The organism is Motiliproteus sediminis, from assembly GCF_017912535.1.
In the GTDB taxonomy this organism is placed as follows: Bacteria; Pseudomonadota; Gammaproteobacteria; order Pseudomonadales; family Balneatricaceae; genus Motiliproteus; species Motiliproteus sediminis.
This window is the reverse complement of record NZ_JAERQK010000014.1, coordinates 1-50,131: the sequence shown is the minus strand read 5'-3', so window position 1 is coordinate 50,131 and position 50,131 is coordinate 1. Positions and strand designations below refer to the sequence as shown.

The window sequence follows — 50,131 nt, the reverse complement described above, 5'->3', positions numbered from 1 at the left end:
AACAACCCGCTGAAGAATGCGCCACATACCCAGGCGGATGTAATCGAGGGCGAGTGGACCCGCCCCTATTCGCGCGAGCAGGCGGTGTTCCCGGTGGCCGGGCTGAAGCACGCCAAGTTCTGGCCGATGGTGAACCGGATCGACAACGTCTACGGTGACCGCAATCTGTTCTGCAGCTGCCCGGCGGTGGAGGATTATCGCTAAGTCGGCAGTAGCCGCGTGATTGAAAGCCCGCCTTGAGCGGGCTTCTTTTTTCAGATTACGGGTCTAGACTGAATATCACCCAACGGCGGATCCCCGAGATGAAAACGATGATACCGGCAATTGTTGCCGCCCTGACGGTCACATTAAGCCAACCCTCCTTCGCAGCTTTCGGTGACTTGCTCAAGAAGCTCGAACAGACACTGCCAAGCACCGTAGAAACCGACGCTCAGCCAACCGGTAACACTACACTTGATCCCGCCACGCTCAGCGCAGGCCTCAAAGAGGCGCTGCAACTAGGTAGCGAACGTGCTGTAGCTCAGCTCGCCGCCCCCGACGGTTTTCTCGCCAATCCCGCTGTGCACATCCCGCTACCTGCGGTGGTTGACCAGAGTGCCATTCTATTGCGCCAGTTTGGCCTGGGAACGCTGGTCGATCAGCTCGAAACCAGCATGAACCGAGCCGCTGAACAAGCCGTTCCCGCTGCGGCGGGCCAGTTACGGAGTGCGGTTGAACAGATGACCATCGACGACGCACGCCGGATCTATAACGGCGGTGACGATGCCGCCACCCGCTATTTCCGCCAACAGCGCGGCGAGGCCATTGCCACCGAGTTCCGCCCGCTAATACGGGACGCGATGAATAGCGTCGGCGTCACGCGCTATTACCAGCAGCTCGTGCAGCAGGCTAATCAGTACCCCCTGATCGGCAACCTGAATCTGGATCTGGAGCAACATGTCACTGACGCCGCCGTTGACGGCCTGTTTACCACGCTTGCCGAACAGGAGGCGCTGATTCGAAAAGACCCGGCGGCACGAAGCAGCGAACTGCTAAAGCAGGTTTTCGGATTTTAGCAACGGACTAGTTAGCGCTTTGAAAAACAGTTCGGCTACACTTGTAGCACCCTGCCAAACCACCATCTTTTCCGTATCTTTCACAAGGACTTAGACATGGAAGAATTAAATCAAGTGACTCAGCAAGTCGATCAGTACACCGAACTGGCGATCCAGTTTATAACCCAGTACGGCGGCAAAGTCGTACTGGCAATCTTAACGCTCATTATCGGCCTGTGGATCATCGGCAAAATCGGCCGAGCCGCAGAGAAGGCGATGGTCGCGGCCAAGGTCGAGAAATCGCTGGCGATCTTCCTTGAAAAGCTGGGCACCATCATCCTCAAGGTGCTGCTGCTCATCAGCGTTGCCGGCATGGTCGGCATCGAAACCACCTCCTTTATCGCCGTCTTTGGTGCTGCCGGTCTGGCCGTCGGTCTGGCGCTGCAGGGCAGTTTGTCCAACTTCGCCGGCGGGGTGATGATCCTGCTGTTCAAGCCGTTCAAGGTGGGCGATTTTGTCGAGGCCCAGGGCTACGCTGGGGTGGTACAGGAGATCCAGATCTTCAATACCATCATCCATACCGGTGACAAGAAAACCATCATCATCCCGAACGGCAACCTCTCCAACGGCAATATCGTCAACTACTCCACCAGCCCCCTGCGGCGCGTCGATATGGTGTTCGGAATCGGCTATGACGACGATCTAAAAAAAGCCAAGGAGGTGCTCTGCCGACTGGTGGATGAGGATGACCGCGTTCTTAAAGATCCGGAGAAGCTGGTCGTAGTTTCAGCACTGGCAGACAGTTCGGTTAACTTCACCGTGCGCGCCTGGGTTAACAGTGCCGATTACTGGGGCGTCTTTTTCGACATGCATGAGAAGGTCAAACTGACCTTCGACGCCGAGGGCATATCCATCCCCTACCCGCAGCAGGATGTGCACCTGTACAAGAACGAAGGCTGATTAACGACACCCAAAAAAACGGCCCACTGTGGGCCGTTTTTTGTCACTTTCGATTAGAGGGTGAAAACCAGCGCAAGCGGTTGGCGTTGGAGACCACGGTCACCGACGACAGCGACATGGCCAGGCCGGCCACCACCGGATTCAACAACATTCCCGTCAGCGGATAGAGCAGACCGGCAGCCACCGGAATCCCCAACCCGTTGTAGATGAAAGCACCCCAGAGATTTTGGCGAATATTGGTCAAGGTCGCACGACTGAGTTCAATCGCGTCGGCTACACCGTGCAGCGACGCTTTCATCAGCGCCACGTCGGCGCTCTCGATGGCAACATCGGTTCCGGTGCCGATGGCAAAGCCGACATCGGCGCGCGACAGCGCCGGCGCGTCATTGATGCCATCCCCCACCATTGCCACGCGCTGGCCCTGCTGCTGCAACTCGGCAATCACCTGCAACTTTTCCTCCGGCTGCAGCTCGGCACGCGCCTCATCAATACCCAGGCTTTGCGCAACCGCCTTAACGGTGGCGCTGTTATCGCCGCTCAACATCACCACCCGAATCCCATCCTGCTGCAACCGGGCGATGGCCGCCGCGGCATCCTCCCTGACCGGATCAGTAATCGCCAGCAGCGCCAGCAACTGGCCATCCGCAGCCACATACACCACCGTTTGGGCCGCGGCATGCCACTGTTCAGCTTGCTCTGTGGCAACCGTGGTATCCACTCCCTGCGACGCCATCAATGCACGATTGCCCGCACAATAGGTCACCCCCTCAACCGTTGCACGCACCCCCTGCCCGGCTATGGCTTCAAACGACAGGACATCAGGCTCACCCGGGCGGTCATACTGCTGTGCGGCATAGTCGGCGATCGCTTCCGCCAACGGATGTTCGGAGCGGCGCTCCATCAGGTACAGGGCCTGAAGCCACTGCTCTCCCCCCTCACCCAATCGCTGTACCGCGGTCACCCGCGGCTGGCCTTCGGTCACGGTACCGGTTTTATCGACCACTACCGTGGTCAGGCGGCTGGCCTGCTGCAACGCATCGCCGCTGCGGATCAGTACGCCCAGCTCCGCCGCCTTGCCAACCCCGATCATGATGGAAATAGGGGTCGCCAAGCCAAGCGCACACGGGCAGGCGATGATCAGTACCGTCACCGCGGTTACCAGCATATAGGTCACCCGTGGTTCGGGACCGACCAGAAACCACACCAGTGCGGTCAACCCCGCAATCACCACCACCACCGGCACGAAAATGGCGGCAACCCGGTCCGCCAAGCGACTGATAGGCGGCTTGGAGTTCTGCGCTTTCTGGACCAGATCGACGATCCGCGCCAACGCGGTATCGCGCCCGACGCGCGCCGCTCTGGCGACCAAACTGCCGCGGCCGTTGGTGGTTCCCGCACTAAGCATGTCACCCTCGGCCTTGACGACCGCCAGCGGTTCGCCGGTCAGCATCGACTCATCCACCTGGCTGCGCCCCTCCACCACCTCGGCATCGACCGGCACATGTTCACCGGGGCGTATCCGCACCAGATCGCCGACCCTGACCTGCTCCAGCGGTAGATCGGCCTCGTGACCCTCGCGGATCACCCGCGCGGTTTTCGGGCGCAAATCAAGTAGCGACCGAACCGCCGCCTGGGTGCGCCCGCGGGCGCGGAGCTCCAGAGCCTGACCAAGGTTGACCAGGCCGATGATCATCGCCGCCGCTTCAAAATAGAGCCCCCGCGCCGCCGCCGGGATCAACGCCGGAGCAGCCACGGCCACCATCGAGTACAACCAGGCGGAACCGGTGCCCAGCGCAATCAGTGTATCCATATTGGCGCTGCCGCCACGCAGTGACTTCCAGGCACCGACAAAGAAATGGCGCCCGGCGACCCACATCATCGCCAGGGTCAGCAAGCCGACAACACCCCAGCCAACACGCGCACTCTGCGTATCCAGCGCCATGCCCTCGATGATGCCATACAGCATCATCGGCACGCCCAGCAACAGCGCCAGCGCGACGTTGCGCAAACGCTGCTTGAGCTCGACCGCTTCACGTTGCCGGCGCTGTTCGTCGGCAGTCGCCTGGTCCTCGATCAACTCCGCGCCATAGCCGGCCCGTTGAACCGCCGAGATCAGCGTATCCGCGGCAGCGTCTCCTTCTATACGCGCCGTGCGATTGGCAAAGTTAACCTGCGCTGAGGCAACCCCGGACACCCCCTTGAGCGCTTTCTCGACGCTGGCAACACAGGCGGCACAGGTCATCCCGCTGAGCGATAGATTGATCGCTTCGCCGCACCCGGCCGCGTTTTCACCAGACCGATTGGCAGCAGTCGTTGCCGCTGCTGAGTCGCAGGCTGTCGCGGCATCATTCGAATCGGCCTCATCCGCGGGAGCGAGATAGCCCAACTCCGCCACGATAGCCTCCACGTCCGCGCGAGCAAGACGGGTGGTGATACTGAGCCGCTGCTCGGCAATGGCCGCATCGACCTGCGCGTTCGCATCGACTTGCTGCAGTGCCCGCTCGATATTACCAACGCAACCCATGCAACCCACGCCCTGTACCGCAAGGTGGTACTCGGCCGGTAGCTCCGGTTTGGCGCCGTAACCCAGCTCGCCAATCAACTCACACACCAGCTCCGCTGGCAGCGCAGTTTCGACGCTGACACGCTGGGCAGGGAAATCCGCCGTCAGCGTCGCGTCGGCGTCCAGCGCCTCAACCGCCTGGCGAATTTTGCCGAGACAACCGTTGCAGCGCACACCGTCGGTGAAGAAGTGGAGAGTCTGGCGGGGTAATAGCACCGGCTGGTAGCCCAGCGGCGCGATCAAGCCTGCCGCGACCTGCGAATCAAGCGATGTGGTCAGGGTTGCGAGCTGTCGAGTCAGGTCGATATCCAGCTCGGCCACAGGATCCGCCACACGAAGCGCCTGGCGAATTTTGTTGACGCAGCCGTCGCAGCGAACGCCCTGCAGTTGAAAATGGTGATAGGCCATCATGGTTCCGGGTCCAAATTAATGACTGCGAACCACTTTAAACCCTAAAGCTAGCTTTAGGGTCAAGCCTTGTGAATTGTAACTGATTCAGACCCAGCGTTTACGCCGCAAGGCCACATAGGCAGCACTCTGTCGAAAGCACAACTGGCCCTGCTCCTGAACCTCGACAACCAGATCCATACGGGCCTTGCCGCGCTCGCGCAGTTTCAGCAGAAATCTATCGACCAGCTCCGGCTCCGGTAATACCGTGGCCACACAGAAATCCCGGGTTACCGGTAGAAAATACTCCTGCCGGCCATCCCGAATCACCACATCGTAGGCCTGCTCTTCGCTCTCCAGCAACAGTGTTATCGCACTCCAGCCGCAGAGGTTGGCACTGGCGCTCAACGAGCCGGCAAAGGCGGTGCCCTTGTCGTTATGGTTGGGCGCCAGCGCAGCATCGATCTCGAACCGGCAACCGTCATAGCGCAACTGCCGAAAGCCCAGATGTTCGACCAGCGGGATACTGGCCCGCAGGTTTTGCTCGAACGCGGTGATGTCCCGCCACGGGAGCATGATTATCCCCGCCACTGTTCAACAAAGTCGGCTGGATCCAGGGCCGGCGCGTTACGAGTTTTGGCGGGGCGACTGCCAAGGTAGACAAAGCCGATGATCTCTTCGTTTTCCGCCAGCCCCAATCCCCGCATGACATCCGGGTTATAGGCCATATCGCCGGTACGCCACATGGCACCCAGTCCCAAGCCATGCGCCGCCAGCAGGATGTTCTGCGCCGCCGCTCCGGCGGCGACCTGCTGCTCCACCAGCGGCACCTTGGGGTGCTGCTGCAATCGCGCTATCACCACCACCAGCGTTGGCGCGCGCAGCGGCATGTTGCGCATCTTTTCCTGCAGCGGCGGCACCAGCGCGGGATCTTTGGCCAACGCCGCCTGCAGGAACAACTCGCCCAACTTGGCCCGCGCCTCACCTTCAACCACCAGGAAGCGCCAAGGCTTGAGATTACCGTGGTCCGGCGCACGCAGCGCCGCCCGGAACATCGCATCCAGTTGCGACGCACTTGGCCCCGGCTCTTCGACCACCGGGCAGGAAACACGTTGCTGTATCAAGCTGACCAGGTCCATAAAGGCTCCTTGTGATAACCCTGGATTCGGCGTTACTGCCGCCCCAGACGGGTATTGGCCACAACACCGGATTCGGTGCTACGACAGGGGTTGATATCCAGCCCGCCACGACGGACATAGCGCGCGTAGACGGTAAGCGACTCCGGCCGGCAGCGGGCCAGAAGATCCAAGAAGATCTGTTCCACACACTGTTCGTGGAAATCGCCATGTTCACGGTAGGAGATCAGATAGGCCAGCAATCCGCCGCGGTCGATCTTGGGTCCACGATAGCCGATCTGTACCGATGCCCAATCCGGCTGACCGGTCACCGGGCAGTTGGATTTCAGCAGGTGGCTGTAGAGTTGCTCCTCAACAACTTTATCATCAGACGCCACCAGCAGCTCGGGCGCCGGATGGTAATGGCTGATGCTGAGGTCCTGATCGTCAAGGCAGTCTCCGGCCAAGCGGCCCACCGGTTCGGCATCGTCAACGTCTCGCAGGGTAACCTCGACCGGACTCCCGGCACAGGCGCTGAGGTCGGCTCCCATCAATTCCGCCACTTGATCCCGATCGGCAAAGCGGCTGAGATTGAACGAGTTCAGGTAGAGCTTGAACGACTTGGATTCAATCAGATGCGGTGAGTCGGCGGGGATACGGAACTCCGCCCAGGCCACGCGCGGCATCCCCTGCTCGCTGAGCCAGGAGATCTCGTAGCCGTTCCAGATATCAACCCCGGTAAACGGCCGGGATTCAAACCCCTGCTGCTGCCAAGGAGTAGCGCGCGGGATCGGATGTAACTGACCCGGATCGTACTGGCTGACGTAGGGGGTGGACCGGCCCAGAGGGGACTGCTCAATGTGGGGTTTCTGGCTCATAACTAGTCTCTGGATCGCCTCGGTTACTGCCGAATGCCTTTGCCGACACGCAACAGGTAGTAAGCGTAGCTGTACAGCGCGGCAACAAAGCCGACAATAATCGCGAACGCCATCGGCACGTTGACGTCGGAAACGCCGAGAATGCCGTAGCGAAAGGTGTTGACCATATACAGAATCGGGTTCAGGTGCGACACCTGCTGCCAGAATTCAGGCAGCAGCTGGATCGAGTAAAACACTCCGCCCAGATAGGTGAGCGGCGTCAGCACGAAGGTGGGAATAATCGAGATATCGTCAAAGCTGTTGGCGTAAACCGCATTGATAAAGCCGCCCAGCGAGAACAACACCGAGGTCAGCAGCACCACCGATACCATCACCAGCGGGTTGTGCACTGTCAGGTCGGTAAAGAACAGCGACAGGCAGGTCACGATCATCCCCACCATCAACCCGCGGCACATTCCGCCAGCAACGTACCCCAGCAGAATCACGCTGGGCGGGATCGGCGACACCAGCAGCTCTTCGATGTTGCGCTGAAACTTGGTGCCATAGAACGACGACACCACGTTACCGTAGGAGTTGGTGATCACTGACATCATGATCAGACCGGGAACGATAAACTGCATGTAATCGAAGCCGTCCATGTCGCCAATGCGGGAACCGATCAGGTTACCGAAGATAACGAAATAGAGGCTCATGGTGATTGCCGGAGGCAGCAGGGTCTGCATCCAGATGCGCAAAAAACGGCGTATTTCGCGCCGCACGATGGTGACGAAGGCAACAGAAGTTTCAGTTAGTCGTAACACGCAATTACCCCAGATTCTTTTCGACCAGACGAACGAACAACTCTTCAAGGCGGTTGCTCTTGTTACGCAGACTGGCAACGCGGATGTTCTGCGCCGACAACTGTTCGAACAGACCGTTCAGCCCTTGCCCCCGCTCCACTTCAACGATCAGCGTATGATCACCCTCCAGCTCCACGGGGTAACCGTCTATCGACGGCACAAATGAGAAGCTACCCTCCAGATCGAGCACAAAGGTCTCGCGCTGCAGTTCGGCCAGCAGATCGCGCTTGCTCTTGTTGGCCATGATCTGGCCACGATCAATAATGGCGATATTCCGGCACAAGCTCTCCGCCTCTTCCAGATAGTGAGTGGTGAGAATGATGGTGGTGCCCTGGCGGTTGATCTGCTGCAAAAAGTCCCACATGGAACGGCGCAGCTCAATATCCACTCCGGCGGTAGGCTCGTCGAGAATCAACAGCTTGGGTTCGTGAATCAGTGCCCGAGCAATCATCAGTCGGCGTTTCATGCCACCGGACAGCATGCGCGAGGCCACGTCACGTTTGTCCCACAAGCCCAGCGCGCGCAGATAGTAATCGGTTCGTTCCCTCACCAGCTTGGCCGGCAGCCCATAGTAGCCACCTTGGGTGCGGACAATGTCACCGACTTTCTCAAACTGGTTAAAGTTGAACTCCTGCGGCACAACGCCCAGGGATTTCTTGGCGTTGACGGCGTCGGTTTCAATATCGTGGCCAAAGATCCGGACCTGACCGGCACTCTTGTTGACCAGCGACGAAACAATCCCCAATGTCGTGGACTTACCTGCACCGTTAGGGCCCAGCAGCGCAAAGAAGTCACCCTGCTCCACCTCGAGATCGATGCCTTTCAACGCTTCAAACCCGTTGCCGTAGGTTTTACGCAGGCCGCTGATCGACAACGCCTTGGTCACTGTGCTTCTCCCCTTGCCGGTAAAGCCTGATATGTTGGGTTGGATTTGTGATTTTCAACCCTGAGCGGTGCCCAACCTGATAGCCGAGCCATCCTATGGCTCTACCACGGCCACTGCAGGCGCGCAATCAGACGTCGCTCCTTAGCGAGCAGGCTCCCGATTGAGGCGCTGGCAATAACCGCCCCTCGCACACGCAAATCGCTGATGCTGGACGAACAGTTTGCCAGACTTATGGAGGGCAGCTATCCCAAGCGGCAACATTACACCGCCAGATTCCACGTCATCGTAACAGAGACTGGCCGCCCCCAAGCCAGGCCGGTTACACTAGCGTTTTTTGTTACGGATCGTCTCATGTCCAACGCCAGTGATTACCGCGCCTTTCACCTCAACCTGCTCAAAGCGAGCTTCAACCGGCTGTTGAAGCAACCGCCGTTTACCAATAAAGACGCGATTCAGGACGATCTCGATTTTCTCGAGCAGCTGGTACTACTGGTCAAAGCACTGGAAGCGGAGCAGGACGACGCCACCTATCTGGGACAAGACCTCATCTGCCGGCTGATCCGCGCCTACCCGCAGCATACTCACCTGATCGATCGAGATCTTTTGTGGTTTTTTGGTGGAGACTGCCTGCACTACATGCCGGATGAAGAGATCGCCAAGTTTCAGGAACTGGACGAGATGCGCTTCGCCGCTGAAGATAACAACGTACCCTTCAGCTACGAAAACGCCCGCGCGCGGGTGTTCAAGCTGCATTGAAGTTAACGGGTGAAGTTCTCCTGCCAATAGATCACCCGATCGTTACCCCGGTAGCGACCAAAGGTCACCGTAGCCGGTCGCATCGCTGCATCCGCACTGCCGTCGTCGTCCCAGTCGAACTGCAGCCAGGGTAGCGTGCTGAGATCGATATCGAGGGTAATCGTGCCCATATTGCCAGCCCCAGGGGCACTGTAGCTTAAGCCGGCGTCGCCACCGATCAACTGCAACGCCGTGCCGGAGACCGCAGGGAAAGCAAAGCTCGGCAGCGAGCTGCCACTACCATCAACCAGCGCCACACTGCTGCCGACAGCGTAAGACGCCGCGTTCATGGTGACGGCGGCATACGGAATCTCGGTACAATCGTTAAGCGAGTCAAGCACAAAGCCGCTACCGGCAAAGTATTGCGCCCTTAGCGGTTGAGGAAGGCTTTCCGTTTCCGGTCCAAAAGCATTTTCTGCAGCCAAACGTCCATAGCGCATACGCGTCGGCGAGCCTATTGCCAACGATGCCGGTGTACCCGATGCACCGGTAAGCGATATCGATTCAGGCAAACCGTGAGACGTGGAAACACTCAGTTGCAGCGCATCGAAGGGGCCATCTGCGGTTGTGGTTCGACCGAATAGCACAGTAGAACTGCTAACCGAATAGATGCCGCTACTCCAATTGGAGCCGACTCCAGACAGGCGAGCTCCGTAGTTGGTGCCGCCGCCCGCATTGACCGCATGCAGATCGACCTGAGCCAACACTGCTCCCATCAGGGCCTCATCATAATGCTGCGTCCGCAGCCCGGCCGCATTGCGTGCTTCAAGGGTGAAATCTACCGCCAGTCCGGGTTGCTCCATGTAGGTGACGTTGTTGCAGCTTCCGAGGACCGAACTACCGGTCAACAAGGCCCACTCAGCGGGATAGAACCGCCCCACAGAACCGCTGTTGCCGCTCACGTCCGCATCACTTGCACCCAGATAGTTACTGACATCAGCAACCAGTTCCACGCTGCCCACTTCGTTATAACTGGCACTGCTATTGATCGATTGACCGCTCACCAGCACCACCGGTCCCGCGGTAAGCACCCCGTTGGTTCCACCCGCGGGGGTGATCGCCCCACTGCTGAGTGCCGCCGTGGCGGTAAAGTTAGGAGTCACGCCGTTATCACTGATATCAACCCCAGCATCTGGCACGCCATTGACGTCCAAATCCTCGCCGGCGGCGTAGCGATAGGCGCCAAGATCAAACTGAAATGGCGCACCAGCAGCGATAAAAGGTGCGCCACCGGGCGCCTCGCCTGCAGGGTTCGGGACCACCGCCCCATCATCGATGTTGCTGAAACCAAGCCCGAACGGACGGACCACAAAAGGGTTGCTCCCCCCTTGCACGAAACTGCCGCTGGGCAGGCCGTTTTCATCCAACAGCTCGTGCCGGGCAAAGAGTTGCAGCATACCCGAATCGGGATAGTTAATTGCCAGATAAGCCCGGGCGCCAGGATTGGTAAAATTCAACGACAAGGCGCTGTAGGCACTGGTTGCCGCAGCACCATTATCGCCATTGGTTGCGATCGCCGTCGCCGGACCGGCCGCCGTCGCCAATGAGCCGTCATCGGCGCTGGCAAGCAGTGATTGCGAGCAGCTTGCCGGATCGCTGCATTCAGCCCCCAGCTCAACCGTCACACTGCCGTTAAATAACGCTTCACAGACGCTGGGGTCGCTGTCGGAAGCGCGTACCGCCTGCACCTCGATCAGACTGGCGTTCCACCCCTGATCACTGTCCTTGCCTGATATCTGGGTGGGAACGCTACTAAACAGAAAACCGGTCAGCGCCACCGACAGATCCGGATCTTCACTACTGCTCTCGCTGGCCGCCCCATCGGAAAGGTTGATATTGACCGTTTCCGGGTCGCTTAGCAGTAGCGGATAGTTCAGTGCCAGCGTCACAGCGGTTTCGCCATTTCCCGGAAACTGATAGTTCGCCTGCCCGTTGAAGCTGCTATTGCCACTCAAGGTGCCGCTGCCGCTCACAACCTGAGCCCACTGCCCCCTGCCGGTACTGGTGTTCAATGCCAGCGAAACACCCCCGGGGTCGACCGCCGTCTCCGACACATTGTGAGCAGTAATGGTAATCAGTTCTGCTCGGCAGCTAACCGCAACACCATCATGGCTGACGGCGTAATGATCCACCACCGGGCTGCAGAAGGCGCAGGCACGGGTCTGCCCCATGTGATTGACAACCTCTTCTGCCGTCAGCGCACGCCGGAACAGCTTGAACTCATCAATAATACCTTTAAATACCTTGAGCTCGGAGCCGTTAAACAGGTTGCCGATATGAAGGTCAGATGCATAGTTGGGAATACGGTCACTGCTTTCCGCAAAGGTTCCGTCAAGAACGCCGTTTACGTATAGGCGCACCCGCTGCGAGGCGACCTGTGACCCATCAAATACCAACGCAACGTGGTACCAATTGTTGGCACTGAACGACGTGTTTGAGCTAAACCGGTTGTTGACACCATCGATATCAACCCAGAGTCGATCGCTGCCGTTAAGAAAAAACGCACCATAGGCGTAGAGGTTGGACGGACTATTCCGCTTGGCAAACAGTCCTCGCGCATTGGAGCCGTTTCGCTGCTGCAATTCCGACGGATTTACCCAGATCATGGCTGAAAACTGGCTGGTGTCGTCCAGCAGGTCATCGTCGGCAACACTCAGGTAATCGTCTTCACCATCGAGCAGAACCGCCTTACAAACCCGGCCACTGGTGGTTTCGGCACCATTTTGCGGCACGGCGTTGAAATCGTTACCGCTGTAATCTGGCGAGAAGCCATCGCCCCTCACGTCACAGTTGTCGAACAGATAGCTGGCTACCAGGGAAAAATCTGCGGCAAAACTGGCGGAAAAAACCACCGCACTGGCCTGTTCCGTAGTGTGCGAGCGGTCAGTATCGCTGGCCTGATCTTCGTCAACCAGTAAACCCACCGAGGCTCCAGAAAGGCTACAGCGCCGCAACCAACCACCATCGCCGCCGTCACGTCTCGTTTTAGTGGCGACGACCAGCGGACTGTCGGCGTAGGACTGGGCAAAACTGGTGGTCACACACTGGGGGCCACGAATGCTATCGGCCGTAATCAAACCCTCGCCGGTGATCACCTGCCCATCGATATCGCGAAAGCTGCCGATCACTTTATTCTCGACCGCCATATAAGCAACAGTCTCGGCAACAGCCACCACGCCGGCGCTGACTTCCGCCCGTTCAAGCGCCACCTCCGCAGAGCTACCAGTGACATTGCGCAGTGTAGCCGTTAGCCAGGGCGTCGATGCCGAGCCGGGGCTATGGGCCGGCTCGTTATTCATAGTCTGAATTTCAGCCACCATCGCCGGATTGGCTGGAAAATTGGTAAACAGAGGCACCCGTTGCCAGCTGCCGGTAACGAACTTGCCCTGCTCTGCACTCACCTGCGCCACCCCTACTTCAATGCGGGTGCCGTCCGGAAACTGATGCAAACCGTATTCGGCGGCGACATAGTGGATAGTGGTCGGCTGGTCGACGCTTCCTCCGACCCCGGCCCGGCGCGGCGGCTCAACCGGCGCCACTTCAAAACCGGTGCTGGTAACGTTGCGAATGCGCACCGATGAGGAGTCGGGATTCGCGCTATCCTCCAGCAGAAACACCGCCGGCGGCACGTAGTAATACTGCTTGAAGGGGACGAAGGTAAACGCACCAGGCGTCAATACCACGCTGTCGGCTTCCAGCTTGAAGGATTCACTCAGGGATGGAGCCGTCGCCTCGGAATCAAAGAAAAAACTGTCGGAGAAAATCAGCAAACTGGCTCCTTCGCTGGTGTGGCGACGCTCCGAATCCTGGCGCTGATCCTCATCGATCGAGAGCCCGACCCGGGTACTCGATAACGAACAGCGCCGCAGCCAGCCGCCATCCAGGTCCACCCGACTGTTGCGTGAAGCAAATACCCGCGGATTAGCGTAGCTGCGAGTAAAGTTCTGGTTATCACAGCCGTCGTCCCAGCCATCAAAACGGCTTGTTACCCGCTGGGTTTCATAGTCCACCGTGCCCAGCAGGGTAGCGAAGCTGCTTTGCAACCCCGCCTCCATCACCACATAGCCGACCACTTCATTGCTAAGCGGATCGTACTTGGGGTTGGGCCCGGCAAGCCGGCTGTATACCTCGCTACGTTCAAGGGCGACATCGACGCCTGAGGCCGACAGGTTGTCCACCGCGACCGTGAGCCAGGGGTCGGACGGCAACTGCGGCTGAATGCCGGGCTCATTATTGACCGTTTGCAATCCGGCGATCAGCACCGGCGGAGAGGTATAAGTACTGCTAAAAGCGATCGACTCCCAGCCGCGATTATCTGGAGGACCACTATTTCCATACTGCATCTCGCGGGTGCTGATGGTGCCAACTTCAAGGGTGCGGCCATCGGGCAAGGTATAGATGGTCGGCACACCACCAATTCCCGGCTCAACCGCCAAGTAATGCACCGTCATCGCGGCATGGGGCCCATCATTGCCGGACGGCTCGACCTGAGCCGCCCTGAAGCCGGTGGTGGTGGCATCTTTTATACGGACATGAGACGGCTGAGCACCGGACTGCTCGGCGAGAACAAAGATCAGTGGCGCCCGGTCATACGCCTGCTGCAAAGGAAAACTAGGGAAATCGGTTTGCCCTCGCGTTGCCGGCAGGGTAATGACACCGACCTCCATTTTCCAGGCAGCTGCTGGTAACGCGAAAGCCAGCATGGCCGACAAGGTTAAAAACCGGGCAGCGCCTGTCAACAGCATCCTTGATAACATAGCGATCATCCACGAAAGCGATGACGCAATAATCCACCAACAGTTGATCCGCACACAACCCTTTAGGCGGCGTTATTGATCACGCGTTGACATGAGACAGATAACAGACAGGGGGGAGAAAAACTGGAGCGGGAAACCGGGTTCGAACCGGCGACCTCAACCTTGGCAAGGTTGCGCTCTACCAACTGAGCTATTCCCGCGATGGCGTCCCATAGGGGGTTCGAACCCCTGTTACCGCCGTGAAAGGGCGGTGTCCTAGGCCACTAGACGAATGGGACGCAAGATGCGTGAGGTGTTGGAGCGGGAAACCGGGTTCGAACCGGCGACCTCAACCTTGGCAAGGTTGCGCTCTACCAACTGAGCTATTCCCGCGATGGCGTCCCATAGGGGGTTCGAACCCCTGTTACCGCCGTGAAAGGGCGGTGTCCTAGGCCACTAGACGAATGGGACGTCGCTTTAACACCTAGTTCCTCAACCGAGGAGGCGCGTATGATAGGGAGTAATAAAAAACAGGTCAAGTCCCGTCATCGGAATTTTTTTCACCGCCCCGGCCACGCCAACCGCAGGCCCAAACGCGCACTTACCGGTGTTACGCCCGCCATTTTTTTGCTCACGAAGCCACTCCATACATGCATTGGCTCTTGAACCGCATTCAAGCATCTGTAAAGGTTGCCGCTACTCTAATAGATAGTCACAATGTTTATAGCTGTTCCTGTCGGCTAATAACAACCACCCCGCACCAGCTTGCCAAGGAGCTGTAATGGACGCAGGCACAATCGCCGCTTTAATCATTGTTGGGATCGTCGTCATGGTGGGGGTTGCCTTCGTCGCCCAATCGCTGGAGAACGCTCGCCAGGAGCGGCATCGCCAGGTGTTAGCCTTGACCGATCATGCGCGCCAGCTGTGGAATTCGCTGCACGGCATTCCGCCGGTGTACTTACTGCCGGAGTTGCGCCAATTTCTGATTGCTGAACTGACCCGCTGTTACCGCCAGATCCTGACTCTAGAGCCGCGCCACCCCCAAGCCAACGGGCAACTCAAGCAGCTGAATGAACTGGCGCAGCAACCGGGCGAACGCCAGATAGACACCCTGACCCCCGCCTTTACCGACCACGTCAGCGGCCAGCAGATTCGCACTGAACTCAAGCACCTGGTTAACCACATTGTACGCCTGCATAGCGACGGTTTGGTCGACAAGGCGCAGGCCCAGCAGCAGATAAACCTGGGTAAAGCGCTGTTTTCACTGGTCAGTATCGACATCGGGCTGCTGACTGCGCGCGAGATGGAACACGGTGATAACGCCAAGGCCGCACTAGCCCATTACAGCACCTGCCTCAAGCATCTGGAAAAACTTGACCCGCTGCTACAGATAAGCAGCCGGGTAAGCTACGTGCGCAACAAAGTAGAAGCTCTGCGCGCTGAAGTAACCACCTCCGCCAAGCAAACCGCGGAACGACCGGAGGAAGAGGAGGATGAGTGGCAGAAGTTTGTGGGTTCGGAGCAAGAAAGCTGGAAAATAAAACAGGATTACGAATAATCATCAGACCCTTGGCCACCGGGCCTGATGATTGCGGATAGCGGTTAAAGATAATAGCGTGCGCGCACCTGCCACTCTTCTTTGCCTTCCCGGCAAGCGATACCCCGCTGCTCCTGCCACTGCTCCTTGATCAGCTGGCGCTCGAGAAACTCCCTACAGAACTTACCCTGCTCGGTTTTGAATGTCCGCACCGGGGTAATAGTGCCAGCAAGGCCCGTTTGCTCATCCTGCCATTCCACGGTGGTGCCGCTCATCTGGGTCTCCAGCGTATGATTGAGGGTTGCGTCAACGACCACCGCCGGACTGACCACCGCAGCGCTCTCTCCCCCTTGGGACAGCAGATATCCACCGCCACCGCTGGCGACCACCAACACCAGTGCCGCCGTCGCCATCGGTTGCCAGCGAGCCGAGCCTGCGTCCACCAACCAATCGCTCAAACGCTCCCACCAAGGAGGTTGGCGTCGCCCGGCAAAGGCCCGCAGCGGAGGCATCTCACCATGCATGGCTTCGTTAAAGGCCACTCCCAGCGCCGCGTTCATCTCCCGCAGCCTGCGCACCTGCTGTTGCAGACCGGTATCCTGCTGCAACAGCTTCTCGAACTCGGCCGACTCACGGCCGTCGAGCTCGCCATCGACATACGCCATCACCAGGCCATCATCATAGCCTTTCATTATCCTACCTCCCGCTGTGTCACCGCATCGCGGTCACCCATCAATTCACTTAATGCCATGCGTGCCCGAGCCAGGCGGCTGGTCAATGTGCCTACAGGAACATCCAGCACAGCAGATGCCTCTTTATAGGAAAGCCCTTCGACGGCAACCAGCATCAGCGCCGCACGCTGCTCCTCCGGCAACTGCCACATACACCGCTGCACCGTTTCCAGCATCATCCCTGCCTCAAGGCGGCGAGCCGGCATTTCACACCCCTGGGTATCCGGTTCTATCGGATCCAGGTGCGCGCCTCTGACTTTCCCCGCTCGGATCTGATTAAGCCAGATAGACTGCAATATGCGGTACATCCAGCTATCCAACCGGGTCCCTGGCTGCCACTGATCAAGACGCGTCAATGCCCGCTCATAGGTACACTGCACCAGCTCGTTAGCCGTATCGGGACTTCCTGATAGCCCGTAGGCGAACCGTCTCAACTTCGGCTGCAGGGCGACCATCGCCTGTTCCAATTTGGCATCTCTCAAGGGCGCACCTCAGCACGATTCCTGTTGTTGTTTGGTGACATAACACATAAGGAGACAAAAACTTCCGCGAAAAAAATATTTCTCTGCCGGGAAGTTTTCCCACACCCAACTGTTATAGCTCACAGATACGCGAACTTGCAGATGAGATTCGTTTGGGGGAGACCACCATGAACCGGCAACAGACACACTTTAAGCGCGGCGCAGTACGCATTCTGACCTGCGGCGCACTGGCGGCCATTCTGGCCATAGGCCCCGGGGTTTATGTCAGCGACGATGGCTACAGCAGCTATCCAGCGGCGCACGCCAAATCCTGCTTTATTAAGGGTACTCGGGTGCTAATGGCTGACGGCCATTGGAAAACGATCGAACAAGTCCGCATCGGCGATCTGGTGGTCGGCGAAGGGGGCGCTCTAAACCGTGTGACAGAGGTAGAGCGCGTACCTCTGGCGGGCCGACAACTGTTCAGCTTCAACGGTAGCAAGCACTTCGTAACCGCCGAACACCCCTTTATGACACCGGATGGCTGGAAGTCCCTGAACCCAGGCATGACGGCGGAAGAAACCCCCAACCTGGAAGTAGCAGTGCTGGGTCTTAACGACCAGTTGATGAAGCTCGAACGCTACCAGATCAACCTTGGCACTAACGGCAATCTGGCGCTGGACCTCGCCCCCGAGATCGAGTTTGCACTGGAAACCCTGACCGCTATCAGCGCAGTAGACGCTGATCCGAACACCATCGTTTACAACCTGCTACTCGATGGCAGTCACACCTATATCGCCGACGGCTTCCTGGTCCACAACAAGGGCGGGGAAAGCGAAGGTGGTGAAAGCGAAGGTGGTGAAAGCGAAGGTGGTGAAAGCGAAGGCGGCGACAGCGGCGGCGACAGCGGCGGCGACAGCGGCGGCGACAGCGGCGGTGACAGCGGCGGCGACGACGGCTCTGGCGGCAATAGTGGCTCCGGTAGCGATGATGGCGGCGACTCCAGCGGCTCTGACAGCGGCGATGATGGCTCCGGCGGGCGCGGCGGATCCAGCAGCAGCGGCGATGACGGCTCCGGCGGACGCGGGGGCTCCAGCAGCAGCGGTGACGATGGTTCCGGTGGGCGTGGTGGCAGCAGTTCCAGCAGTAGCTCCGATGATGATGGCACCAGCGGCGGCCGCGGACGTGGACGCGGCTCACATGCCTCAGACGATGACGGCTTTAACTCCTCGTCCAGCGATGACGGCACCAGCGGCGGGCGTCGTGGACGCGGAGCGGACAGCAGCGCTGACGACGACGGCACCAGCGGCGGCCGCCGCGGGCGCGGAGCGGATAGCAGCGCTAACGATGACAGCACCAGTGGCGGACGCCGCGGGCGCGGAGCCGATGATAGCGCGACATCAAGCAGCCGCAGCGATGACAGCACCAGCGGAGGCCGACGCGGAAATCGATCTGATGCGGATCGTTCGCGCACGGATGTCCGCACCGGAATAGAAAACACTCCGGGATTCCGGCGCGACCGGAGTCGCACGGATGTCGATGTGGACCGCTTTGGCAACCGGGTCGAGACCACCCGTACCGAAACCCGGATCGGAACCGAAGACCAGCCCGGTTTCAGTCGGGAGCGCGCCACTACCACTCGCTCCTTCGACGATCAGGGTAACGTTGTCAGCGAAGTCACCCAAACCGACCGCCGGGCAGGAGTCGAGCATACCGCAGATTTCAGCCGCGAACGCTCTACCACTACCCGCTCGTTCGACGCGCAAGGCAATGTCATTGGTGACACCACTCAGAGCTCCACTCGCAGCGGCACGGATGACAACAGCCCAAGCCGTTCGAGCCGCTCAGATGACAGCAGTCGCTCCTCGTTCCGGGACGCCTCGCTGAGTTCGTCAGGGCCGGATCTGAGCCAATCCGAAGAGGCCGCCGCAATCGCAAACGGCTGGCAGTAAACCCACTCGGTCATGCAGGCCCAGCCTGCATGACCTAACCTGAAGGACTATGATCATGAGCTTATCCAACAGTGCTCGCGTTATCGTTCTGGGGCTGGTATTGAGTGGTTGCCAGTCGCTGGAAAAGGGTAACAGCCAAACGACCGAAACGGCCCGGGACCCGCTCTACATGAAGCTGAGCGATGCCGACATCAAACTGGCGGACCAGGCCGTGCAAGAGGCGCTGGAAAAGAATCTCAGCCTGGACCCGCTGTCGTGGAAAAACCCGCAAACAGGTCATCAGGGCGTTATCGTACCGATACGCACCTACCGCAGCGAATACGGCACCTTCTGCCGCAATTATAAAGAAACCGTAATTGTTGGTAGCAAGCGAGAGATATACTCCGATACGGCCTGTCGCAATCCTCGAGGCGTATGGATTCCGATCTGAGAGAAACCGGCACAGCATGCTTAAAACCGGCCACTCGCGCCGGTTTTTTTTTTGCGCAACATACGACCGGAAGAAGTCGCCAGCTCCAACCCTATGGTCGGGACGGCAGGATTTGAACCTGCGACCCCTTGCACCCCATGCAAGTGCGCTACCAGACTGCGCTACGCCCCGAATCTAGGAAATTACTAAACGGATGAAGAAAGGGTATCGGCTATCTACACCGACCTGACCGAACGGTCGTCATCCTGTGCTGTTGTAATGGTCGGGACGGCAGGATTTGAACCTGCGACCCCTTGCACCCCATGCAAGTGCGCTACCAGGCTGCGCTACGCCCCGAAAACTGTGATCATCGACCACCTCAACAGCGGCAGGAATACTACCCTATTGACCGAGCGGTGGGAACCCCGCTCAGCCCTTTTTTAGATCATCGAGAATATCTTCCAACTCACCGATCATCTGCCGCAGGAGCTGGCGATATTTTTGATCGTCAGACTGAGCCTGCTCGCCTTGCAACCATTGACGCGCACCGGCGATGGTGTAACCGCGCTCATACAGCAGCTCACAGAGCTGCCGCACCAGCAAGACGTCCTGACGTTGGTAATAGCGGCGATTGCCGCGGCGCTTGACCGGATTGAGCTGTTCAAACTCCTGTTCCCAGTAGCGCAGCACATGGGGCTTGACGCCACAAAGCTGCCCTACCTCACCGATGGTGAAATAGCGCTTGTCGGGAACAGCCGGCGGAAGCTCAGTCTTCCGCGGGGCCTGCATAGGTTTCGACTTTTTCCTTCAGCTTCTGCCCGGGACGGAAGGTAACCACCCGCCGTGCAGAGATGGGTACTTCTTCACCCGTCTTTGGATTACGACCGGGACGCTCCCGTTTGTCGCGCAGATCAAAGTTGCCGAATCCCGACAACTTCACCTGCTCGTTGGTCGCCAGACACTGGCGAATCTCGTCGAAGAACGTTTCAACCATATCCTTGGCTTCACGCTTGTTGAGTCCGAGGACATCGTACAACCGTTCTGCCATATCGGCTTTAGTCAAAGACCCCATGGATACGCCTCTTAGACTTAGCCTCTCAGCGCCGCGCTGAAGCGCTCCTGAGCGGCATTAACAATCGCGCTGAACACGCTGTTTATTTCTTCGTCAGTAAGCGTGTGCGATGGATGCTGCCAGGTCAAGCCGAGAGCCAAACTTTTTTTACCATTTTCAATACCTTCGCCCGCATAAACATCAAACAACGTCAGCTGAGTGAGCCATTCACCCGCCTGTTCGCGCACCAAGGAGAGCAGCTCGTCGACATGAATCGACTGATCTACCACCAACGCCAGGTCACGACGGGTTTCGGGGAACTTAGACAACGGCGCAAAGGCAGGCAGCTTTCCGGCCTGCACCGCAGACAGCGCAATCTCGAACAGGAATACCGGACCGTTAAGATCCAGCGCATCATAGTGACTGGGGTGTAGCGCCCCCAGCACACCGACCTGCCGGCCATCAAACTCGATCGCTGCCGTCTGCCCCGGGTGCAGCGCCGGATGCTCGGCGGACACAAAACGGTAGGCATCGCGGTTACCACCCAACGCCAGCAGCGCTTCCAGGTCGCCCTTCACATCGAAATAATCGACTGCTTCGCGCTTGCCCGTCCACCCCTCCGGGTGCCGGCTACCAAAAACAACGCCGGCCAGCACCTGATCCTGCTGCAGCCCGCCATCAGTGGGGATAAAACGCATTCCGGTTTCAAACAGCCGTACCCGGCTTTGCTGGCGATGCTGATTATGCTGCATCGCTCTGGCCAGCCCCGGCCACAGTGTCGTGCGCATCACCGCCATATCGGCAGAGATAGGGTTGGCCAACGCCACCGGCTCGCGGGCCGGATCAAACAACTGCTGCAGTCGCGGCTCGACAAAACTATAGGTGATCGCTTCCTGATAACCGCGCGCCACCAGCGCGCGCCGCAGATCGGGCAGTGTTTGACGCGTTTCAGCCTTGGGGCGCAGCGCCAGGGTCGCAGTGCTGGAGCAGACCGGCAGCCGGTTGTAGCCGTAGATCCGTGCCAACTCTTCCAGCAAGTCCTCTTCCAGACTGATGTCGAAGCGGTAGCTCGGCACTGATACGATCCAGCTATCGTTATTCTGGGCCGCTACGGTCATCCCCAAACGGGAGAGAATCTCTTCTACTTCTGCCGCAGGCAGCTCAAGCGCCAACACCTTGCGGATCCGTTCCGCACGCAAGATGATTTCGGCACTGCGGGGCAGGTGGGCCTCACTGGCGACCTCGATTACAGGGCCTGGTTCGCCGCCAACAATCTCGAGCAACAGCGCGGTTGCGCGCTCGGTGGCGCGACGCTGCAGCTCGGGATCAACCCCGCGCTCAAAGCGGTGTGATGAATCCGTATGCAGACCGTAAGAACGCGCCTTGCCAGCCACAGCCAACGGACTGAAAAACGCGCTTTCCAAGAAGATATCGCGGGTTTCAGCGCTAACACCGGAGTCTTCGCCACCCATGATACCGGCAAGCGCCAATGGGCGGCGCTGGTCGGCAATCACCAGGGTTTCGGGGTTAAGTGTCAACTCCTGGCCATCCAGCAGGGTTAGCTGCTCACCCGCGTTTGCCATACGGACCAAGATACCGCCGTTTAGCTGCGCCAGGTCGAACGCATGCATCGGCTGCCCCAGTTCCAGCATGACGTAGTTGGTGACATCGACCACCGGATCGATACTGCGCACCCCACTGCGACGCAGACGCTCCTGCATCCACAGCGGCGATTGCGCACTCAGGTTGACATTACGGATTACACGACCGATGTATCGCGGGCAGGCGTCTGGCGACTCGACCTCAACCGGAAAACGGTCTTCTATGGTTGCCGCCACCGCTGCGCACTCAACTTCGTTGACGGCTTCCTTGTTGAGCACGCCAACTTCACGCGCCAGGCCGGCAATCCCGAGACAATCACCACGATTGGGTGTGAGGTCAACCTCGATCATCTGATCGTCGAGTCCGAGATAGTCGCGCAGATCCGTGCCGACCGGAGCATCCGGCGCCAGCTCGATAATGCCATCATGGTCGTCGGACAGCTCCAGCTCGGCGTTCGAGCACAGCATACCGAAGGACTCCACCTGACGCAGCTTGGCTTTCTTGATCTTGAAGTTACCGGGCAGCACAGCGCCTACCTGAGCAAACGCCACCTTGATCCCAGCACGCGCATTGGGCGCGCCGCAAACCACCTGCACCGGCTCACCCGCGCCCGTTGTTACCGAACAAACCCGCAACTTGTCGGCATTGGGGTGTTGCTCCGCGCTAACTACTTCAGCAACAATGACACCACTAAACGCGCCGGCAACCGGCTCGACGCTGTCCACTTCCAGACCTGCCATGGTGATCTGCGCCACCAGGGCATCAGTATCGATGGCGGGATTTACCCACTCCCGCAACCACTGCTCGCTAAATTTCATCGCGACTATCCATTCGTTTAAATTCGTTGACCGGCCACGCCGGGCGTTTCAAGTATTTGCTTTCCGCGTTAGCGGAACTGACCAAGAAAGCGCAGATCGTTCTCAAAAAACAGACGCAGATCATTAACCCCGTAACGCAACATGGCCAAACGCTCTACCCCCATACCAAAGGCAAAGCCGCTGTACTTTTCGGTATCTACACCACAGGACTGAAACACTTTGGGGTGGACCATGCCGCAGCCCATCACCTCAAGCCAGCCGGTATGGCTGCATACCCGACACCCTTCCCCTTGGCACATGACACAGGCAATATCGACCTCCGCCGACGGCTCAGTGAAGGGAAAGTAGGAGGGACGGAAGCGCACCGCCAGCTCCTGCTCGAAGAACACCCGCAGAAACTCTTCAACGGTACCTTTGAGGTCGGCAAAGCTGACATCACGGTCAACCAGCAGCCCCTCGACCTGATGGAACATAGGCGTGTGGGTCAAATCCGAATCACAGCGGTAAACGCGACCCGGACAGATAACCCGAATCGGCGGTTCCTGATTCTCCATGGTACGGATCTGCACCGGCGAGGTATGGGTCCGCAGCAGCGTGTGCGCATCAAAATAGAAGGTATCGTGCATCGCCCGCGCAGGGTGATGGGAGGGAATATTCAGCGCTTCAAAATTGTGGAAGTCATCTTCGATCTCGGGCCCCTCTTCAACCCCGTAACCGACCGCTGAGAAGAAACTTTCGATCCGCTCCAGAGTGCGGGTGACCGGGTGCAAACCACCATTCTCCTGGCCCCGACCGGGCAGTGTGACGTCGATCCGTTCGCGCGCCAACTGTTCATTCAGAGCCACCGAAGCCAACTCGGATTTTTTCCCGTCGATGGCCGCTTGTAGCGCCTGTTTGGCTTCGTTGATAGCGGCACCCGCTTTGGGGCGCTCCTCCGCAGAGAGTTTGCCCAAGCTCTTGAGCAGACCGGTCAACTGGCCTTTCTTACCCAAGAAATCTACCCGGACCTGATCCAGAGCAGCACTATCGGTTGCGTTATTGACGGCCTCTTTACCCTGGGCCAGCAGGCGGTCTAGGTTTTCCATGGGGGCTCCACGCCGCAAAATTCTTTCAGATATCTACCACTACGACCGCGCAGGCCGCGTGCGGGAGTGCCAGAGGCACCGCCGCTGGAATCAATACAAAATAGGGGAAGAGCTTTCACCCTTCCCCTATTAAAAACGGCTTTCACCGTCAAGCGATCAGTCTAACCAACCAGAGGCGGGTGTCAGGCCAGTGCAGTTTTGGCCTTTTCAACGACCGCAGCAAACGCCGCTTTCTCGTGCACAGCCAGATCAGCCAGAACCTTGCGGTCGATCTCAACAGAGGCTTTCTTCAGGCCGGCAATCAGACGGCTGTACGACAGACCGTTGATGCGTGCACCCGCATTGATACGGGCAATCCACAGAGCACGGAACTGACGCTTACGCTGACGACGGTCACGGTACGCGTACTGACCGGCTTTGATAACGGCCTGTTTGGCTACACGGAATACACGGCTACGGGCACCGTAGTAACCCTTGGCCTGCTTGAGAATTTTCTTGTGACGACGACGAGCGACAACACCACGTTTTACGCGAGGCATAATTCAATCCTTCTACTATCTATATTCTGAAAAATTAGGCTTCGCGCAGCATGCGCTTAACCAGAGCGACGTCAGCAGCGTGCACTTCGCTAGTGCCGCGCAGGTGACGCTTACGCTTGGTAGTCTTCTTGGTCAGAATGTGGCTAGTGAAAGACGACTTACGCTTGAAGCCGTTCGCGGTTTTCTTGAAACGCTTAGCAGCACCGCTGCAAGTTTTCATCTTAGGCATTTTAAAACTACTCCACGCATTCGTTAATTTCTGTATAACCGGCTCAAACGGCGAAAGCCCGCACCTCCCTGCAAGCAGGAATACACGGACTTTGTAGGCCTGACGGGTTACTTCTTCTTTTTGGGAGCGATAACCATGATCATCTGACGACCTTCCATTTTCGGGTGCTGTTCCACGGCACCGATCTCTTCGAGATCCGCTTCAATCCGCTTCATCAGCTGCATCCCCAACTCCTGGTGAGCCATCTCACGACCACGGAAACGCAAAGACACTTTGGCCTTGTCTCCCGCTTCAAGGAAACGTACCAGGTTGCGCAGCTTGACCTGATAATCCCCTTCTTCAGTTCCTGGACGGAACTTCATCTCTTTGACCTGAGTCTGCTTCTGCTTTTTCTTCTGAGCAGCCTTCTGCTTCTTCAGCTCAAAAACATGTTTGCCGTAATCCATAATCTTACAGACTACCGGCGTGGCATCGGGTGCGATCAATACCAGATCCAGCGAATTTTGTTCTGCTGCCTGCAGGGCGTCCTGTAGGGGTACGATTCCAATCTGGTCGCCGTTAGGGCCTACCAGACGTACTTCGTCTGCCTCGATCTGGTCGTTAATGACGGCTTTATTGCTGTCACGACCCTTGCTCATTCCTCTTTTGATACTCAGTTCTCCGTTTCAACCCGACCTTTACGCGCAACTTCGTCAGTCAGCAGCTGAACGAAAGCATCAATCGTCATGGAACCCAGATCTTCTCCGGTTCTGAGGCGCACGGTCACGGTTTTTGATTCGACTTCCTTATCACCGACTACCAACTGATAAGGAACCTTCTGAATTGTGTGCTCGCGAATTTTAAAGCCGATCTTTTCGTTTCTCAAGTCCGCATTGGCGCGGAATCCAAGATTCTGCAACTTTTCCGCAACTTCACGACAGAAAGGCGCCTGATTATCGGTAATATTGAGCACTACGGCCTGCACTGGCGCCAGCCAGGCAGGCATAGCCCCGGCGTAGTTCTCAATCAGAATACCGATAAAGCGCTCAAACGAGCCCAAAATGGCGCGATGCAGCATCACCGGTGTTTCACGTCCGCCCTCTTCACTGACGAACTGCGCATCCAGACGGCCCGGCATTGAGAAATCGACCTGAATGGTACCGCACTGCCAGACACGTCCCAGGCAGTCCTTGAGAGAGAACTCGATCTTGGGTCCGTAGAAGGCCCCCTCTCCCGGCAATAGCTCCCAGTCCAACCCCTTGTTATCCAGCGCTGCTGCCAGCGCCTGCTCGGCCTTATCCCAGATCTCATCGGAGCCCACACGCTGCTCGGGGCGAGTCGACAGCTTGAGGATCACTTCGTTGAAGCCAAAGTCCTTGTATACCGCATAAAGCAGATCGATAAAGTCGGCCACTTCAGCCTGGATCTGATCTTCGCTACAGAATATGTGAGCATCGTCCTGGGTAAAACCGCGCACCCGCATCAGGCCATGCAAGGTTCCCGACGGCTCGTTGCGGTGACAGGAACCGAACTCCGCCAGGCGCAGCGGCAGATCGCGATAGCTGCGCAGCCCCTGATTGAACACCTGCACATGGCAAGGGCAATTCATCGGCTTCACTGCATAGTCACGGCTTTCAGAGTGGGTGGTAAACATCATCTCGGAGAACTTGTCCCAATGACCGGACTTCTCCCACAACACCCGATCAACCACTTGCGGCGTTTTGATCTCCTGATAACCGTTACGGTTCAGCACCGAGCGCATGTACTGCTCAATGATCTGATAGATAGTCCAACCGTGGGCGTGCCAGAACACCATACCCGGAGCTTCTTCCTGGGTATGAAACAGGTTGAGCCGCTTGCCGATCTTGCGGTGATCGCGCTTCTCTGCCTCTTCCAACTGGTGCAGATAAGCCTTGAGCGCCTTTTTGTCGGCCCAGGCGGTACCGTAGATCCGCTGCAACATCTCGTTGTTGGAGTTGCCTCGCCAGTAGGCTCCAGCCACTTTCATCAGCTTGAACGCTTTGATGTGCCCGGTACTGGGCACGTGAGGCCCACGACAAAGATCGATAAAGTCGCCCTGCTGATAAAACGACAGATCCTCGTTGTTGGGAATATCCTGAATGATCTGAACCTTATACCCCTCACCTTTCTCCTTGAAGAAGGCCACCGCATCATCGCGGCTCATCAACGAGCGGGTTACCGGGTGATCTGCCTTCACCAGCTCCGCCATCCGCTGCTCGATCTGCTGCAGATCTTCCGGGGTGAAAGCACGCTCGTAGGCAAAGTCATAGTAAAAGCCGTTTTCGATCACTGGCCCGATGGTGACCTGCACCCCCGGAAACAGCGACTGGACCGCCATCGCCATCAGGTGCGCACAGGAGTGACGAATAACCTCAAGCCCCTCATCATCACGCGCCGTGATAATCGCCAGCTCGGCATCTGCATCCATGACGTAGCTGGTATCAACCAGCTCCCCGTTCACTTTGCCTGCCAGCGCGGCTTTGGCCAAACCAGGACCAATATCAGCGGCCACATCATGAACGGACACCGAGGTATCGAATTGACGGGAACTACCGTCAGGGAGCGTAATAACAGGCATTTTGATTCCTTTCCAGTGGTGACCCCTACCAAAGGCCACAGTGGATTCGCAGCAACGACACCACAAACAGCAGGTTGCGGCGCCAAAAAGGCGGCTATTTTAGCAGTGCAACAAACCAGGTAGCAACCGCGCAGCTAGCGAATTCTGGCGCTTTCGAGCAGATGACGACGCGTGTACGCCACATGTTCAGCCGCAGCAAGGCGAGCTGCATCACCGTCCCTTGCCATCAGCGCCTGATAGATCTGTGCGTGTTGGCGAGCAATACCCGGAGGGTAGGATCCGGTTTTGCGCAACGTGCCCGAAAGCACCGCGTAGATAACATGAAAGTACTTGCTGTAAAGCAGCTGGCTGATCGAGGCGATCAGCAGATTATGGCAACTATCCGCAATCAATTGATGAAAGGTGAGATCAGCCTTGGCCTTGTGCAAGGTGGTTTCACCCACGGCACGGGCCTGCATCCGCCGGTACTCAGCGGCCAGCGCCTCGCGCTCTGGCCCGGTTGCGCGTAGCGCCGCATAATAAGCGGCCTCTCCCTCTAACGCTTCACGCGCCTCCAGCACCTGCACCTGTAATCCCAGCGTTGCCTCCTCGGGGGTGACCTCTGCCGCCGGAAAATGGGCCGCTAACAGATTACGCACCCGACTGCCGCCACCATGCCTAACCTCAAGCAAACCGCGATTTTCCAGCTCAGCCACCGCCTCTCTGACGGTAGACCGGGCAACACCATAACGCGCCACCATGCGACGCTGAGACTCCAGCCGCGCCCCCGGCAACGCTTCACAGCGCAAGATCTGCATTTCGAGCTCCCACACCAACTGCTGTTTGAGACTGTCGCTCACATCACTCTCTTGGTCAGACCACTTTTACCGCTTAGCCTACCACCGAACAAGCTCTGAGATAAGCTAGTCCAATCTCATCTATGCTCCCTGAAAACAAAAACGTGGACACACCATGACAGCATCCAGCACGACTCCCCCCACAGCCAAGGTCGGCTTCTTCGTCACCTGCCTGGTCGATATGTTCCGCCCCAGCGTCGGCTTCGCCTCGATCAAACTGCTGGAACTGGCGGGTTGTGAGGTCGAGGTACCGGAAACCCAAACCTGCTGCGGTCAGCCGGCCTATAATTCCGGCGACCGCAACAGCACGCGCGCCATCGCCGAATCGGTCATCGACGCCTTTGACGGTTTCGAGTACGTGGTCGGCCCGTCCGGCTCCTGTATCGGCATGCTGCATCAGTATCCGGACCTGTTTGAACCGGACAACCCCTACTTTGAACGCGCCCGCAGCTTGGCGGGCCGCGCCTACGAGATCACCTCGTTTCTCACCGATGTGGTGGGGTTGGGCACCCTGCAGGCCCGATTTGAAGGACTGGTTACCTACCACGACTCCTGCGCCGGCCTGCGCGAACTGGGCGTCAAGACACAGCCGCGCCAACTGCTGAGCCAGGTCGACGGCGTCGAACTCGCAGAGATGAATGAAGCCGAGACCTGCTGTGGCTTCGGTGGCACCTTCTGCATCAAGTATCCGGACATTTCCAATCGCATGGTGTCGAACAAAACAGCCAACGCCCAGGCCACCGGTGCCGCAGTGCTGCTGGGTGGCGACCTTGGATGCCTGCTCAACATGGCGGGCAAACTCAAGCGCGAGGGCAGCACCATGGAGGTTCGCCACGTGGTGGAACTGCTCGCCAACATGACCGACCAACCCGCTATCGGCGAATCCGCAGCCGATCTTGCTTACAACGCCGGAGGCCACTAGCCATGCAAATCCATAGCCCCGAGTTCAAGCAACGCGCCGGCGACGCACTGGACAACGCCAATCTGCAGCGTGCGCTGGGCAACCTGCGCGATGGCTTCCCGCAGAAACGCGCGGCAGCGGTCGCCCGCATGCCCGAGTTCGAACAACTGCGGAACGAAGGCCGCGACCTGAAAAACCACATTCTGGCCAATCTGGATTTCTATCTGGAGCAGTTCGAGGACAATGTCATCAAGCAAGGAGGCCAGGTGCACTGGGCGCGTGATGGCGAAGAAGCACGCCGCGCCATTCTGGAGATCTGCCGCAATGCCGGCGCCAAGACTGTCACCAAAGGCAAGTCAATGGTATCCGAGGAGATCAACCTCAACGACTACCTCGAAGCGAATGGCGTCAAACCGGTGGAAACCGATCTGGGTGAATACATTCTGCAACTGCGCGAGGACCACCCCAGCCACATCATCGCCCCGGCAATCCATCTCAATCTGGATGATGTCAGCGATATTTTCCATAAGAAGCACAACCGCCCTCGCAGCGAAGACCCCGCAGAACTGATGCAGGAAGCACGGGAGATGCTGCGTAAGCAGTTTGTCGCCGCCGACGTCGGCATCACCGGTGCCAACTTTTGTGTCGCCGAAACCGGTAGCACCATCATTGTCACCAACGAAGGCAACGGCGATCTGACCCAGACCCTGCCGCGCGTGCACGTGGTGATCACCACCATCGAAAAGGTAGTGCCCACACTGGAAGACATGACCCTGTTCCTGCGTTTACTGGCGCGCTCGGCCACCGGCCAGGAATTTACCGTGTACAACACACTGTCGTCCGGCCCCCGTCGCCCCGAGGATCAGGATGGCCCGGAAGAGTTCCATGTGGTGCTGCTCGACAACGGTCGCAGCGAGATGATCGGTTCCGAGTTTCAGGAGATGCTGCGCTGCATCCGCTGCTCCGCCTGCATGAACCATTGCCCGGTGTACGGCGCTATCGGTGGCCACGCCTACGGCTGGGTCTACCCGGGGCCGATGGGATCGGTACTCACCCCCAAACTTATCGGGGTGGATAAGGCGGGTCATCTGCCCAACGCTTCCACCTTCTGTGGCAAATGCGAATCGGTCTGTCCGGTAAAGATCCCGCTACCCAAGCTGATGCGTCACTGGCGCGAGCGGGAGTTCGAACGCCACCTCAGCCCCAAGGGTTTCCGCTTCGGGCTTGGAACATGGGCCTGGTTTGCCCGCCGCCCCGGACTCTATCGCTGGGTCAGCCGCAGCAGCAGCTGGTTTCTCAAACGTCTGGGCGGCAAGCAGGGCCGTATCCGCTCATTGCCACTGGGCAAAGGCTGGACCGCCTGGCGCGATATGCCGGCGCCTCAGGGCAGCACCTTCATGGACCAGTGGAAGCGCCACCAACAAACGCAGCAACAGAAGAACAAGGGCTAAACCATGACCAGCTCACGCAATCAAATTCTGGGCAACATCCGCCGCGGCTTGCAGCGCGACCTGCTGACCGGCGACGCGCTCGATCAGGTACGCACCCGCCTGCGCGAACATCCGGCCAACACCGTTCCGGCTCGCAGCCAACTACCACAGGATCAACAAATAGCCCTGTTTGAGTCGATGGCCAATGAAGCGGCCGCCGAACTGATCGAACTCAAGACGCTTGAGGCGCTGCCGGGCACCGTTGCCGAGTTCTGTCGTGAAAACGGTATCGATCAACTGGTCTCAGCCAGCGATCCCGCCCTCACCGCACTCGACTGGAGCGGAATCGACAACCTCGAGATAACCCACCGTGTCGCACAGGCCGGCGACAGCGCCAGCCTTACCACCAGCTTCTGCGGTATCGCCGAAACCGGAACCCTGATGCTGCTCTCGGGCCCGCACAGCCCGACCACCCTTAACTTTCTACCGGACACCCACTTGGTGCTACTGAAGCAGTCACAGATCGTTGGCGCCTACGAGGAGGCCTGGGCCAGGCTGCGCCAGCACAGTGACGCGATGCCGCGCACCGTCAATATGATCACCGGCCCCTCCCGCAGTGCCGATATCGAGCAAAAACTGCAGATGGGCGCGCACGGCCCCAAGCGTCTGATCATTCTGCTGCTGCGCGACTGAGCTTGCCCCGCCACCCCTCAGTCGCTATAACGGTGCCCTTCAGCAACGGAGGGCATCGTGAATCTGATTCTGCTTCTACCGACGGACTTTATTGACAACGACCGGGTGCGTCTGTGCGGCCGTCGTCTGCAGCATGTTCAGGAGGTGCACCGCGCCGCGCCTGGTGATCGCCTTCGGGTCGGCTTGCTGAACGGCAACCTGGGCGAGGGTGAAGTGGTGGCGCTGTCGGCAGCCGCACTGGAACTCAGAGTCACACTGGACCAACCGCCACCGCCGCCACTGCCGCTGACGTTGCTGCTGGCGCTGCCGCGCCCCAAGATGCTGCGGCGCATATTCCAGACCTGCGCCACCTTGGGCGTACGTGATATCTATCTGCTCAACGCCTATCGGGTAGAGAAGAGTTACTGGCAATCGCCCCATCTGACAACTGAGCGCATCAACGAACAACTGGTTCTGGGGCTGGAACAGGGCGTTGCCACCCAGCTACCCCAGGTTCACCTGATAAAACGCTTCAAGCCGTTCGTGGAGGACCAACTGCCGACACTGGTCGCGCACAAACGCGCCCTGGTCGCCCACCCCTACCATGCCGCCCCCTGCCCCCCCGCCGAGGAGACCGACACCCTGCTCGCCATCGGACCGGAGGGCGGCTTCATCTCGTATGAGGTAGAAAAGCTGCAGCAGGCCGGTCTGAGCTCGATCCATCTGGGCCCCCGTATTCTGCGGGTAGAGACTGCGCTGCCGTTTCTGGCCGCCAAACTGTTCTGATCCCTTCCCCCGAAAATCCTCACAAAAAAAAGTGTTGACTAGGCTCTAAATATAAATAAGAATCCTTCTCATTAGTATTTAGATCACCAGCAAGGAGTTATCAATGCTTACCCTGAATCGCCTGAAACAGGCCGCCGCTCTTTCCGTTCTGCCCATTGCTGCCACTCTGGTCCCGGCACAAGCCCAGGCTGAAGAGGTGAATATCTACTCCTATCGCCAGGCATTTCTGATCGAACCCATTCTTGACGCATTCACCGAGGAAACCGGCATCAAGGCCAACGTGGTGTTCGCCAAGAAAGGCCTGGTTGAACGGCTTGAAAACGAAGGTCAGAACTCCAAGGCGGACTTGGTCCTGACGGCTGATTCCGGCCGCCTTTACGATGTGGTTAACCGCGGCCTGACACAACCGATCGACAGCGCAGTTATCGATGCCAATATACCGGCGCACTACCGCGACCCTGATGGCCAATGGGTTGCGCTGACAGCACGCTCCCGCATCGTTTACGCCTCCAAAGAGCGGGTTAAAGAGGGCGAGTTGAAAACCTACGAAGATCTGGCCGACCCCAAATGGAAGGGCCGCATCTGCACCCGTAGCGGCAAGCACTCCTATAACCTTTCACTGATCGGCTCCATGATCGCCCACCACGGCGAAGAAGGCGCCGAGAAGTGGCTCGAAGGCGTCAAAGCCAATCTGGCGCGCAAGCCTCAAGGCAACGACCGCGCGCAGGTAAAAGCGGTTAAAGAAGGCGTATGCGACCTGGCCATCGGCAACACCTACTACTTCGGCAAGATGCTGCACAACACCAAAAACCCGGAACAGGTCGATTGGGCCAACTCTGTGAACCTGATCTTCCCCAACCAGGGCGACCGTGGCGCGCACATGAATATCACCGGTGCGGCGGTGACCAAGTATGCCCCCAACAAAGAAGCCGCAGTGAAGTTGATCGAGTTCCTCAGTGGCGCCAAAGCTCAGGAGATGTACGCCCAGGTCAACTATGAATTCCCGGTACGCCCCGGCACGCCGCTGGCTGGTCTGGTCAAAGAGCACATGAGCGACTTCAAAGGCGACCAATTGAGCCTGGCTGAAGTGGCAAAAAATCGTGCCGCAGCGGCCAAGCTGGTTGATAAGGTCGGCTTCGATAATTGATAATCACCCCGAGCGGCCAAACCGGCCGCTCGTTTTTTGCTTGGCGGACGCGCCTGCCCGGAGCATCCGCCAACCACACACCTTGATTCCTGGAGCCACATGAGCAACACGGCGAGTATCGTCAGCACTCAGCACGAGGCGACTTCACATCGTCATATCAACCCTTGGTTGCTCACCGCTTTCGCCATCGCCCTGCTGGTCGGCTTACCGATCGCATCGGTATTCTGGATTGCCCTGTTTCCTGAAGAAAACATCTGGGCCCATCTGGCAGATACCGTGCTACCCCACTACGTCTTCACCACTCTGGCCCTGCTGGCCGGCGTCGGCGGACTGGCGATCCTGATCGGTGTGGGTACCGCCTGGCTGGTTACCATGTGCCGTTTTCCCGGCCGCCGTTTCTTTGAGTGGGCGCTGCTGCTCCCTTTCGCCGTCCCCGCCTATGTAATCGCCTATGTCTACACCGACCTGCTCGAATACGCCGGCCCGGTGCAAGGTCTGCTGCGTGAGCTGTTCGGCTGGAGCACGGCGCGCGATTACTGGTTCCCGGATATTCGCACTCTGGGCGGCGCCATTATCATGCTGGCGCTGGTGCTCTACCCCTACATCTATATGCTCGCCAGAGCCTCATTTCTGGAACAATCCGCCAACATTCAGGCCGCCAGCCGCACGCTGGGCTGTACGCCCTGGCAAAGTTTTTACCGGGTGTCGCTACCGATGGCCCGCCCCGGCATCGCCGTCGGCCTGTCACTGGTCTCGATGGAAACCATCAACGATTTTGGCACCGTCGATTTCTTTGCGGTCAAGAGCCTCAGTGCCGGTATCTATGACACCTGGCTCAACATGGGCAACCTGGGCGGCGCTGCCCAGATCGCCAGCCTGATGCTGGTGTTCGTGGTAATGCTGATCACGGTGGAGCGCATAGGCCGCGCCAAACAGCGCCAGTATCATGGTGCGGACCGTTACCGCGAACTGGTCAGCTACCCCTTAAACGGTGCCCGCAAGGCAGCCGCCGTTACCGCCTGCCTGATCCCCTTCGCCGCCGGCTTTCTGATTCCGGTGCTGGTACTGGGCTATTACGCCTGGGATAACTTTGCCTACTCCTGGAATGACCAGTTTGTCACCATCGCACGCAATAGCTTCCTGCTCTCTGCCAGCGCCGCCGCAGTGGCCTGCCTCATCGGCGTTCTGCTGGCCTACACCAAACGCCTGAACCAACGCCGCAGCCTGGCCATCGCAGTGAATTTTTCCGGCCTCGGATACGCCATGCCCGGCGCGGTCCTGGCGATTGGCGTGCTGATACCCTTCGCCGCGTTCGACAACGCACTGGATAGCTTCATGCGTGAAAGCTTTGGTATTTCGACCGGGCTACTGCTCAGCGGCACCACCTTTGCAGTGCTGTTTGCCTACGTGGTGCGCTTTCTTGCCATCGCCAGCGGTTCGGTGGAATCCAGCCTCGCCAAAGTCACTCCGACCATGGATATGGCCGCCCGTTCGCTCGGCCTCAACAGCCTGCAAACCTTATGGCGCGTCCACCTGCCATTGATCCGCGGCGGCCTGATGACCGGGGCACTGGTGGTGTTTGTGGACTGTATGAAGGAGCTACCGGCCACACTGATCCTGCGACCGTTCAACTTTGACACCCTGGCAACCCATGTATACCAGTTCGCCTCGGACGAAATGATCGAAGAAGCAGCGCTGGGATCGCTGCTGATTGTACTGGTCGGGTTGTTGCCGGTCATTCTGCTCAGCCGCTCAATCGCTTCGGCCAACGGCGCGCGCAAGCGCTAACGTGAAACCCTGAAACCGGCCTAATGCCGGCGTGGAGAACGCCGTTAAACAGCATCGCGGCGAGTGCCGCTAAAGGTCAGCTGGCAATCGCCCGCTCATCGACCCGGAAAGCCACCAGATTGTCGGTTTCAACCCGCAACCCGACCTCTTCACCGACGCGAAAGTCCTGATTAATAAAGGTCGACTCGACCACACGGCCGTTGACCAGTTGAAAAGTATAGAGCGTGGTGGTGCCCAAAAACTCTTTCTTGATCACTTCGCCGCGAACATCGCAGCCATTGCATCCGGGCACGATCTCGTGCGGACGCAGAAAGACGTCAACCTCATCGCCCTGATCCCAGGCCACGCGATGTGCCTTCACCAGACCGATATCGGTTTCCACCATGCCACCTGCGAGGGCACGACCGCGAACAAACTTGCCCTCACCGACAAAACTCGCCACCTTGTGGTTTGCCGGCTGATGGTAGACCTCAAACGGACTATCCCACTGCTGCAGATAGCCTTCGGCCAACACGCCCAACTTGTCACTGACCGTGAACGCCTCATCCTGATCATGCGTCACAACGATAGCCGAGATCCCCTCCTCTTTGAGAATATCGCGCACCTCTACCGACAATTGGCGCCGCAGCTCGGTATCCAGATTGGAAAACGGCTCATCCATCAATAGCAGTTTGGGCTTGGGTGCCAGGGCCCGGGCCAGCGCGACCCGCTGCTGCTGACCACCGGAAAGCTCATGAGGGAAGCGATTGCTCATGCCCGCCAGCTCCACCAGCTCCAGCATATGCTCGACAATACGGTTGCGCTCGGCGCCGCTCAGTCTGGTGAGGCCAAAGGTGATATTGTCGCGCACGCTGAGGTGGGGGAACAGCGCGTAGTCCTGGAACACCATGCCGATACCGCGGTTTTCCGGCGGTACCGCCACCGAGGGGGTGGCGATGGTCTGCCCCTGCAGCTCAATGCGCCCGGCATGAATGGGGTTAAAACCGGCGATTGCCCGCAGTACGGTCGTTTTGCCGCAGCCGCTCGGCCCCAGCAGGCAGGCGATCTCACCCGGCTGCACTTCGAACGACAGACGCTCCACTACCCGCTGCTGCTGATAGCGACATTCAATCTGCTCAACCCGAAGAAGAGGTGCCATAACCCGGATATACCCTCACAAAAACAACTGAAACTCATATTAAATGCTAATCATTCTTGTTACCAATTATTTTTGTCTTACGTTACCGCTTCGAGCTCACCGCGAAATCGACGCCAGTCGAACGCAGTTCCCGGGTCGGTCTTGCGCCCCGCGGCAATATCACTGTGGCCGACGATGCGCTCGGCGGTTAGCGCCGGATACGCCTGCTGCAGCGAATGGACCACTCTGACCAGTTGGGAATACTGCGCGTCGGTGTAGGGGGTATCGTCGGTACCCTCAAGCTCGATGCCGATCGAATAATCGTTGCACTGCTCCCGCCCCTGCCAGCAGGAAACCCCCGCATGCCAGGCACGCCGATGAAAGGGAACAAACTGGATCACGCGCCCGTCCCGCTCGATCAGCAGGTGCGCCGACACCTGCAACCCGGCGATGGTTTCAAAGTAGGGATGCCGGGCCGGATCCAGGGTATTGGTAAAAAAATCGGTCACGCAGCCGCTGCCGAACTGGCCGGGCGGCAGGCTGATGTTATGCAACACCAACAGGTCGACAGCACCATCAGCCGGCCGGTCATTGCAGTTGGGCGACGGCACATAAACCGCGCCGGCCAGCACTCCCTCGTCAATCGGGCCTGGCTGATTCAGTTGATCCAGTTGCTCCACCTTGCCGACTCCTCCGTTTGAGCGCCCAGTATAACGCCCTCGGCTGTTTCCGGGGCAACCATTCCTGCTACAATGCGCCGCATTTAGAGCCCATGGAGACCGCAGCAATGGCCGTGCCCGCGCACCTGAAACAGGATCTTGAACTGACCGTCCGCCGCGCGCTGGAAGAAGACGTGGCTAGCGGCGACATCACCGCCGCACTGATCCCGGAATCACAACGCGCCGTAGCCGAAGTGATCTCCCGCGAAGCGGCGACCATCTGCGGCCGCGACTGGGTTAACGAGGTGTTTCGTCAGGTTGATCCCGGCATTTTGATTCACTGGCATGTGAATGATGGTAATCGCGTGGAGGCTGACCAGCCGCTGTTTCACGCCGAAGGCTCCGCGCGCTCCCTGCTGACCGCCGAGCGCTGCGCACTGAACTTTCTGCAAACCTTGTCAGGTACCGCCTCACGCGCTCACGATTACGCCGAACTGGTGCGCGGCACCCCGGTCAAGCTGCTCGATACCCGCAAAACCCTGCCGGGCCTGCGCAACGCGCAGAAGTATGCGGTCAGTTGCGGCGGTTGCTACAACCACCGCATCGGCCTCTACGATGCCTTTCTGATCAAGGAAAACCACATCGCCGCCTGCGGCTCCATCGCCAACGCCGTTGCCCAGGCGAAGCAAAACGAGCCGGGCAAACCGGTGGAGGTGGAGACCGAGAATCTGGATGAGTTTAATCAAGCGCTGGAAGCCGGCGCCGACATTATCATGCTGGATAATTTCAGCCTGGCGGATATGCGCCGGGCCGTGGCGGAGTGCCAGGGGCGAGCCAAACTGGAAGCCTCAGGTGGCATTACCCAAGAAACACTGCGGACCTACGCCGAAACAGGAGTGGATTATATTTCCATTGGAACGCTGACCAAGGATTGCCAGTCGATTGATTTGTCGATGCGATTTATCGGCCAGTAACAACTCACATCACTAACCTATCGATACTAAAGCTTGCAATCGCCGCACGGATTGAGCTTTGTCGCAGCGACCTGCTCACCACTTTACCAGATCAAAGGCAATTAAGCCCAAGATAGGGTCAAATGGAATTACCAAGTGCTCGCGAATGTAATGTATGGTCAGCTCGCACACTACGACTTGATCGACAACAGCAAGTTTAAAGGTAAGAAACTAATCGCGCTGGGTGCGCTTACCATTTAATCTCATAACACCTCCCGATCTATTCATCGAAATAGTGTCAACGCTATTCAGGGCGGGGCTCTACCATAAAAAAAGCCGGCGCTTAAGCACCGGCTTTTCCTGATGGACCTAACCAATTAACGAGACGGGCAGCGTGCCGCATCAATACCAGTACAGGTAATTGTCCAACTAATAGTATCGTTACTGTTAGTCGGCGTCATGGTGATTGTGTCGTTACCAGCTGTTGTATCAATGTTGGTTGCCAACACACCCTGAATACCAGAGGACGCAGTCAGGGTAATGTTTACATCGCCAACGTTCGACCCAGTCAAAGTGCTTGACCAGCCGGCAATTGAACCCGCGTTAGTAGGCAGCGAGCCGTTCACGTGGAAATACTCCTGAATTGCCAGCTTGTTACTACCCATAATGGTAGGTACTTCGGCAAATTTAGCCCGCAACGTATAGTCCTGATACGCAGGCAGAGCAATGGCTGCCAGAATACCGATAATCGCCACAACGATCATCAGTTCGATCAGGGTAAAACCCTTTTGCATTTGATTTTTCATCACATCTCTCCTTGGAGCTTTAATTCAGCACACTTGCTGTTAATTCCGCGGCGATGGTAGCTGCCCCGACAGTGGCCATCAACCTGTTTTCAGAAATCCGGATACCCCTGATTGACGTACCCCCCCATTTCTTGATTCCGAGTATAGGTACCGTTTTGAGCCAAACACAATAAGTGCTATCGTTTACCGAACTACTCTTTGACTTACCTCAAGTTTCAACAGCTCTCGACTATTACGGATATGAGCGTGCAACCGATACAACCGCTAACCGGACTCGCCCGCCGCCTGGTGCAGGACAGCCTGCTGTCGCAGGACAACGCCACCCATGCGCTGCTGGAAGCCAACAAGAAGAACGTGTCCTTTATCAGCTATGCGGTACAGGAGAAGCTGGTCAGCGCCTACAAAGCCGCCACCGCCGCCGCCGATGAGTTCGGCGTGCCGCTACTGGATCTGGATGAGTTCGACTTGACCTCGGCACCTGCCGACCTGGTGTCCGACGAACTGGTCAACAAACACCACGCTTTTCCGCTGATCAAGCGTGACAACCGTATCTATGTGGCGGTGGCGGACCCAACCAATATCGGCGCGCTGGACGACATCAAATTCCAGACCGGGATCAAAACCGAACCGGTGGTGGTTGAAGCAGACAAGCTGGCACGGGCTATCGACAAATTCCTGGCGGCCCAGGAAGGCTCGGCGCTGGATGGCCTTGACGACGCCGACCTCGAAAATCTTGAGGTCGATGAAACAGACCCCAACAAAAAAGAGGATGATGGCGCGGATGGCGCCAACGATGCCCCCATCGTCCGCTTTGTTAACAAGATACTGCTGGACGCCATCAAGGGCGGCGCCTCGGATATTCACTTTGAACCCTACGAAAAGGCCTACCGCATCCGTTTTCGCACCGACGGCATTCTGCAGGAGGTGGCGCGCCCGCCGGTCAACCTGACCCCGCGGCTGGCAGCCCGCCTCAAGGTAATGTCGCAGATGGATATCTCCGAGCGCCGCATCCCCCAGGATGGCCGGATCAAGATGAAGATATCCAAGTCCAAGGCGATCGACTTCCGGGTCAACACCCTGCCAACCCTGTGGGGCGAGAAAATTGTGCTGCGTATCCTCGATTCCTCCAGTGCGCAGATGGGGATCGACGCGCTGGGATACGAAGAGGACCAAAAGAACCTCTATCTGAAGACCCTGGAGCAGCCCCAGGGGATGATTCTGGTGACCGGCCCCACCGGTAGCGGTAAAACCGTCTCCCTCTATACCGGTCTTAACATTCTCAATACCACAGAGCGCAACATCTCCACCGCCGAAGACCCGGTGGAGATCAACCTGGAGGGGATCAACCAGGTTCACGTCAACCCCAAGGTGGGGCTCACCTTTGCCTCGGCGCTGCGCTCCTTTCTCCGTCAAGACCCAGACGTGGTCATGGTGGGTGAGATCCGCGACCTCGAGACCGCAGAGATCGCCATCAAGGCGGCGCAAACCGGCCACATGGTGCTGTCGACCCTGCACACCAACAGCGCACCGGAAACCCTGACCCGCCTGCGTAACATGGGCGTACCGGCCTTTAACATCGCCACCTCGGTCACCCTGATCATCGCCCAGCGTCTCGGCCGGCGACTCTGCCCCCAGTGCAAGCAGCCCGCCAATATTCCTGAGGCCACCCTGCTGGAAGAGGGCTTTACCCAAGCAGAAGTGGCAGCGGGGGTACAGGCCTACGGGCCAGTGGGTTGCAACAGCTGTAACGGCGGCTACAAGGGCCGGGTGGGTATTTACGAGGTGATGCCGATGACCCCGGAAATCGCCGAACTGATCATGAACAACGGCAACTCCATAGAGATCGGCCACCTGGCAGCCAAACAAGGAGTAAACAGCCTGCGCCGCTCTGGCTTGGTCAAGGTGATGAAGGGGCTTACCAGCCTGGAAGAGGTCAACCGGGTGACCAAACTTTGATCCGCACCAACTTTTTAGCTCCACTCTGTTGTTATACTGGCCACTCGGCGAACGCTTAGGGATACGGAACAATGGCAGCCAAAGAAGCGCAACCAGTCACCTTCGTCTGGGAAGGCAAGGACAAGAACGGCAACACCAGCAAAGGCAAGATCGACGCAGAAAATATCGCCTTTGCCAAGGCGCAACTGCGCAAGCAGGGTATTGTACCCAGCAAAGTCGCCAAGGAGCGCGTATCCGCCTTTGGCGGCAAGGGCAAGAAAACCACCCCCCTAGATATCGCCATATTCACCCGCCAGCTCGCCACCATGATGAAAGCCGGGGTACCGATGATTCAGGCTTTTGATATCGTTGCCGGCGGGGTCGAGAAAGACGGCCTCAAGAAAATGATCTACTCGATCAAGAACGAGGTCGCCAGCGGCACCAACTTGGCGCAAGCGCTGCGCAAATATCCGGACTATTTCGACGACCTGTTCTGCAATCTGGTACAGGCGGGCGAACAGTCCGGTGCGCTGGAAACCATGCTGGACCGAATTGCCACCTACAAGGAAAAGACCGAAGCCCTCAAAGCCAAGATTAAAAAGGCGATGACTTACCCAATCGCGGTAATCGTAGTCGGCTTGGTAGTTGCCGCAATACTTCTAATTAAAGTTGTTCCACAGTTCGAAACCATATTTCAAAGTTTTGGCGCCGACCTCCCTGCTTTTACAAAGTTTGTCATCTCTTTATCTGAGTACGCACAGTCATACTGGTTTATTGCTCTTGGGCTCGTTGTTGCAATCGGAGTAGGCGTTAAGGCAGCAATAAAAAAATCGCAGAAATTTGCAGACGCCGTGGATAAGATGGTGCTCAAGATTCCGGTCATCGGCGATATTCTCTACAAAGCGGCTGTCGCCCGCTTTGCCAGAACCCTGGCAACAACCTTCGCCGCCGGCGTGCCGCTGGTTAACGCCCTCGAGTCCGCGGCAGGCGCCTCAGGCAACGTGGTGTTTTACACCTCCATCATGCAGATCAAAAATGGTGTCTCCACCGGCCAGTCGTTGCAGAACGCCACCCGCATGACCGGTATCTTCCCTAATATGGCGGTGCAGATGATCGCCATCGGCGAAGAGTCCGGCTCCCTCGACGAGATGCTGGATAAGGTGGCCAGTTTTTACGAAGCGGAGGTAGACAATGCCGTCGATAGCCTCACCAGCCTGATGGAACCCTTTATTATGGCGGTGCTCGGCGTTCTGGTAGGCGGATTGGTAGTTGCCATGTACTTGCCGATCTTCAAGCTTGGCGCGGTGGTCTAAACATCGAATGCCGCTAATCGAAACCCTTAACAACTACCCTGGGCTAGTGCTTGCACTGGCCCTTGTTTTTGGTCTGCTGGTCGGCAGTTTTCTCAACGTGGTGATTCACCGCTTGCCGTTGATGATGCAGCGGGAATGGCAAAGCGAATGTCGCGCCCTGCTTGAGCTGGACAACGGCGAGCAAACAGCCTCCGAGCCCTTTAATCTCGCCGTGCCCCGCTCCCGCTGCCCTCACTGTGGTCACCGCATTACCGCGCTGGAAAACATTCCGGTTTTCAGCTACCTCGCCCTGCGCGGCAAGTGCTCCGAGTGCCAGGCACCGATCAGCATCCGCTATCCGTTGGTTGAGCTGGCCACCGGACTGCTTTCGGCGCTGGTGGTGTACCAGTTTGGCGCATCGCTACAGAGCGCACTGCTGCTGCCGTTGATCTGGGGGTTGATCGCCCTGACGATGATCGATTTTGATCATCAGCTACTTCCGGACAGCATCACCCTGCCGCTGCTATGGCTGGGGCTGGTTGCCAACGCCTTTGGACTCTTTACCGACCTGCATAGCGCGCTCTGGGGCGCGGTGGCCGGCTATATGAGCCTGTGGTCGGTCTACTGGCTGTTCAAGCTAGTGACCGGTAAAGAGGGGATGGGCTACGGCGACTTCAAACTGCTGGCCGCGCTGGGTGCCTGGATGGGCTGGCAGATGCTGCCGCTGATTATCATCCTCTCCTCGCTGGTTGGCGCCGTGCTGGGCATTGGCCTGACCCTTATCCGTGGTCGCGACTCCGCCAGCCCGATGCCATTCGGCCCCTTTCTGGCCATAGCCGGACTGGTAGCACTGCTATGGGGGCCCTTGCTGGTCGAACGCTACTTCCAGCTGCTGGGTTACTGACATGCCACTGATCGTAGGCCTCACCGGAGGGATCGGCAGCGGCAAAACCACCGTTGCGGATGAGTTCTCCCGCTTGGGTATTCAACTGGCCGACGCTGACATCGCCGCCCGCGAGGTGGTCGAGCCCGGCCAACCCGCTCTGGACGCCATATTTCAGCGCTTCGGCGACGCACTCCGCCAGCCCGATGGCGCACTCGACCGTGCGGCACTGCGCCGCATCGTGTTTGCCGACAGCGAGCAGCGGCGATGGCTGGAGTCACTGCTCCACCCGCTGATCAGGGAGCGCCTGACACAACAACTGGCCGCGGCGACCTCCCCCTACGCGCTGCTGGTATCGCCACTGCTGCTGGAAACCGATCAGCACCAACTGGCCGACCAGATCCTGATTATCGATCTGCCGGAGTCACTGCAACTGGAGCGGACCATGTCGCGCGACCGCAATGACGCCGCCCAAGTTCGTGCCATTATCGCCAGCCAGATCGCCCGCACCGACCGCCTCGCCCGGGCGGACCAGATTCTGGACAATAGCGCTCCAGTCGATACACTGGCGGCACGCGTGGCCGAACTGGATCAGTACTATCGACAACTGGCCAAGGCCCGCACCTATTAACCCGGCGGGTTAATAGACTGACGCAGAGACGCGTCAGCATTGACCATCAGATCAATGCAAGCCCCCGTAAAAAAAGCAACTTCACGTAGTTGCGCGAGTTTGGAGGGGGCGATGGCCAAAGAGGCATGAATGCCTATTTGGCCACCAGGTTAATAGCTTCCACCAACGAGCGCAGCATGAGTCAGAAAAACACCACCTACCCCTGCCCCCACTGCCAGAAAAAAGTCACCTGGCGCAGCGACAATCCCTACCGCCCCTTCTGCTCGGAGCGCTGCCGGCTGATCGACCTGGGAGCCTGGGCCAACGAGGAGTACCAGGTTCCGGCTTCGCAGGAATCACTGGAAGACTCGCTGGATCCGGAGAGCGATAACTGGCATCAACCGTCGCTGCACTAGTGCACTGCTTCGCATTTGGTGGCCCATTAGAACGAAGTCGTTTTTTCGCCAACCTAGGCGCGAGGCGGAGTCATAGTGCGGCTATGGCGACAACGAGCAACGACGGATGGCGGAAAAAGGGGCCGTTATAAGTGCCCAATAGTGTGAAGCAGTACACCGGGGAATCGGGCTTTCCCTGTTCCCTGCTAGAACCCGGCTACCGATCCCAGTAAGCACGAATAGCCGCCACGCCTTGCGCACCGTGGCGACGGGCATCCTCAAGCTGGGAATCCGACACCCCGCCCAAGGCATAAACAGGCAACGGCGCTTGCCGGCACAACTCAGCAAAAGCCTGCCAGCCCATGGCCGGCTGCTCTGGATGGGACAGGGTCGGCAGCACCGGTGACAAAGTAACATAGGCCGCGCCGATCTCGACCGCCCGGCGCAGCTCACCCTGATCATGGCAGGACGCGCCGATCCAGCGCTGCCGCCAGGGCTGCACCGAGGCCGGAGTCACCCCGGCCAAACGGTGCCGGTTCAAGTGGATACCATCAGCAAGCTGCGGTGAAACCCGCTCGGGATCGCCGTTGACGATCAACGGCACCCCCATGCGCTGACAAAGGGGATAAAGCGCCTCCTGGGCCGCCAGTGAATCATCATCGCTTCGACCCGGCATCCGCAACTGGATCATCCCCACACCCTGCGCAAGCGCACGCTGACAGCGAGTGATTAACTCATCCGGGGTCTGGAACTCACCGGTGATAAGGTAACGGTCGGTGAGCTGTAACGCGCTGATAACCGGTCTGTTAGCCGGCGGAAAGTCACCGGGGGAGAGTTCCGCCGGCACCACCCAGCGCAGCGGCTGTCCCTCACGCCCGAAGGGCTCACCGTCAAAACCGTCAACGCGCCACACATCCAGCAGCACGCGCTTATCGGGATAGTCAAACGGGATGGTGATGAGCGGCGAGAAGCGCGTGGGGCGAATGCCCAGCTCCTCCTCCAGCTCGCGGCACAAAGCTGACTCTATGGGTTCTCCCGGTTCGCACTTGCCACCCGGAAACTCCCAGAACCCACCCTGGTGCTGATGGGCCTGACGACGGCTGACCAGCAACCGTCCGTCACGGCCAAAGATAGCGGCGGCGGCGACGTGGACGACGTCCATCGCCAGTTAGCTGCGATAGTCGGCGTTGATGGAAACGTAGTCGTGGGACAGATCGGTGGTCCAGACCCGTTCGGCAAAGTCGCCGCGCTGGAGGTCCACGCCAATAACAATCTCTTCGCGATCCATAACCGCCTGACCGGCGGCTTCGGTATAGGTTACCGCACGACCGCCGTTTTCCACGATACGGACCTCACCGAGATTAATCGTCAGCGTGTTCAAATCCAGATCGACTATCCCCGCGCGCCCGACAGCGGCCAGTATGCGCCCCCAGTTGGGATCACTGGCGAACAGCGCGGTCTTGACCAGCGGTGAGTGGGCGATGGTGTACGCCGTATCCAACGCTTCACGCTGACTGGACGCACCGCTTACCTCGATGGTGATAAACTTGGTAGCGCCTTCACCATCACGGACGATCGCCTGCGCCAACTCCAGTAGTACTGCGTAAACACCATCGGCGAAAGCCGGCCAATGGTGACTGGCAGGTGTCAGTGTCATTCCGGCAGCACCGGTCGCCACCAGTACACAGCTGTCGTTGGTCGAGGTATCGCCATCGATGGTCACGCGGTTAAAAGTGGCATCGGCTGTCTCGCTCAGCAGCGTTTGCAAGTGGTCGGGCGCAACCCGGGCATCCGTCGCCACGTAGGCCAGCATGGTGGCCATATTGGGGCAGATCATACCGGCGCCTTTGGAAATACCGCTGATGGTCACTGTGGTATCACCCAGTGCCAGGGTGCGGGTCGCCCCCTTAGGGCGAGTATCCGTAGTCATGATACCCTGAGCGGCGTCTTCCCAGCCGCTATCACTCAGCGCGCTCAATGCGGCAGGGATCGCCGCAACAATCTTCTCGACCGGCAGCTTCTCGCCAATCACGCCGGTTGAGAACGGCATTATCCGCTCGACCGGTTGGCCGGTCTGCGCCGCCAGCGCCTCACAGCAGCTCATGGCATCTGCCATACCTTCGGCACCGGTTCCCGCATTAGCGTTACCGGTATTGGTCAGCAGGTAGCGCACCGACCCGGCACCGAGATGCTTTTTCGACAGGGTAACCGGCGCGGCGCAAAAAGCGTTGCGAGTGAAAACCCCGGCCACGGAGCTACCCTCGGCCAACTCCATCACCACCAAGTCGCGACGTCCCGGTTTTTTAATCCCAGCTGACGCGGTACCCAGACGAAACCCTTTCACCGCCGCCATGGGCGGCAGCGTGGCTGGACCTACTGCCATACTCTTGCTCTCCCGAGACAGCGCTTAACTCAAGCGCCCGTGACACTGTTTGTATTTCTTACCCGAGCCGCACGGACAAGGTTCGTTACGCCCCACCTTGCGCCCTTCACGCACGAAGGGTTCTGCCCCCTCAGCGCCGTCGGCAGGGCGCCCATCGCCCTCCATCGCGGAACCGTCAGCATGCTGAAACTCCATCTGCTGGCGCTCCATCGCTTCACGACGCTGGCGCTCCATCTCTTCCACCTCTTCCGGCTCGCGCACCTGCACATGGCTGATGATCTTGACCACATCCAGCTTAATGTTGGTCAACAACTCCTGGAACAGCTCAAAGGATTCGCGCTTGTACTCCTGCTTGGGGTTCTTCTGCGCGTAGCCGCGCAGGTGAATCCCCTGACGCAAGTGGTCCATGGTTGCCAAATGCTCTTTCCACAGCGTATCGAGCACCTGCAGCATCACCTGTTTCTCAAACAGGCGCATGGAATCGGCACCCACCACCGTCTCTTTGGCTTCATAGGCGGTGATCACCTCCGCCAGGATCTTCTCACGCAAGGTCTCTTCGTGCAGTTTATCGTCCTGATCCAGCCACTGCTGCAGCGGTAACTGCAGATTCAGATCGGACGCCAGCTGCTTCTCCAGCCCCGGCACATCCCACTGCTCTTCCAGACTCTGCGGCGGAATAAAGTCACTGATCAGATCGTTGACCACCTCTTCGCGAATGGCAGCGATGCTTTCGCTGATGTCGTTGGACGCCATCAGCTCGTTGCGCTGCTCGTAGATCGCCTTACGCTGATCGTTGGCAACGTCATCATATTCCAGCAGCTGCTTACGAATATCGAAGTTACGGCCTTCTACCTTGCGCTGGGCTTTTTCGATCGCGTTGGAGACCATTTTGTGCTCGATCGCCTCACCCTGCTCCATGCCCAGCGCCTGCATAAAGTTCTTGACCCGGTCGGAGGCAAAGATCCGCATCAGGTTGTCATCCAGTGACAGGTAGAATCGGGACGATCCCGGATCACCCTGGCGGCCGGCACGACCACGCAGCTGATTGTCGATACGGCGTGACTCGTGCCGTTCGGTGCCGACAATATGCAAACCGCCGGCGTTCAGAACGATATCGTGACGCTTTTCCCAATCCGCCTTAACCGCAGCCACCTGCTCGTCGCTGGGATTCTCGATCTGCGCCAGTTCCGTCTGCCAGTTGCCGCCCAGCACGATGTCGGTTCCACGCCCCGCCATGTTGGTGGCGATGGTAACGGCACCCGGCCGGCCGGCACCGGCGATGATATTAGCTTCCCGCTCGTGCTGCTTGGCGTTGAGTACGTTGTGCTCGATCTTGGCTTTGTCCAGCAGCTTGGAGATCACCTCTGACATTTCGATCGACGCGGTACCTACCAGCACCGGTTGCTGCCGCTCCTGACAATCGCGGATATCCTCGATGATGGCGTCAAACTTCTCCTGCATGGTCAGATAGACCAGATCGTTAAAGTCTTTACGCTGGATCGGCTTGTTGGTGGGGATAACGATAACGTCGAGACCATAGATCTGACGCAATTCGAACGCTTCGGTGTCGGCGGTGCCGGTCATTCCGGACAGCTTGTCATAGATGCGGAAGTAGTTCTGGAAGGTAGTCGAGGCCAGCGTCTGGCTCTCGTTCTGAATAGCCACACCCTCTTTCGCTTCCACCGCCTGATGCAGGCCTTCGGACCAGCGCCGCCCCGGCATGGTACGACCGGTATGTTCGTCAACGATGACAATCTGGCCACCCTGGACGATGTAATCGACATCTTTGGTGTAGACCACGTGCGCGCGCAGGCCGGAGTGCACATGGTGCAGCAGATTCAGGTTTTTAGGCGCATACAGCGACTCATCCTCAGCCAGCAGCCCCTTCTCGATCAACAACTCTTCAACGAACTGGTGTCCCTCTTCGGTCAACTCCACCGAGCGGGTTTTCTCATCGACAGTGAAGTGACCAATCTGCTCCGGCTCCTCACCCTCCGGCGCTTCCGGCTGGCGCTCCAGCTTGGGAATCAGGGTATTGATCTGCCTGTACATCTCGGAGCTGTCTTCGGCAGGCCCGGAGATGATCAGCGGTGTCCGCGCTTCGTCGATCAGGATGGAATCCACCTCATCGACCACCGCATAGCTCAAGCGGCGCTGCACTTTGTCCTCGGTGCTGAACGCCATGTTGTCACGCAGATAATCAAAGCCGAATTCGTTATTGGTACCGTAGGTGATATCACAGGCATAAGCCGCTTTCTTGTCCGCCGGCGCCTGACCGGAATGAATCACCCCCACACTCATACCCAGCGCGCGGTAGAGCTGCCCCATCCACTCTGCATCGCGCCCGGCCAGGTAGTCGTTCACGGTCACCACGTGGACCCCTTCGCCAGCAAGCGCGTTGAGGTACACCGCCAGCGTCGCCACCAGAGTTTTACCCTCACCGGTACGCATCTCGGCAACATGACCTTCATGCAGGGCGATACCCCCGATCAGCTGGACGTCAAAGTGGCGCATACCCAGCACTCGCCGCGACGCTTCACGACACACAGCAAAGGCTTCCGGCAACAACTGGTCCAGGGTTTCACCCGCGCTGACACGCTGGCGAAGTTCGTCAGTCTTGGCCCGCAGGGCGGCGTCATCAAGAGCAGCCACTTGTTCTTCGAGGGCGTTGACGGTACGGACGATCTTTCCCATCCGCTTCAGTTCACGGTCGTTCTTGCTACCAAAAATCTTCTTGAACAGAGGCGCTATCATAATCAGTTAGTTACCGGTCGAGGTCGGAGCTGCAGGAGCCCGGACGGATAAACACAAATGGAGGCATTTTACCCGCAAAAAGCGCGGGGGTCGAAGGCAATTCCCGTCGGTTTCGCAATTCACACCGATCCATCATCACTGCCGATTGACGCTGGCTGCAGGCAAAAAAAAACCGGATCCGTTACCGGACCCGGTTCATCATGTTATCGCGGCAGAGTTACCCTGCGAGAACCGGCTTCATATAGGATATGGGGGCAGTTTCCGCATCTTCAAAGGTCACCACTTCCCAGGCGTCTTCGTTACGCAGTAACTCCCGCAACAGCAGGTTGTTGAGATAGTGGCCCGACTTAAAGCCCTTGAACTCGCCGATCAGGCTCTTGCCCAGCAGGTAGAGGTCACCCACGGCATCCAGCACCTTGTGCTTGACGAACTCGTCATCATAGCGAAGACCTTCCTCGTTGAGCACGCGGTAGTCGTCAACTACGATGGCGTTATCCATGCTGCCACCCAGAGCCAGGTTCTTAGAACGCAGAAACTCGATATCCCGCATAAAGCCGAAAGTACGCGCCCGACTCACCTCTTTGACAAAGGAGGTACTGGAGAAGTCCAGACAACACTCTTTGTTGCGGTCTCGGAATACAGGGTGGTCAAACTCGATAGTGAAGCTCACCTTAAAGCCATCAAACGGCTCAAAGCTGGCCCACTTGCCGTCATTCTCGATCATTACCTTGCGCTTGACGCGGATGAACTTCTTCGCCGCCTCCTGCTCGCGGATGCCCGCGGACTGGATCAGAAACACGAAAGGCGCCGCGCTACCATCCATGATCGGCACCTCTTCGGCGCTCAAATCAACGTAGGCGTTATCGATACCGAGACCCGCCATGGCAGACAACAGATGTTCAACCGTGGCAACACGCGCACCCTCACCACACAGATTGGTGGACATGGTGGTATCACCGACGTTTTCTGCCCAAGCGCGGATCTCCACCACCGGTTCAAGGTCGACACGGCGAAACACAATGCCGGTATCGACCGGTGCCGGATGCAGGGTAAGGTACACTTTCTCACCCGTGTGCAAGCCGACGCCGGTGGCTTTTATCGCGTTCTTGAGCGTTCTCTGTCTAATCATGTTGGCCGTAATTCACTGGAGCTAAAAACAATCGGCGATCATACCAGAGTTGACGGTTATTTGACAGTTCCATACCAAGGCACTGGGTCAATCTGCCTGTCGCCGGAGAAAGGTCGGAATATCAAGAAATTCCATACCATCATCGGTACCAGTACGCTGACCACGCTCAGCCACCGAAGGTTCCTCCGGCGTTTCGGTCTTGCCGCCCACTCCCTGCCGGCGAAGCACCGTCGGGATATCGATCTGCTGGTAATCGGGCCGCCCATCGGGCTTGCGCGGGCTGGTGGCAGCGACTTTGACCGCTCCCATCTCACGGGCGCCCAGACCGGTGGCTACCACCGTCACCTTCAGCTCGTCACTGAGCTCCGGGTCGATCACCGTTCCCACCACCACAGTGGCGTTCTCGCCCGCCAGCTCTTCGATGGTGTCACCCACTTCCTGGAACTCACCCAGAGTCAGATCAAGACCGG

Annotated in this window: 44 protein-coding genes, 6 tRNA genes and 1 pseudogene; 19 read left to right on the top strand and 32 right to left on the bottom strand. The window is 58.4% G+C overall.

Annotated elements, in window-relative coordinates; genetic code table 11:
- The 3 genes from JJQ76_RS17325 to JJQ76_RS17315 form a co-directional block, all read left to right on the top strand.
- A partial coding sequence (locus tag JJQ76_RS17325) for a hypothetical protein (protein WP_210398219.1) occupies positions 1-204 on the top strand: 204 nt, incomplete at its 5' end.
- A gap of 98 nt (positions 205-302) precedes the next feature.
- On the top strand, positions 303-1,055 hold the full coding sequence (locus JJQ76_RS17320; RefSeq protein ID WP_210398218.1) for a DUF4197 domain-containing protein: 753 nt from the start codon (positions 303-305) through the stop codon (positions 1,053-1,055).
- Positions 1,056-1,151: 96 nt separating this feature from the next.
- On the top strand, positions 1,152-1,994 hold the full coding sequence (locus JJQ76_RS17315) for a mechanosensitive ion channel family protein (protein ID WP_210398217.1): 843 nt from the start codon (positions 1,152-1,154) through the stop codon (positions 1,992-1,994).
- A 43-nt stretch (positions 1,995-2,037) separates the two neighbouring features.
- Here JJQ76_RS17315 and JJQ76_RS17310 read toward each other — a convergent pair whose 3' ends face one another.
- The 6 genes from JJQ76_RS17310 to JJQ76_RS17285 form a co-directional block, all read right to left on the bottom strand.
- A complete protein-coding gene (locus tag JJQ76_RS17310; protein WP_246481109.1) occupies positions 2,038-4,968 on the bottom strand; it encodes a heavy metal translocating P-type ATPase in 2,931 nt (976 codons plus the stop codon).
- 84 nt (positions 4,969-5,052) lie between these two features.
- Complete coding sequence (locus JJQ76_RS17305; RefSeq protein WP_210398216.1) at positions 5,053-5,520, bottom strand: YiiD C-terminal domain-containing protein; 468 nt, start codon at positions 5,518-5,520, stop codon at positions 5,053-5,055.
- A 2-nt stretch (positions 5,521-5,522) separates the two neighbouring features.
- Positions 5,523-6,083 (bottom strand): nitroreductase family protein, encoded by a 561-nt coding sequence (locus tag JJQ76_RS17300; protein ID WP_210398215.1) that lies wholly within the window; start codon positions 6,081-6,083, stop codon positions 5,523-5,525.
- Between the two features lie 32 nt (positions 6,084-6,115).
- A complete protein-coding gene (gene queF / locus JJQ76_RS17295; RefSeq protein WP_210398214.1) occupies positions 6,116-6,937 on the bottom strand; it encodes an NADPH-dependent 7-cyano-7-deazaguanine reductase QueF in 822 nt (273 codons plus the stop codon).
- A gap of 23 nt (positions 6,938-6,960) precedes the next feature.
- The gene (locus tag JJQ76_RS17290; protein WP_210398213.1) at positions 6,961-7,737 is read right to left on the bottom strand and encodes an ABC transporter permease; all 777 of its coding nucleotides are present in this window, start codon (positions 7,735-7,737) and stop codon (positions 6,961-6,963) included.
- Between the two features lie 4 nt (positions 7,738-7,741).
- A complete protein-coding gene (locus JJQ76_RS17285; protein ID WP_210398212.1) occupies positions 7,742-8,662 on the bottom strand; it encodes an ABC transporter ATP-binding protein in 921 nt (306 codons plus the stop codon).
- 351 nt (positions 8,663-9,013) lie between these two features.
- Here JJQ76_RS17285 and JJQ76_RS17280 point away from each other — a divergent pair, with 351 nt between their 5' ends.
- Complete coding sequence (locus JJQ76_RS17280; protein ID WP_210398211.1) at positions 9,014-9,418, top strand: PA2817 family protein; 405 nt, start codon at positions 9,014-9,016, stop codon at positions 9,416-9,418.
- Positions 9,419-9,420: 2 nt separating this feature from the next.
- On the opposite strand, the gene JJQ76_RS17275 is transcribed toward JJQ76_RS17280, so the two are convergent.
- From JJQ76_RS17275 to JJQ76_RS17255, 5 genes are all read right to left on the bottom strand, one after another.
- A complete protein-coding gene (locus tag JJQ76_RS17275) occupies positions 9,421-14,124 on the bottom strand; it encodes a LamG domain-containing protein (RefSeq protein ID WP_210398210.1) in 4,704 nt (1,567 codons plus the stop codon).
- A gap of 214 nt (positions 14,125-14,338) precedes the next feature.
- A tRNA-Gly gene (locus tag JJQ76_RS17270) sits at positions 14,339-14,414 on the bottom strand.
- A gap of 2 nt (positions 14,415-14,416) precedes the next feature.
- Positions 14,417-14,492 (bottom strand) — tRNA-Glu (locus JJQ76_RS17265).
- 18 nt (positions 14,493-14,510) lie between these two features.
- A tRNA-Gly gene (locus tag JJQ76_RS17260) sits at positions 14,511-14,586 on the bottom strand.
- Between the two features lie 2 nt (positions 14,587-14,588).
- Positions 14,589-14,664, bottom strand: a tRNA-Glu gene (locus tag JJQ76_RS17255).
- Between the two features lie 310 nt (positions 14,665-14,974).
- Between JJQ76_RS17255 and JJQ76_RS17250 the strand changes: the two genes are divergently transcribed.
- The gene (locus JJQ76_RS17250; RefSeq protein ID WP_210398209.1) at positions 14,975-15,751 is read left to right on the top strand and encodes a hypothetical protein; all 777 of its coding nucleotides are present in this window, start codon (positions 14,975-14,977) and stop codon (positions 15,749-15,751) included.
- Positions 15,752-15,795: 44 nt separating this feature from the next.
- Here JJQ76_RS17250 and JJQ76_RS17245 read toward each other — a convergent pair whose 3' ends face one another.
- Positions 15,796-16,422 (bottom strand): RT0821/Lpp0805 family surface protein, encoded by a 627-nt coding sequence (locus JJQ76_RS17245; protein ID WP_210398208.1) that lies wholly within the window; start codon positions 16,420-16,422, stop codon positions 15,796-15,798.
- Positions 16,422-16,943 (bottom strand): RNA polymerase sigma factor, encoded by a 522-nt coding sequence (locus tag JJQ76_RS17240; RefSeq protein WP_210398207.1) that lies wholly within the window; start codon positions 16,941-16,943, stop codon positions 16,422-16,424. Before JJQ76_RS17240 ends, JJQ76_RS17245 begins: the two co-directional genes overlap by 1 nt.
- Positions 16,944-17,110: 167 nt before the next feature.
- Between JJQ76_RS17240 and JJQ76_RS17235 the strand changes: the two genes are divergently transcribed.
- Complete coding sequence (locus JJQ76_RS17235) at positions 17,111-18,874, top strand: Hint domain-containing protein (RefSeq protein ID WP_210398206.1); 1,764 nt, start codon at positions 17,111-17,113, stop codon at positions 18,872-18,874.
- A 55-nt stretch (positions 18,875-18,929) separates the two neighbouring features.
- A complete protein-coding gene (locus JJQ76_RS17230) occupies positions 18,930-19,304 on the top strand; it encodes an RT0821/Lpp0805 family surface protein (protein ID WP_210398205.1) in 375 nt (124 codons plus the stop codon).
- Positions 19,305-19,398: 94 nt separating this feature from the next.
- Here the strand turns inward: JJQ76_RS17230 and JJQ76_RS17225 are convergent.
- The 11 genes from JJQ76_RS17225 to JJQ76_RS17175 all read right to left on the bottom strand — a co-directional run bounded on the left by JJQ76_RS17225 (position 19,399) and on the right by JJQ76_RS17175 (position 28,024).
- Positions 19,399-19,475: transfer RNA gene (locus JJQ76_RS17225), tRNA-Pro, on the bottom strand.
- An 88-nt stretch (positions 19,476-19,563) separates the two neighbouring features.
- Positions 19,564-19,640, bottom strand: a tRNA-Pro gene (locus JJQ76_RS17220).
- 72 nt (positions 19,641-19,712) lie between these two features.
- Positions 19,713-20,072, bottom strand: coding sequence for a MerR family transcriptional regulator (locus tag JJQ76_RS17215; protein ID WP_210398204.1), 360 nt, complete (start codon positions 20,070-20,072; stop codon positions 19,713-19,715).
- Positions 20,050-20,355 (bottom strand): integration host factor subunit alpha, encoded by a 306-nt coding sequence (gene ihfA / locus JJQ76_RS17210; protein WP_210398203.1) that lies wholly within the window; start codon positions 20,353-20,355, stop codon positions 20,050-20,052. The genes JJQ76_RS17215 and ihfA overlap by 23 nt, the downstream gene beginning before the upstream one ends.
- 17 nt (positions 20,356-20,372) lie before the next feature.
- The gene (pheT, locus tag JJQ76_RS17205; RefSeq protein WP_210398202.1) at positions 20,373-22,754 is read right to left on the bottom strand and encodes a phenylalanine--tRNA ligase subunit beta; all 2,382 of its coding nucleotides are present in this window, start codon (positions 22,752-22,754) and stop codon (positions 20,373-20,375) included.
- A 68-nt stretch (positions 22,755-22,822) separates the two neighbouring features.
- The gene (gene pheS / locus JJQ76_RS17200; RefSeq protein ID WP_210398201.1) at positions 22,823-23,839 is read right to left on the bottom strand and encodes a phenylalanine--tRNA ligase subunit alpha; all 1,017 of its coding nucleotides are present in this window, start codon (positions 23,837-23,839) and stop codon (positions 22,823-22,825) included.
- Positions 23,840-24,021: 182 nt separating this feature from the next.
- Positions 24,022-24,378, bottom strand: coding sequence for a 50S ribosomal protein L20 (rplT, locus tag JJQ76_RS17195; RefSeq protein WP_210398200.1), 357 nt, complete (start codon positions 24,376-24,378; stop codon positions 24,022-24,024).
- A gap of 34 nt (positions 24,379-24,412) precedes the next feature.
- Positions 24,413-24,607: a 50S ribosomal protein L35 gene (gene rpmI / locus JJQ76_RS17190; RefSeq protein ID WP_210398199.1), complete on the bottom strand. Its 195-nt coding sequence runs from the start codon at positions 24,605-24,607 to the stop codon at positions 24,413-24,415.
- 107 nt (positions 24,608-24,714) lie between these two features.
- Positions 24,715-25,245, bottom strand: a complete 531-nt coding sequence (infC, locus tag JJQ76_RS17185) for a translation initiation factor IF-3 (RefSeq protein ID WP_210398198.1) — start codon at positions 25,243-25,245, stop codon at positions 24,715-24,717.
- A 14-nt stretch (positions 25,246-25,259) separates the two neighbouring features.
- A complete protein-coding gene (gene thrS / locus JJQ76_RS17180) occupies positions 25,260-27,185 on the bottom strand; it encodes a threonine--tRNA ligase (protein ID WP_210398197.1) in 1,926 nt (641 codons plus the stop codon).
- A gap of 134 nt (positions 27,186-27,319) precedes the next feature.
- A complete protein-coding gene (locus tag JJQ76_RS17175) occupies positions 27,320-28,024 on the bottom strand; it encodes a FadR/GntR family transcriptional regulator (protein ID WP_210398196.1) in 705 nt (234 codons plus the stop codon).
- Between the two features lie 112 nt (positions 28,025-28,136).
- Between JJQ76_RS17175 and JJQ76_RS17170 the strand changes: the two genes are divergently transcribed.
- The 6 genes from JJQ76_RS17170 (at position 28,137) to JJQ76_RS17145 (ending at position 34,745) form a co-directional block, all read left to right on the top strand.
- A complete protein-coding gene (locus JJQ76_RS17170) occupies positions 28,137-28,943 on the top strand; it encodes a (Fe-S)-binding protein (protein ID WP_210398195.1) in 807 nt (268 codons plus the stop codon).
- Positions 28,944-28,945: 2 nt separating this feature from the next.
- Positions 28,946-30,373 (top strand): LutB/LldF family L-lactate oxidation iron-sulfur protein, encoded by a 1,428-nt coding sequence (locus tag JJQ76_RS17165; RefSeq protein WP_210398194.1) that lies wholly within the window; start codon positions 28,946-28,948, stop codon positions 30,371-30,373.
- Positions 30,374-30,376: 3 nt separating this feature from the next.
- Positions 30,377-31,045, top strand: coding sequence for a LutC/YkgG family protein (locus tag JJQ76_RS17160; RefSeq protein WP_210398193.1), 669 nt, complete (start codon positions 30,377-30,379; stop codon positions 31,043-31,045).
- 57 nt (positions 31,046-31,102) lie between these two features.
- Positions 31,103-31,810, top strand: a complete 708-nt coding sequence (locus JJQ76_RS17155) for a 16S rRNA (uracil(1498)-N(3))-methyltransferase (RefSeq protein WP_210398192.1) — start codon at positions 31,103-31,105, stop codon at positions 31,808-31,810.
- Between the two features lie 103 nt (positions 31,811-31,913).
- Positions 31,914-32,957 carry a Fe(3+) ABC transporter substrate-binding protein gene (locus JJQ76_RS17150; protein WP_210398191.1) on the top strand — a complete coding sequence of 348 codons (1,044 nt, stop codon included), beginning with the start codon at positions 31,914-31,916 and terminating at the stop codon, positions 32,955-32,957.
- Between the two features lie 99 nt (positions 32,958-33,056).
- A complete protein-coding gene (locus tag JJQ76_RS17145) occupies positions 33,057-34,745 on the top strand; it encodes an ABC transporter permease (protein WP_210398190.1) in 1,689 nt (562 codons plus the stop codon).
- 76 nt (positions 34,746-34,821) lie between these two features.
- On the opposite strand, the gene JJQ76_RS17140 is transcribed toward JJQ76_RS17145, so the two are convergent.
- The gene (locus tag JJQ76_RS17140) at positions 34,822-35,883 is read right to left on the bottom strand and encodes an ABC transporter ATP-binding protein (RefSeq protein ID WP_210398189.1); all 1,062 of its coding nucleotides are present in this window, start codon (positions 35,881-35,883) and stop codon (positions 34,822-34,824) included.
- Between the two features lie 77 nt (positions 35,884-35,960).
- Complete coding sequence (gene ampD, locus JJQ76_RS17135) at positions 35,961-36,542, bottom strand: 1,6-anhydro-N-acetylmuramyl-L-alanine amidase AmpD (RefSeq protein ID WP_425515246.1); 582 nt, start codon at positions 36,540-36,542, stop codon at positions 35,961-35,963.
- A 107-nt stretch (positions 36,543-36,649) separates the two neighbouring features.
- On the opposite strand from ampD, the gene nadC reads away from it, so the two are divergent.
- Entirely contained in the window at positions 36,650-37,495 is an 846-nt protein-coding gene (gene nadC / locus JJQ76_RS17130; protein WP_210398188.1) for a carboxylating nicotinate-nucleotide diphosphorylase, read from the top strand.
- A 356-nt stretch (positions 37,496-37,851) separates the two neighbouring features.
- On the opposite strand, the gene JJQ76_RS17125 is transcribed toward nadC, so the two are convergent.
- On the bottom strand, positions 37,852-38,280 hold the full coding sequence (locus tag JJQ76_RS17125) for a pilin (RefSeq protein ID WP_210398187.1): 429 nt from the start codon (positions 38,278-38,280) through the stop codon (positions 37,852-37,854).
- A gap of 240 nt (positions 38,281-38,520) precedes the next feature.
- Here JJQ76_RS17125 and pilB point away from each other — a divergent pair, with 240 nt between their 5' ends.
- The 5 genes from pilB to yacG all read left to right on the top strand — a co-directional run bounded on the left by pilB (position 38,521) and on the right by yacG (position 43,416).
- Positions 38,521-40,236 carry a type IV-A pilus assembly ATPase PilB gene (gene pilB / locus JJQ76_RS17120; protein WP_210398186.1) on the top strand — a complete coding sequence of 572 codons (1,716 nt, stop codon included), beginning with the start codon at positions 38,521-38,523 and terminating at the stop codon, positions 40,234-40,236.
- A gap of 71 nt (positions 40,237-40,307) precedes the next feature.
- Positions 40,308-41,528 carry a type II secretion system F family protein gene (locus JJQ76_RS17115; protein WP_210398185.1) on the top strand — a complete coding sequence of 407 codons (1,221 nt, stop codon included), beginning with the start codon at positions 40,308-40,310 and terminating at the stop codon, positions 41,526-41,528.
- A gap of 7 nt (positions 41,529-41,535) precedes the next feature.
- Positions 41,536-42,411 (top strand): prepilin peptidase, encoded by an 876-nt coding sequence (locus JJQ76_RS17110; protein WP_210398184.1) that lies wholly within the window; start codon positions 41,536-41,538, stop codon positions 42,409-42,411.
- Position 42,412: 1 nt separating this feature from the next.
- Positions 42,413-43,021 carry a dephospho-CoA kinase gene (coaE, locus tag JJQ76_RS17105; protein ID WP_210398183.1) on the top strand — a complete coding sequence of 203 codons (609 nt, stop codon included), beginning with the start codon at positions 42,413-42,415 and terminating at the stop codon, positions 43,019-43,021.
- Positions 43,022-43,197: 176 nt separating this feature from the next.
- The gene (gene yacG, locus JJQ76_RS17100) at positions 43,198-43,416 is read left to right on the top strand and encodes a DNA gyrase inhibitor YacG (protein ID WP_210398182.1); all 219 of its coding nucleotides are present in this window, start codon (positions 43,198-43,200) and stop codon (positions 43,414-43,416) included.
- Positions 43,417-43,612: 196 nt separating this feature from the next.
- Here the strand turns inward: yacG and JJQ76_RS17095 are convergent, their stop codons facing one another.
- From JJQ76_RS17095 to JJQ76_RS17075, 5 genes and pseudogenes are all read right to left on the bottom strand, one after another.
- A complete protein-coding gene (locus tag JJQ76_RS17095) occupies positions 43,613-44,557 on the bottom strand; it encodes a Nudix family hydrolase (RefSeq protein WP_210398181.1) in 945 nt (314 codons plus the stop codon).
- Between the two features lie 6 nt (positions 44,558-44,563).
- The gene (argJ, locus tag JJQ76_RS17090) at positions 44,564-45,778 is read right to left on the bottom strand and encodes a bifunctional glutamate N-acetyltransferase/amino-acid acetyltransferase ArgJ (protein ID WP_210398180.1); all 1,215 of its coding nucleotides are present in this window, start codon (positions 45,776-45,778) and stop codon (positions 44,564-44,566) included.
- A gap of 24 nt (positions 45,779-45,802) precedes the next feature.
- Complete coding sequence (secA, locus tag JJQ76_RS17085; RefSeq protein WP_210398179.1) at positions 45,803-48,532, bottom strand: preprotein translocase subunit SecA; 2,730 nt, start codon at positions 48,530-48,532, stop codon at positions 45,803-45,805.
- A gap of 217 nt (positions 48,533-48,749) precedes the next feature.
- A complete protein-coding gene (lpxC, locus tag JJQ76_RS17080) occupies positions 48,750-49,661 on the bottom strand; it encodes a UDP-3-O-acyl-N-acetylglucosamine deacetylase (RefSeq protein ID WP_210398178.1) in 912 nt (303 codons plus the stop codon).
- An 87-nt stretch (positions 49,662-49,748) separates the two neighbouring features.
- Positions 49,749-50,131, bottom strand: a pseudogene (locus JJQ76_RS17075) (cell division protein FtsZ); the annotation flags it as partial.

Coding starts and splice junctions, on each gene's coding strand:
- JJQ76_RS17320 (WP_210398218.1), top strand. CDS start 303: ATGAAAACGATGATACCGGCAATTGTTGCCGCCCTGACGGTCACATTA.
- JJQ76_RS17315 (WP_210398217.1), top strand. CDS start 1,152: ATGGAAGAATTAAATCAAGTGACTCAGCAAGTCGATCAGTACACCGAA.
- JJQ76_RS17310 (WP_246481109.1), bottom strand. CDS start 4,968: ATGATGGCCTATCACCATTTTCAACTGCAGGGCGTTCGCTGCGACGGC.
- JJQ76_RS17305 (WP_210398216.1), bottom strand. CDS start 5,520: ATGCTCCCGTGGCGGGACATCACCGCGTTCGAGCAAAACCTGCGGGCC.
- JJQ76_RS17300 (WP_210398215.1), bottom strand. CDS start 6,083: ATGGACCTGGTCAGCTTGATACAGCAACGTGTTTCCTGCCCGGTGGTC.
- queF (WP_210398214.1), bottom strand. CDS start 6,937: ATGAGCCAGAAACCCCACATTGAGCAGTCCCCTCTGGGCCGGTCCACC.
- JJQ76_RS17280 (WP_210398211.1), top strand. CDS start 9,014: ATGTCCAACGCCAGTGATTACCGCGCCTTTCACCTCAACCTGCTCAAA.
- JJQ76_RS17275 (WP_210398210.1), bottom strand. CDS start 14,124: ATGGAGGTCGGTGTCATTACCCTGCCGGCAACGCGAGGGCAAACCGAT.
- JJQ76_RS17250 (WP_210398209.1), top strand. CDS start 14,975: ATGGACGCAGGCACAATCGCCGCTTTAATCATTGTTGGGATCGTCGTC.
- JJQ76_RS17245 (WP_210398208.1), bottom strand. CDS start 16,422: ATGAAAGGCTATGATGATGGCCTGGTGATGGCGTATGTCGATGGCGAG.
- JJQ76_RS17235 (WP_210398206.1), top strand. CDS start 17,111: ATGAACCGGCAACAGACACACTTTAAGCGCGGCGCAGTACGCATTCTG.
- JJQ76_RS17230 (WP_210398205.1), top strand. CDS start 18,930: ATGAGCTTATCCAACAGTGCTCGCGTTATCGTTCTGGGGCTGGTATTG.
- JJQ76_RS17215 (WP_210398204.1), bottom strand. CDS start 20,072: ATGCAGGCCCCGCGGAAGACTGAGCTTCCGCCGGCTGTTCCCGACAAG.
- ihfA (WP_210398203.1), bottom strand. CDS start 20,355: ATGGGGTCTTTGACTAAAGCCGATATGGCAGAACGGTTGTACGATGTC.
- pheT (WP_210398202.1), bottom strand. CDS start 22,754: ATGAAATTTAGCGAGCAGTGGTTGCGGGAGTGGGTAAATCCCGCCATC.
- pheS (WP_210398201.1), bottom strand. CDS start 23,839: ATGGAAAACCTAGACCGCCTGCTGGCCCAGGGTAAAGAGGCCGTCAAT.
- rplT (WP_210398200.1), bottom strand. CDS start 24,378: ATGCCTCGCGTAAAACGTGGTGTTGTCGCTCGTCGTCGTCACAAGAAA.
- rpmI (WP_210398199.1), bottom strand. CDS start 24,607: ATGCCTAAGATGAAAACTTGCAGCGGTGCTGCTAAGCGTTTCAAGAAA.
- infC (WP_210398198.1), bottom strand. CDS start 25,245: ATGAGCAAGGGTCGTGACAGCAATAAAGCCGTCATTAACGACCAGATC.
- thrS (WP_210398197.1), bottom strand. CDS start 27,185: ATGCCTGTTATTACGCTCCCTGACGGTAGTTCCCGTCAATTCGATACC.
- JJQ76_RS17170 (WP_210398195.1), top strand. CDS start 28,137: ATGACAGCATCCAGCACGACTCCCCCCACAGCCAAGGTCGGCTTCTTC.
- JJQ76_RS17165 (WP_210398194.1), top strand. CDS start 28,946: ATGCAAATCCATAGCCCCGAGTTCAAGCAACGCGCCGGCGACGCACTG.
- JJQ76_RS17160 (WP_210398193.1), top strand. CDS start 30,377: ATGACCAGCTCACGCAATCAAATTCTGGGCAACATCCGCCGCGGCTTG.
- JJQ76_RS17150 (WP_210398191.1), top strand. CDS start 31,914: ATGCTTACCCTGAATCGCCTGAAACAGGCCGCCGCTCTTTCCGTTCTG.
- JJQ76_RS17145 (WP_210398190.1), top strand. CDS start 33,057: ATGAGCAACACGGCGAGTATCGTCAGCACTCAGCACGAGGCGACTTCA.
- JJQ76_RS17140 (WP_210398189.1), bottom strand. CDS start 35,883: ATGGCACCTCTTCTTCGGGTTGAGCAGATTGAATGTCGCTATCAGCAG.
- nadC (WP_210398188.1), top strand. CDS start 36,650: ATGGCCGTGCCCGCGCACCTGAAACAGGATCTTGAACTGACCGTCCGC.
- JJQ76_RS17125 (WP_210398187.1), bottom strand. CDS start 38,280: ATGAAAAATCAAATGCAAAAGGGTTTTACCCTGATCGAACTGATGATC.
- pilB (WP_210398186.1), top strand. CDS start 38,521: ATGAGCGTGCAACCGATACAACCGCTAACCGGACTCGCCCGCCGCCTG.
- JJQ76_RS17115 (WP_210398185.1), top strand. CDS start 40,308: ATGGCAGCCAAAGAAGCGCAACCAGTCACCTTCGTCTGGGAAGGCAAG.
- JJQ76_RS17110 (WP_210398184.1), top strand. CDS start 41,536: ATGCCGCTAATCGAAACCCTTAACAACTACCCTGGGCTAGTGCTTGCA.
- coaE (WP_210398183.1), top strand. CDS start 42,413: ATGCCACTGATCGTAGGCCTCACCGGAGGGATCGGCAGCGGCAAAACC.
- yacG (WP_210398182.1), top strand. CDS start 43,198: ATGAGTCAGAAAAACACCACCTACCCCTGCCCCCACTGCCAGAAAAAA.
- JJQ76_RS17095 (WP_210398181.1), bottom strand. CDS start 44,557: ATGGACGTCGTCCACGTCGCCGCCGCCGCTATCTTTGGCCGTGACGGA.
- argJ (WP_210398180.1), bottom strand. CDS start 45,778: ATGGCAGTAGGTCCAGCCACGCTGCCGCCCATGGCGGCGGTGAAAGGG.
- secA (WP_210398179.1), bottom strand. CDS start 48,532: ATGATAGCGCCTCTGTTCAAGAAGATTTTTGGTAGCAAGAACGACCGT.
- lpxC (WP_210398178.1), bottom strand. CDS start 49,661: ATGATTAGACAGAGAACGCTCAAGAACGCGATAAAAGCCACCGGCGTC.